The organism is Klebsiella sp. D-Nf1, assembly GCF_002810515.1.
GTDB lineage: Bacteria > Pseudomonadota > Gammaproteobacteria > Enterobacterales > Enterobacteriaceae > Klebsiella > Klebsiella variicola.
Genome location: NZ_PIOK01000002.1, coordinates 169,276 through 225,285, shown reverse-complemented (window position 1 = coordinate 225,285; position 56,010 = coordinate 169,276). Strand labels below are relative to the sequence as shown.

At 58.2% G+C, this 56,010-nt stretch carries 58 protein-coding genes, 1 tRNA gene, 1 pseudogene and 1 riboswitch (2 of these 61 cut by a window edge); of the genes and pseudogenes, 29 read left to right on the top strand and 31 right to left on the bottom strand.

Features of this window, described 5'->3' with window-relative positions; translation table 11 throughout:
• A protein-coding gene (locus CWM54_RS11065) for an ornithine decarboxylase (RefSeq protein WP_100697087.1) crosses the window boundary here: on the bottom strand, positions 1–713 show its 5' portion. Its footprint begins 1,426 nt before the window's first position; the window shows 713 of its 2,139 coding nt (coding positions 1–713); its start codon is at positions 711–713; the stop codon falls past the left edge of the window.
• A 419-nt stretch (positions 714–1,132) separates the two neighbouring features.
• On the opposite strand from CWM54_RS11065, the gene CWM54_RS11055 reads away from it, so the two are divergent.
• The 5 genes from CWM54_RS11055 to CWM54_RS11040 all read left to right on the top strand — a co-directional run bounded on the left by CWM54_RS11055 (position 1,133) and on the right by CWM54_RS11040 (position 5,080).
• Positions 1,133–1,846, top strand: a complete 714-nt coding sequence (locus CWM54_RS11055) for a DUF554 domain-containing protein (protein WP_100697085.1) — start codon at positions 1,133–1,135, stop codon at positions 1,844–1,846.
• Positions 1,847–1,951: 105 nt separating this feature from the next.
• Positions 1,952–2,027 (top strand) — tRNA-Phe (locus CWM54_RS11050).
• The gene (locus tag CWM54_RS28055; RefSeq protein ID WP_133123759.1) at positions 1,995–2,492 is read left to right on the top strand and encodes a hypothetical protein; all 498 of its coding nucleotides are present in this window, start codon (positions 1,995–1,997) and stop codon (positions 2,490–2,492) included. Before CWM54_RS11050 ends, CWM54_RS28055 begins: the two co-directional genes overlap by 33 nt.
• Positions 2,493–2,544: 52 nt before the next feature.
• Positions 2,545–3,921, top strand: coding sequence for a pyridoxal-phosphate dependent enzyme (locus CWM54_RS11045; protein WP_162676926.1), 1,377 nt, complete (start codon positions 2,545–2,547; stop codon positions 3,919–3,921).
• A 10-nt stretch (positions 3,922–3,931) separates the two neighbouring features.
• Complete coding sequence (locus CWM54_RS11040) at positions 3,932–5,080, top strand: trans-sulfuration enzyme family protein (protein WP_100697083.1); 1,149 nt, start codon at positions 3,932–3,934, stop codon at positions 5,078–5,080.
• Here the strand turns inward: CWM54_RS11040 and CWM54_RS11035 are convergent, their stop codons facing one another.
• Positions 5,081–5,992: a LysR family transcriptional regulator gene (locus CWM54_RS11035; protein ID WP_008806489.1), complete on the bottom strand. Its 912-nt coding sequence runs from the start codon at positions 5,990–5,992 to the stop codon at positions 5,081–5,083.
• 97 nt (positions 5,993–6,089) lie between these two features.
• Between CWM54_RS11035 and CWM54_RS11030 the strand changes: the two genes are divergently transcribed.
• The 3 genes from CWM54_RS11030 (at position 6,090) to CWM54_RS11020 (ending at position 7,511) form a co-directional block, all read left to right on the top strand.
• Positions 6,090–6,692, top strand: a complete 603-nt coding sequence (locus CWM54_RS11030) for a short chain dehydrogenase (RefSeq protein ID WP_100697081.1) — start codon at positions 6,090–6,092, stop codon at positions 6,690–6,692.
• Positions 6,693–6,778: 86 nt separating this feature from the next.
• A complete protein-coding gene (locus CWM54_RS11025; protein ID WP_100697483.1) occupies positions 6,779–7,123 on the top strand; it encodes a hypothetical protein in 345 nt (114 codons plus the stop codon).
• A gap of 199 nt (positions 7,124–7,322) precedes the next feature.
• Positions 7,323–7,511 (top strand): hypothetical protein, encoded by a 189-nt coding sequence (locus CWM54_RS11020; RefSeq protein ID WP_032733814.1) that lies wholly within the window; start codon positions 7,323–7,325, stop codon positions 7,509–7,511.
• A 196-nt stretch (positions 7,512–7,707) separates the two neighbouring features.
• On the opposite strand, the gene CWM54_RS11015 is transcribed toward CWM54_RS11020, so the two are convergent.
• From CWM54_RS11015 to CWM54_RS28570, 3 genes are all read right to left on the bottom strand, one after another.
• Positions 7,708–8,889, bottom strand: a complete 1,182-nt coding sequence (locus CWM54_RS11015) for a PLP-dependent aminotransferase family protein (protein WP_100680688.1) — start codon at positions 8,887–8,889, stop codon at positions 7,708–7,710.
• Between the two features lie 145 nt (positions 8,890–9,034).
• The gene (gss, locus tag CWM54_RS11010) at positions 9,035–10,900 is read right to left on the bottom strand and encodes a bifunctional glutathionylspermidine amidase/synthase (protein ID WP_100697079.1); all 1,866 of its coding nucleotides are present in this window, start codon (positions 10,898–10,900) and stop codon (positions 9,035–9,037) included.
• Between the two features lie 76 nt (positions 10,901–10,976).
• Entirely contained in the window at positions 10,977–11,099 is a 123-nt protein-coding gene (locus CWM54_RS28570; RefSeq protein ID WP_046881918.1) for a hypothetical protein, read from the bottom strand.
• A 20-nt stretch (positions 11,100–11,119) separates the two neighbouring features.
• On the opposite strand from CWM54_RS28570, the gene CWM54_RS11005 reads away from it, so the two are divergent.
• Together CWM54_RS11005 and yghU are read left to right on the top strand one after the other, a co-directional pair.
• Complete coding sequence (locus tag CWM54_RS11005; protein WP_100697077.1) at positions 11,120–11,680, top strand: DsbA family protein; 561 nt, start codon at positions 11,120–11,122, stop codon at positions 11,678–11,680.
• A 47-nt stretch (positions 11,681–11,727) separates the two neighbouring features.
• Positions 11,728–12,594: a glutathione-dependent disulfide-bond oxidoreductase gene (gene yghU, locus CWM54_RS11000; RefSeq protein WP_061153312.1), complete on the top strand. Its 867-nt coding sequence runs from the start codon at positions 11,728–11,730 to the stop codon at positions 12,592–12,594.
• Positions 12,595–12,666: 72 nt separating this feature from the next.
• Here the strand turns inward: yghU and CWM54_RS10995 are convergent, their stop codons facing one another.
• The 5 genes from CWM54_RS10995 to exbB all read right to left on the bottom strand — a co-directional run bounded on the left by CWM54_RS10995 (position 12,667) and on the right by exbB (position 15,840).
• Complete coding sequence (locus tag CWM54_RS10995; protein WP_061153311.1) at positions 12,667–12,954, bottom strand: DUF2623 family protein; 288 nt, start codon at positions 12,952–12,954, stop codon at positions 12,667–12,669.
• A 77-nt stretch (positions 12,955–13,031) separates the two neighbouring features.
• A complete protein-coding gene (yghX, locus tag CWM54_RS10990; RefSeq protein ID WP_100680686.1) occupies positions 13,032–13,919 on the bottom strand; it encodes a YghX family hydrolase in 888 nt (295 codons plus the stop codon).
• Between the two features lie 122 nt (positions 13,920–14,041).
• Positions 14,042–14,536 carry a TIGR00645 family protein gene (locus CWM54_RS10985; protein WP_008806498.1) on the bottom strand — a complete coding sequence of 165 codons (495 nt, stop codon included), beginning with the start codon at positions 14,534–14,536 and terminating at the stop codon, positions 14,042–14,044.
• 140 nt (positions 14,537–14,676) lie between these two features.
• Positions 14,677–15,102, bottom strand: coding sequence for a TonB system transport protein ExbD (exbD, locus tag CWM54_RS10980; RefSeq protein WP_002916785.1), 426 nt, complete (start codon positions 15,100–15,102; stop codon positions 14,677–14,679).
• Between the two features lie 6 nt (positions 15,103–15,108).
• The gene (gene exbB, locus CWM54_RS10975; RefSeq protein WP_004174395.1) at positions 15,109–15,840 is read right to left on the bottom strand and encodes a tol-pal system-associated acyl-CoA thioesterase; all 732 of its coding nucleotides are present in this window, start codon (positions 15,838–15,840) and stop codon (positions 15,109–15,111) included.
• Between the two features lie 250 nt (positions 15,841–16,090).
• Between exbB and metC the strand changes: the two genes are divergently transcribed.
• Positions 16,091–17,278, top strand: coding sequence for a cystathionine beta-lyase (gene metC / locus CWM54_RS10965; protein ID WP_100697075.1), 1,188 nt, complete (start codon positions 16,091–16,093; stop codon positions 17,276–17,278).
• Between the two features lie 131 nt (positions 17,279–17,409).
• The gene (gene yghB / locus CWM54_RS10960) at positions 17,410–18,069 is read left to right on the top strand and encodes a DedA family general envelope maintenance protein YghB (RefSeq protein ID WP_061153306.1); all 660 of its coding nucleotides are present in this window, start codon (positions 17,410–17,412) and stop codon (positions 18,067–18,069) included.
• A 48-nt stretch (positions 18,070–18,117) separates the two neighbouring features.
• On the opposite strand, the gene CWM54_RS10955 is transcribed toward yghB, so the two are convergent.
• A complete protein-coding gene (locus tag CWM54_RS10955) occupies positions 18,118–19,017 on the bottom strand; it encodes an AraC family transcriptional regulator (protein WP_061153305.1) in 900 nt (299 codons plus the stop codon).
• Between the two features lie 196 nt (positions 19,018–19,213).
• Between CWM54_RS10955 and yqhD the strand changes: the two genes are divergently transcribed.
• Positions 19,214–20,377: an alcohol dehydrogenase gene (gene yqhD, locus CWM54_RS10950; RefSeq protein WP_100697073.1), complete on the top strand. Its 1,164-nt coding sequence runs from the start codon at positions 19,214–19,216 to the stop codon at positions 20,375–20,377.
• Between the two features lie 145 nt (positions 20,378–20,522).
• Positions 20,523–21,350: a 2,5-didehydrogluconate reductase DkgA gene (gene dkgA, locus CWM54_RS10945; protein WP_061153303.1), complete on the top strand. Its 828-nt coding sequence runs from the start codon at positions 20,523–20,525 to the stop codon at positions 21,348–21,350.
• 86 nt (positions 21,351–21,436) lie between these two features.
• Here the strand turns inward: dkgA and CWM54_RS10940 are convergent, their stop codons facing one another.
• From CWM54_RS10940 to CWM54_RS10915, 6 genes are all read right to left on the bottom strand, one after another.
• On the bottom strand, positions 21,437–23,710 hold the full coding sequence (locus tag CWM54_RS10940) for a YgiQ family radical SAM protein (protein ID WP_165785922.1): 2,274 nt from the start codon (positions 23,708–23,710) through the stop codon (positions 21,437–21,439).
• Between the two features lie 33 nt (positions 23,711–23,743).
• Positions 23,744–25,156: a cell division protein FtsP gene (gene ftsP, locus CWM54_RS10935; RefSeq protein ID WP_061153301.1), complete on the bottom strand. Its 1,413-nt coding sequence runs from the start codon at positions 25,154–25,156 to the stop codon at positions 23,744–23,746.
• Positions 25,157–25,239: 83 nt separating this feature from the next.
• Positions 25,240–25,977 (bottom strand): 1-acylglycerol-3-phosphate O-acyltransferase, encoded by a 738-nt coding sequence (plsC, locus tag CWM54_RS10930; RefSeq protein ID WP_061153300.1) that lies wholly within the window; start codon positions 25,975–25,977, stop codon positions 25,240–25,242.
• Positions 25,978–26,168: 191 nt separating this feature from the next.
• A complete protein-coding gene (gene parC / locus CWM54_RS10925; RefSeq protein WP_061153299.1) occupies positions 26,169–28,427 on the bottom strand; it encodes a DNA topoisomerase IV subunit A in 2,259 nt (752 codons plus the stop codon).
• Between the two features lie 121 nt (positions 28,428–28,548).
• Entirely contained in the window at positions 28,549–29,418 is an 870-nt protein-coding gene (locus CWM54_RS10920) for an AraC family transcriptional regulator (RefSeq protein WP_100680681.1), read from the bottom strand.
• 77 nt (positions 29,419–29,495) lie between these two features.
• A complete protein-coding gene (locus CWM54_RS10915) occupies positions 29,496–29,903 on the bottom strand; it encodes a YgiW/YdeI family stress tolerance OB fold protein (RefSeq protein WP_008806508.1) in 408 nt (135 codons plus the stop codon).
• A gap of 149 nt (positions 29,904–30,052) precedes the next feature.
• Between CWM54_RS10915 and qseB the strand changes: the two genes are divergently transcribed.
• The 4 genes from qseB to CWM54_RS10895 all read left to right on the top strand — a co-directional run bounded on the left by qseB (position 30,053) and on the right by CWM54_RS10895 (position 33,142).
• Entirely contained in the window at positions 30,053–30,712 is a 660-nt protein-coding gene (gene qseB / locus CWM54_RS10910; protein WP_100680679.1) for a quorum sensing response regulator transcription factor QseB, read from the top strand.
• Positions 30,709–32,058 (top strand): quorum sensing histidine kinase QseC, encoded by a 1,350-nt coding sequence (gene qseC, locus CWM54_RS10905; RefSeq protein ID WP_100697069.1) that lies wholly within the window; start codon positions 30,709–30,711, stop codon positions 32,056–32,058. The genes qseB and qseC overlap by 4 nt, the downstream gene beginning before the upstream one ends.
• A 106-nt stretch (positions 32,059–32,164) precedes the next feature.
• Positions 32,165–32,746 (top strand): NAD(P)H-dependent oxidoreductase, encoded by a 582-nt coding sequence (locus tag CWM54_RS10900; protein WP_008806511.1) that lies wholly within the window; start codon positions 32,165–32,167, stop codon positions 32,744–32,746.
• Between the two features lie 81 nt (positions 32,747–32,827).
• On the top strand, positions 32,828–33,142 hold the full coding sequence (locus tag CWM54_RS10895; protein WP_008806512.1) for a putative quinol monooxygenase: 315 nt from the start codon (positions 32,828–32,830) through the stop codon (positions 33,140–33,142).
• Between the two features lie 72 nt (positions 33,143–33,214).
• Here the strand turns inward: CWM54_RS10895 and parE are convergent, their stop codons facing one another.
• Genes parE through nudF form a run of 5 tightly spaced genes read right to left on the bottom strand, consistent with a single transcriptional unit; the run spans position 33,215 to position 37,619 of the window.
• Positions 33,215–35,110: a DNA topoisomerase IV subunit B gene (gene parE, locus CWM54_RS10890; protein WP_061153293.1), complete on the bottom strand. Its 1,896-nt coding sequence runs from the start codon at positions 35,108–35,110 to the stop codon at positions 33,215–33,217.
• Between the two features lie 30 nt (positions 35,111–35,140).
• Complete coding sequence (gene yqiA / locus CWM54_RS10885; RefSeq protein ID WP_061153292.1) at positions 35,141–35,716, bottom strand: esterase YqiA; 576 nt, start codon at positions 35,714–35,716, stop codon at positions 35,141–35,143.
• A complete protein-coding gene (gene cpdA / locus CWM54_RS10880) occupies positions 35,716–36,543 on the bottom strand; it encodes a 3',5'-cyclic-AMP phosphodiesterase (protein WP_100697067.1) in 828 nt (275 codons plus the stop codon). Before cpdA ends, yqiA begins: the two co-directional genes overlap by 1 nt.
• 24 nt (positions 36,544–36,567) lie before the next feature.
• A complete protein-coding gene (locus CWM54_RS10875; protein ID WP_002916847.1) occupies positions 36,568–36,990 on the bottom strand; it encodes a DUF1249 family protein in 423 nt (140 codons plus the stop codon).
• Positions 36,987–37,619: an ADP-ribose diphosphatase gene (gene nudF / locus CWM54_RS10870; RefSeq protein ID WP_061153290.1), complete on the bottom strand. Its 633-nt coding sequence runs from the start codon at positions 37,617–37,619 to the stop codon at positions 36,987–36,989. Before nudF ends, CWM54_RS10875 begins: the two co-directional genes overlap by 4 nt.
• A gap of 196 nt (positions 37,620–37,815) precedes the next feature.
• On the opposite strand from nudF, the gene tolC reads away from it, so the two are divergent.
• The 3 genes from tolC (at position 37,816) to CWM54_RS10855 (ending at position 41,291) form a co-directional block, all read left to right on the top strand.
• On the top strand, positions 37,816–39,285 hold the full coding sequence (gene tolC, locus CWM54_RS10865; RefSeq protein ID WP_061153289.1) for an outer membrane channel protein TolC: 1,470 nt from the start codon (positions 37,816–37,818) through the stop codon (positions 39,283–39,285).
• A 168-nt stretch (positions 39,286–39,453) separates the two neighbouring features.
• Positions 39,454–40,125, top strand: a complete 672-nt coding sequence (locus CWM54_RS10860; protein WP_100697065.1) for a DUF1190 family protein — start codon at positions 39,454–39,456, stop codon at positions 40,123–40,125.
• 5 nt (positions 40,126–40,130) lie between these two features.
• Entirely contained in the window at positions 40,131–41,291 is a 1,161-nt protein-coding gene (locus CWM54_RS10855) for a glutathionylspermidine synthase family protein (protein WP_061153287.1), read from the top strand.
• A 45-nt stretch (positions 41,292–41,336) separates the two neighbouring features.
• Here CWM54_RS10855 and ygiD read toward each other — a convergent pair whose 3' ends face one another.
• On the bottom strand, positions 41,337–42,128 hold the full coding sequence (gene ygiD, locus CWM54_RS10850) for a 4,5-DOPA dioxygenase extradiol (protein ID WP_100697063.1): 792 nt from the start codon (positions 42,126–42,128) through the stop codon (positions 41,337–41,339).
• A gap of 186 nt (positions 42,129–42,314) precedes the next feature.
• On the opposite strand from ygiD, the gene zupT reads away from it, so the two are divergent.
• Positions 42,315–43,085 carry a zinc transporter ZupT gene (gene zupT / locus CWM54_RS10845; protein ID WP_061153285.1) on the top strand — a complete coding sequence of 257 codons (771 nt, stop codon included), beginning with the start codon at positions 42,315–42,317 and terminating at the stop codon, positions 43,083–43,085.
• Positions 43,086–43,146: 61 nt separating this feature from the next.
• Here zupT and ribB read toward each other — a convergent pair whose 3' ends face one another.
• Positions 43,147–43,800 (bottom strand): 3,4-dihydroxy-2-butanone-4-phosphate synthase, encoded by a 654-nt coding sequence (ribB, locus tag CWM54_RS10840; RefSeq protein ID WP_061153284.1) that lies wholly within the window; start codon positions 43,798–43,800, stop codon positions 43,147–43,149.
• A gap of 105 nt (positions 43,801–43,905) precedes the next feature.
• Positions 43,906–44,057: riboswitch (FMN riboswitch) on the bottom strand.
• A 120-nt stretch (positions 44,058–44,177) separates the two neighbouring features.
• On the opposite strand from ribB, the gene ubiK reads away from it, so the two are divergent.
• Entirely contained in the window at positions 44,178–44,450 is a 273-nt protein-coding gene (gene ubiK / locus CWM54_RS10835; protein ID WP_002916856.1) for a ubiquinone biosynthesis accessory factor UbiK, read from the top strand.
• A gap of 35 nt (positions 44,451–44,485) precedes the next feature.
• Here the strand turns inward: ubiK and glgS are convergent, their stop codons facing one another.
• Entirely contained in the window at positions 44,486–44,683 is a 198-nt protein-coding gene (gene glgS / locus CWM54_RS10830; RefSeq protein WP_004205248.1) for a cell surface composition regulator GlgS, read from the bottom strand.
• Here glgS and CWM54_RS28565 point away from each other — a divergent pair.
• Entirely contained in the window at positions 44,675–44,824 is a 150-nt protein-coding gene (locus CWM54_RS28565; RefSeq protein WP_165785921.1) for a hypothetical protein, read from the top strand. The two genes, glgS and CWM54_RS28565, sit on opposite strands and share 9 nt — an antisense overlap.
• Before the next feature lie 77 nt (positions 44,825–44,901).
• On the opposite strand, the gene hldE is transcribed toward CWM54_RS28565, so the two are convergent.
• The 3 genes from hldE to CWM54_RS10815 are packed head-to-tail and all read right to left on the bottom strand — an operon-like array spanning position 44,902 to position 50,550.
• Complete coding sequence (hldE, locus tag CWM54_RS10825) at positions 44,902–46,335, bottom strand: bifunctional D-glycero-beta-D-manno-heptose-7-phosphate kinase/D-glycero-beta-D-manno-heptose 1-phosphate adenylyltransferase HldE (protein WP_008806524.1); 1,434 nt, start codon at positions 46,333–46,335, stop codon at positions 44,902–44,904.
• A 58-nt stretch (positions 46,336–46,393) separates the two neighbouring features.
• Entirely contained in the window at positions 46,394–49,231 is a 2,838-nt protein-coding gene (glnE, locus tag CWM54_RS10820) for a bifunctional [glutamate--ammonia ligase]-adenylyl-L-tyrosine phosphorylase/[glutamate--ammonia-ligase] adenylyltransferase (protein WP_165785920.1), read from the bottom strand.
• A 20-nt stretch (positions 49,232–49,251) separates the two neighbouring features.
• On the bottom strand, positions 49,252–50,550 hold the full coding sequence (locus CWM54_RS10815) for an inorganic triphosphatase (protein ID WP_100697061.1): 1,299 nt from the start codon (positions 50,548–50,550) through the stop codon (positions 49,252–49,254).
• A gap of 214 nt (positions 50,551–50,764) precedes the next feature.
• Between CWM54_RS10815 and CWM54_RS10810 the strand changes: the two genes are divergently transcribed.
• Both CWM54_RS10810 and CWM54_RS10805 read left to right on the top strand, forming a co-directional pair.
• Complete coding sequence (locus CWM54_RS10810; RefSeq protein ID WP_008806527.1) at positions 50,765–51,385, top strand: TIGR04211 family SH3 domain-containing protein; 621 nt, start codon at positions 50,765–50,767, stop codon at positions 51,383–51,385.
• A gap of 61 nt (positions 51,386–51,446) precedes the next feature.
• On the top strand, positions 51,447–52,688 hold the full coding sequence (locus tag CWM54_RS10805; RefSeq protein ID WP_061153281.1) for a multifunctional CCA addition/repair protein: 1,242 nt from the start codon (positions 51,447–51,449) through the stop codon (positions 52,686–52,688).
• Between the two features lie 12 nt (positions 52,689–52,700).
• Here the strand turns inward: CWM54_RS10805 and bacA are convergent, their stop codons facing one another.
• Entirely contained in the window at positions 52,701–53,522 is an 822-nt protein-coding gene (gene bacA, locus CWM54_RS10800; RefSeq protein WP_061153280.1) for an undecaprenyl-diphosphate phosphatase, read from the bottom strand.
• A gap of 199 nt (positions 53,523–53,721) precedes the next feature.
• Complete coding sequence (gene folB / locus CWM54_RS10795; protein WP_004150923.1) at positions 53,722–54,105, bottom strand: bifunctional dihydroneopterin aldolase/7,8-dihydroneopterin epimerase; 384 nt, start codon at positions 54,103–54,105, stop codon at positions 53,722–53,724.
• A 107-nt stretch (positions 54,106–54,212) separates the two neighbouring features.
• On the opposite strand from folB, the gene plsY reads away from it, so the two are divergent.
• Positions 54,213–54,830: a glycerol-3-phosphate 1-O-acyltransferase PlsY gene (gene plsY, locus CWM54_RS10790; RefSeq protein ID WP_061153279.1), complete on the top strand. Its 618-nt coding sequence runs from the start codon at positions 54,213–54,215 to the stop codon at positions 54,828–54,830.
• A 155-nt stretch (positions 54,831–54,985) separates the two neighbouring features.
• Positions 54,986–55,081 (top strand): hypothetical protein, encoded by a 96-nt coding sequence (locus CWM54_RS29435; protein ID WP_319823390.1) that lies wholly within the window; start codon positions 54,986–54,988, stop codon positions 55,079–55,081.
• A 73-nt stretch (positions 55,082–55,154) separates the two neighbouring features.
• Here CWM54_RS29435 and CWM54_RS29265 read toward each other — a convergent pair.
• Positions 55,155–55,238 (bottom strand): annotated as a pseudogene (locus tag CWM54_RS29265) (short-chain dehydrogenase); the annotation flags it as partial.
• Between CWM54_RS29265 and CWM54_RS10780 the strand changes: the two are divergent.
• Positions 55,228–56,010: the 5' portion of an urease accessory protein UreD gene (locus CWM54_RS10780; protein ID WP_061153277.1), read on the top strand. 42 nt of this gene lie beyond the right edge of the window; the window shows 783 of its 825 coding nt (coding positions 1–783); the start codon lies at positions 55,228–55,230; the stop codon falls past the right edge of the window. The pseudogene CWM54_RS29265 and the gene CWM54_RS10780 sit on opposite strands and share 11 nt — an antisense overlap.

The following is a 56,010-nucleotide window of genomic DNA, read 5'->3' as shown; positions in this document are numbered from 1 at the left end:
CGCGCGGCTTCAAGATAGACGGGCGTCGCTCCCGCCTGAATCAGCGCCCCGTGATGGTTTGACTTGTGGTTGTTACGATCGAACAGCACCAGATCGCCGCGGGTCAACAGCGCGTTGGTCACGACTTTGTTGGCCGCCGAGGTGCCGTTGAGGACGAAGTAGGTTTTATCCGCATTGAACACCTTCGCAGCGAACTTTTGCGCGTGCTTGGCCGAGCCTTCGTGGATCAGCAGATCGCCTAATTTTACGTCGGCGTTGCACATATCGGCGCGAAAGACATTTTCGCCAAAAAAGTCATAGAACTGACGGCCTGCAGGGTGCTTTTTGAAAAACGCTCCGTGCTGATGCCCCGGACAGGCAAAGGTGCTGTTATCCATCTCGACGTACTGGGTCAGAGTATTGAAAAACGGCGGCAGCAGACGCGCTTCATAATCACAGGCCGCCGCCTCCAGCTCCAGCCACTCCTGATCTTTACCGGCGATCACCGCCTGTACACCCTCTGGCTTCTCGACCGCCGTCTCACTCAGCAGGTAGACCGGCAGATTAAATCCGCTGCGTCTGAGGAGGGCAAGGATGCCGCTGCGACTGTCAGCCGCAGTGATGACGACGGCCGCCACATCGGTAAAATCGGTACTGTCCAGCGCCACAACGCGACGGTGGGTGGACAAGCGGGTGACCAGCTCGCAGCTGGCGGCAATGTGCATGGATTTCATAAGCGCAAATGCCCGTATCGGGAGTGTAAAAATCTCAGACAAGGAAACCTTGCCCAACGATGTGTCCGGGTCTGACGGATTTCAGCTCCGACCGCCGGACATCAGTAAAAGCAGACGCGTCCGATCTTACTGTTGCCCTACAGTGAGCATACGTGTCCTTCACCGCATGGTGAACAGAGGGGTAAGCGTAGCAAGATGAGGCAGCCCGCGCATCTGTGCGCGACGTCGCTGGCGAGATAATGGCAGTGTCGTCATCGGCGGCCTCATATCAGGGAGGAGAAAATTCGCGCAATCATGGCACCTTTCCCGAACAGGCGCAAGATGAAAACCGTATGCACTTATATCACGGATACACAAGCTTTCGCGGCGGGTTAACGTCATAATAATGCGGTTATCAGGGATATTTAACAGGAGTCAGCGTGGTTACAGGACCTTTTATTAACGCCAGCGCGGTGCTGGTCGGCGGTGTGCTGGGCGCCTTGCTCAGTCAACGGTTGCCGGAGCGGATCCGCACATCAATGACCTCAATTTTTGGCCTGGCGTCATTAGGCATCGGCATTTTACTGGTCATTAAGTGCGACAATCTGCCAGTGATGGTGCTGTCGACCCTGGTGGGGACGCTGCTCGGCGAAATATGCAATATGGAAAAAGGCATCAATACGCTGGTCAGTAAGCTCCAGCAGTTGATGTCAGCGAAAGGCAAGAAAAAGGCCTCGGCTCATGACTCTTATATTCAGAGCTATGTGGCGATTATCGTCCTGTTCTGCGCCAGCGGCACCGGCGTCTTCGGCGCCATGCGCGAAGGGATGACTGGCGACGCCAGCATTCTGATTGCTAAAGCGTTTCTCGACTTTTTCACTGCCACCATTTTCGCCTGCACCCTGGGCATTGCCGTCGCCGCCATCAGCGTGCCGATGCTGCTCATCCAGCTGACTCTTGCGGCCTGCGCGGCGATCATTATGCCGCTTACTACCCCGATGATGCTGGCGGATTTCAGCGCCGTCGGCGGTATGCTGCTGGTGGCCACCGGGCTGCGCATCTGCGGGATAAAAATGTTTGCCGTGGTGAATATGCTGCCTGCGCTGGTGCTGGCGATGCCAATTTCAGCGGCCTGGACGCTGTTTTTTGCCTGAAGACGCGTGCTTTTAACGCAATGTGGTGATAGATTGTTCAGTCTGCTGCAAAACAGATAAATTTCGTTGACGAGGCGCGGCGATTACGGTTTAATGCGCCCCGTTGCCCGGATAGCTCAGTCGGTAGAGCAGGGGATTGAAAATCCCCGTGTCCTTGGTTCGATTCCGAGTCCGGGCACCACTATTTAAAGAACCCGCCCAAAAGGCGGGTTTTTGCTTTTCTGCATCCGGACTCTCCATCGAACTTCGTTCGATTATTCGCCGCACAGCGGCTCACCCCTTCGGGGCCAGCGCGACAAGCGCGCTGTTCAACGCCTGCGGCGTTAGTCCGAGTCCGGGCACCACTTATTCAGAGAACCCAGCCTATGGCTGGGTTTTTGCTTTTCTGCGCCCTCTATCCGTGGGTTTCTACCATGCCGTATCCTCTGTGCCATTAAGGCCTATTCCCCATAGAATCTTTTCAAAAATGCATTTTCAGATATCAGATAACACGCTGATTCAAATCGCCATTTTCTCGCCAAAAGCGGCTAAAAACGCTCTTTTCTGGCAATCAATCCGCCCAGGTGGCTACCCTGCTTTCCCTCCAGATGGCCAAATAGCATCTTATATTCCATTTGACGCTAACAGGCAGAGAAATGTTCTTTAAATTACCGTTTTCACAGCTCTACCATGCAAAAATATCTTAAACGAGTGGGTAAATGGTTATGTCACTGTTTCATTCCGTGAGCGACCTGATCGGTCATACTCCCCTGCTCCAGTTGCACAAACTGGATACCGGCCCCTGCAGTCTATTTTTAAAACTGGAAAATCAGAACCCGGGTGGATCAATTAAAGATCGCGTTGCGCTGTCGATGATTAATGAAGCCGAGCGCCAGGGAAAACTGGCGCCCGGAGGAACGATTATCGAAGCCACCGCCGGCAACACCGGCCTCGGCCTGGCGCTGATCGCGGCGCAGAAAAATTACCGGCTGATCCTGGTGGTGCCGGACAAAATGAGCCGCGAGAAAATCTTTCACCTGCGGGCGCTGGGCGCGACGGTGCTGCTCACCCGTTCCGACGTCAATAAAGGCCACCCGGCCTATTATCAGGATTATGCCCGCCGCCTTGCCGATGAAACCCCGGGCGCCTTTTATATCGACCAGTTTAATAACGACGCCAATCCGCTGGCCCATGCCACCTCCACCGCGCCGGAGCTTTATCAGCAGCTGGAGGGCGATATTGACGCCGTCGTTGTCGGCGTCGGCTCCGGCGGCACGCTGGGCGGGCTTCAGGCCTGGTTTGCTGAACACTCGCCGAAAACGGAATTTATTCTCGCCGATCCGGCGGGTTCGATCCTTGCCGATCAGGTTGATACCGGTCGCTATGGCGAAACGGGATCCTGGCTGGTCGAAGGGATCGGCGAAGATTTTATCCCGCCGCTGGCCAGGCTGGAGGGGGTGCATACCGCGTATCGCGTCAGCGACCGCGAAGCGTTCCAGACTGCGCGTCAGCTGCTGCAGGTCGAGGGCGTGCTGGCCGGCTCCTCCACCGGCACCTTGCTCAGTGCCGCGCTGCGCTACTGCCGGGCACAAAGCCGTCCGAAACGGGTGGTGACCTTCGCCTGCGATAGCGGCAATAAATACCTGTCAAAAATGTTCAACGACGACTGGATGCGCCAGCAAGGACTGATCGCCCGGCCCGAACAGGGCGATCTCAGTGATTTTATCGCCCTGCGTCATGATGAAGGCGCCACCGTCACCGCCGCGCCGGACGACACCCTGGCCGCGGTCTTTGCCCGCATGCGGTTGTATGACATCTCCCAACTGCCGGTGCTGCAGGATGGTCGCGTCGTTGGCATCGTCGATGAGTGGGATTTAATCCGCCACGTACAGGGCGATCGCCAACGCTTCTCCCTGCCGGTCAGCGAAGCGATGAGCCGCCATGTTGAAACCCTCGATAAGCAGGCGCCCGAGAGCGCGCTGCAGGCCATTTTCGATCGCGGCCTGGTAGCGGTGATCACTGATAACGCACGTTTTCTTGGTCTGGTCACCCGTAGCGATGTACTGACCGCCTGGCGTAACCGACTTGCACAATAAGGAATTTTTTATGTCATCTATCCACACCCTGAGCGTACATAGCGGAACCTTCACCGACAGCCACGGCGCAGTGATGCCGCCGATTTATGCTACCTCCACTTTTGCTCAGCCGGCGCCGGGGCAGCATACCGGCTATGAATATTCCCGCAGCGGGAACCCTACCCGCCACGCGCTGGAGACGGCGATCGCCGACCTGGAAAACGGCACGCGCGGCTACGCGTTCGCCTCCGGGCTGGCCGCCATCTCCACCGTACTGGAGCTGCTGGATAAGGACAGTCACCTGGTGGCGGTCGATGATGTGTATGGCGGCACTTACCGCCTGCTGGAAAACGTTCGCCGCCGTAGCGCTGGTCTGCAGGTGAGCTGGGTGAAACCTGACGACCTGAAGGGGATTGAAGCGGCGATCCGCCCCGATACGCGCATGATCTGGGTGGAAACGCCCACCAACCCGCTGCTGAAGCTGGCGGATCTCAGCGCCATCGCCGCCATCGCGCGACGCCATAACCTGATCAGCGTCGCCGACAACACCTTCGCCTCGCCGGCGATCCATCGCCCGCTGGAGCATGGGTTTGATATTGTGGTGCACTCCGCGACCAAGTACCTCAACGGCCATTCCGATGTCGTCGCCGGCCTGGCAGTGGTTGGCGATAACTCCGACCTCGCGGAAAAGCTTGGCTATCTGCAGAATGCGGTAGGCGGTGTACTCGACCCGTTCAGCAGCTTCCTGACGCTACGTGGTATCCGTACTCTGGCGCTGCGGATGGAGCGCCACAGCGCGAACGCGCTGCAGCTCGCCGAATGGCTGGAACAGCAGCCGGAAGTGGAGCGAGTCTGGTTCCCCTGGCTGGCCTCGCACCCGCATCATCAGCTGGCGCGCCAGCAAATGGCGCTGCCCGGCGGCATGATTTCGGTGGTGGTGAAGGGCGATGAAGGTTACGCCGAGCGCATCATCAGCAAGCTGCGCTGGTTTACGCTTGCGGAGAGCCTGGGCGGCGTGGAGAGTCTGGTGAGCCAGCCCTTTAGCATGACCCATGCCTCGATCCCGCTGGAGAAACGTCTGGCGAACGGCATCACGCCGCAGTTGATCCGCCTGTCGGTGGGGATCGAAGATCCCAACGATCTGATTGCCGACTGGCAGCAGGCGCTGCGGGAGGAGTGATTATTCCGACGCGCGGGTCATTGTCAGCGCGTCGGCCATTCCCTGCTGAAGATGGGCGATAAACTGCGTCAGCTTCGGCAGGGGCCGACGATCCTGGCGCCAGAGCAGATGCACGGGTCTCGGCTGCGGGGTCCAGGCCTCCAGCACCCGCACCAGGCTGCCGCTGGCCAGTGCATCGGCCAGCAGCACCTCCGGCTGCATCAGCAGCCCGGCCCCGGCGATCGCCGCCTGGCGCAGCGCGTAGCCATCATTGCAGCGTAAAATCGCATCGCGTTTCCAGCGCACTTCCCCCTCCATGCCCGGCAGCCGCCACTCGTTGCGGGCGGTCCAGACCGTATGGGACAGGCAGAGATGATCGGCGAGATCCTCTGGCGTCCCGGGGGTCCCGTAACGCGCCAGATAAGCCGGCGCGGCGCAGATCACCATCCGATACGGCGCCAGATAGCGGGCCACCAGATCCTCCTGATGGATCTCGCCAATGCGGATCGCCAGATCGACCCCCTCATCCACCAGATCGACCATCCGGTTAGTCAGATCAAGCTCCACCCGGACCGCAGGCCAGGCCTGCAGGAAGGTGGCGGTCAGGGGCGCGATCACGCTGGCGCCAAACGAGGTGGGGGCGCTCACTCGCAGGGTGCCGGCGGGCGCCAGCCGCAGCCGCTCGACCGCGCTTTCGGCGATGGAGACCTGCTCCATCACCCGTTTCGCTTCGTCAAAATAGACCCGCCCGGCGTCGGTGAGGCTCTGGCGTCGGGTGTTACGCTCCAGCAGACGCGTCGCCAGCTGGCTTTCCAGCTGGGCGATATATTTCCCGACCATCACCGCCGACAGCCCCAGGCGCGACGCCGCCCCGGTAAAGCTGCCACACTCCACCACGGCAATAAACGTCTCCATCCCTCGTAACTTATCCATATTGCTAACCTCTGGTTAGTAATGTTCTAACTTTTAACCAGTTTATCCGATATTCGTTTTATTAAAGAATAGCCTCTCACCTCATCAGGAGACAGCCATGAAAATTATCGTTATCGGTGCCAGCGGCACCATCGGTCGTGCGGTCAGCGAAGAGCTGAGCCAGAGGCATGACGTTATCCGCGTCGGCCGCACCCGGGGGGATTATCAGGTTGATATCACCTCGCAGGAGAGCGTCCAGGCGCTGTTTGCCCAAACGGGCGAAGTAGATGCGATTGTCTCCACCACCGGCAATCTGCACTTTGGGCCGTTAAGCACCATGACCGACAGTCAGTTCAACCTCGGGCTGCAGGACAAGCTGCTGGGGCAAATTCGCCTGGCGCTGATCGGGCAGCATTTCCTGCGTGAGGGCGGGTCGATTACCCTGGTCAGCGGTATTGTCGCCCAGGAGCCCATTGCTCAGGGGGTCAATGCCACGACGGTCAACGCCGGTCTGGAAGGCTTTGTGCGCGCCGCCGCCTGCGAACTGCCGCGCGGGATCCGCATCAATCTCATTAGCCCCACCGTGCTCAGCGAGTCGCTGGCGGCCTACGGCGACTTTTTCCCGGGCTTTGCCAGCGTCCCCGCCGCCACCGTGGCGCAGGCCTATCGCCGCAGCATTGAAGGCGTTCAGACCGGCCGCATCTACCCGGTCGGCTACTAGCCTGTGCCGGCCCGCCGGGGCCGGCGCTTACATCAAGCCGTCATTGCAGGTACACTGACGGCTGATTGTCTCCGGCCGAAAAACTGATGTTGAAAAAATTACCTTTTATTATCCCGCTTTTGGCGCTTATCGCGCTGCTGGTCTGGTGGTTCACCCCGCATTACACCGCAGATGAAGAAGCCTACTACCGGGCAGTCTTTTGCATGATCGATCATGACGACAGCCGCCAGTTCCTCCACGATATGCAAAATATCGTCGAAGGGGGAAATTCTGACTATGCGTTGCATAAAACCCATTACCTGCCGGCGCTGGGGCAGCGGATGCTGGACACTTGGCACCAGCTCAGCGCGCAGGAGCAGCAAACACTGGGCGAAGATCGGCAGCGCTGTGGCGAGATATTGCGCGAAAAACAGCAGGGAAAATCATCCTGATGGGGGGCGAAATCGCAGTATATCTTCAGCGTCGAATGAGATTGTGCTGTTGATGACCAGATGACTGCCACAAAACACCCCGCCCTTGCGGGGCCGCGATATGACGTTTTTTTCTGCAGCGACATACTATAAAAAGTAGTTGATCTGGTACGAACTAACTCTTATTTTGCTTCTCAGTTTTCAAAATGAGATAAAACTGATGCCAGTCATTATTGCCAGTAGTATTAAAGAAGCCAAAGCGTTGATTAACGGTGGGAAATACAGAGAAATTATTCTCAACTTCGATATTGATGCCGATGACTTTTTCTCTCTCGCCAGCCATTCTGCTGGGACAAAAATCTCCATCTCCGACCGAAACGATCGCTCTCCGGTAAACTCAGAAAAATAATTAACCCGCGAGGGACGTTTATGTGGTTGTTTATTGGCACCTTTGCGGTTGCTTTTCTCGCATCGCTGATGCTGGTCTGGCTGGATGACCGGATCGCCGAAACAGATTGATCCTGGGACTGGACGCTAACGTCAGTTCCTCCCGCTCTCGTCGCGAAGGGCTGTGCGCCATCGTTAAGCGGCGCACAGCAGAGTCGTTACAGGGAGGCCGCCAGCCGCTCTACGGCCGTCAGCAACCCGGCCTCTGACACCGTGGAGTAGGAGAGACGCAGAGTACGGGTATCCGGCTTATCGTGATAGAACGCTTCGCCAGGAACGTAGACCACGCCGTTTTCCAGCGTTTTCTTCATCCATTCCATGGTATCGAACGGATAGCGGAAACGCGCCCACAGGAACATGCCACCCTGCGGGCGGCTGAATTCCAGGTGCTCGCCAAGGCGGCTTTCCAGCGCGTCGGCCAGCGCCACACACTTCTTGCGGTAGTCTTCGCGAATCAACGCGATCTGGTTCTCCAGCCGGTTCATGCCGAGGTACTCCGCGGTAATCACCTGCGACAGCATATTGGTATGCAGATCCGCCGCCTGCTTCACGATCACCGTCTGCTGCGCCAGCCAGTCCGGCATCACGACCCAGCCGATGCGCATCCCCGGCGCGAGGATCTTCGAAAAGGTCGAGGTGTAGACCACCTGATCTTCACAGCCCAGCTCAACCGCGTGCTGATAGAGCGGGCGTCGAACGGCGTCAGTGAAGCTAATTTCGCCATAGGGATCGTCTTCCAGAATGACGAAGTCATATTTTTTCGCCAGCTCAACCAGCCGGCGACGACGCGTCTCGCTCAGCGTTTTGCCGCCGGGGTTGCCGAACGTCGGCACCAGATAAACGGCTTTGACGCGGGTGGTCTCCAGCAGGTCGGCCAGCTGATCCACCAGCATCCCGTCATCATCGGTGTCGACGCTGAGGATATTGGCCTGCGCCAGCTGAAACACCTGCAGCGCCGCCAGATAGGTGGGACGTTCAACGACGACTGTGTCGCCCGGATCGAGCAGCGTACGGGCAACGATATCCAGCGATTGCTGCGAGCCGGAGGTGATATAGACCTGGGCGGGAGAACAGGTCACGCCACGGGCGTGGCAGATTTCACTCACCGCCTGACGTAGCGGCGGGTAGCCCTCCGTCAGACCGTACTGGAATGCGTCATGAAAACGTTCGCTCATCACCTTCTGCACCGCCAGCTCCAGGCCTGCGGTATCAAACAGTTCCGGGGCCGGAATGCCGCCGCCAAGCGAGATCACGCCGGGCAGTTTACTGTGCTTGAGAAGTTCGCGGACGGCGGAGGGCTTGAGTTCACCCGCGCGGGCGGCGAGACGCCGATCGTGCATACTATTTTCCTTTTCTGTCTTGTTGTTGTGTTAATTATCTTCGCTTCGTTGCAGGTGTTCCCCGGCGGCGCGTACCATGCCGGGGCTATCCTTTTCAGTACGTTGTCATCCGGACCGGGGTAAGCCGCTATCCGGGTTGCGTACATCACGCTTTGTCTTTCAATACGACAAGCGGCTCGATATCGCTCTCTTTTTTCACCACCAGCGACGTATCGCCGCGCAGACAGGTACCGCCGTAATTACCGCCAACGGTAAACGTGCACACCTGAATGTACTTACCGTCGACTTTCGGCAAGCACCACAGCTGCTGGTAGATATTCTTGCGATCGACAAACTGGCCGCTGGTCTTATCCAGAACCTCATCCTGAGGACCGATCAAATCGATATTGTTCCCGCAGCGTCCGGAAATGGGCTTAACCGCGTAGCCGGTTTTCGCCAGCTCGTCGTTAACCACAAAATCGGTATCCAGCAGATAGCGATGATGCGGGAACAGCGACCACAGCACCGGCAGAATCGCTTTGTTGCCCGGGATCACCGTCCACAGGGGTTCGAATACCAATACTTCAGGACGCAGCAGGACGTCAATCAGTCGCACCTCATTCTGCGGATGTCCGGTACGAATCGGCACCGCCGCGTACTCATCAGCGCTGACTTCGCGCACCTGCTCAATGGCGGTTTCCCATGCCCAGGTTTTCCAGACGCAGTTGACCAGCCGCCCGTCAGCGTCAATCAGCTGGCCGGCAGCATCCCAGCGCAGCTCATCAAGGCCAAAGAGAATTTTGCTCTCAAAACCGGCCTGGGTCAGCGAACGCTGGATAAATTTCGCGTGGTAATTCTCTTCCAGATCTTTGTCCTGCATGATGTGCACGAAAGGCCGCGCCCGGCTGTGTTTCCACGCCCCCGCCAGCTCATCGAGCAGACCTTCCGCCGGATTGTGGCCGGTGCCGTAGTAGCCCTGCTTCAGCCACTGCTCAAGGATCAGCCCGCCTTCGGTATGGCAGGAGGCGGAGTCGGCATTGTACTCGTACACCTTCAGCCCGCGCTCGTCCATGCAGAAATCCATGCGCCCGGTGATCATATGATGACGACGGCGCTGCCAGGAGAGACGCAGACGCGGCCAGAGGATTTTCGGGATATCAAACAGCGCCAGCAGGTTATCATCCTTCATCACCTTATCGGTGGCGTGCAGATACATCAGGTGCAGCTCGTTAGTCGCTTTGATCAGCTCCTGTTCGGCGCTTTCGCTGATGGTGAAATACTGGTAGGGATCCTGGTTGATGAAATGGCCGTTGGCCGCCACGTAGGCTTTCTGCAGCGGATCTTTCTCGTTCAGCCATTTGCCGCGGAACTGGCCGTTGTTCGGCAGCCGCGCGCCTTTGATCGCCATCGCCTCACCCGGCAGCACCGGCTGCGGCAGGCTGTGTTCGGTATCGGCGGTCTGGATCATCCAGCCTAAAATTTCGGTATCGGTAAAGGTATCTTTGATGGTGTACCGGCCGGCGTTGACCTCAAGGGTCAGCTCGCGGGTCCACTGCTGGCCCTGCGGCAGCGGCGAGTGAATGACGTTCTGTTCGGCGATACGCACTTTATTGCCGACAAGCTGGGTGATCACCGCGACGTGGCCGGTGTGCTTAAACTCGCCTCCCTTCTGCCAGATCAGTAACGAACCGGCGATGGGCGGACGGCGGGAACCGTTGGCGAAGGCCTGCAGCGGCAGAATATTGTCATTGACCACTTCACGCAGGAAACGCAGGGAGAAGATTTCATACGCCATCCCCACATCGGTAAAGACAAACCCGTAGGTCAGGAACAGAAAGCGGCGTGCAAACTCGACGCACTGCCATTTATGTCCCATATACTCATTATCGATGTAGCTGCGAAAGGTCGCGTCATCCGGATAGTCTTGCGGATTTAAGCTACTGTAATTCGATGAATAAATCGCCACGCCGCCGGGTGCGTAGCCTAACAATGTCCCAAACGGGGCGTCACTGCTTGTCGATCCTTTGCTCATTTAGCCTGACCTCAAATTAATGCAGCCCGGGCAGTTGGCGAAACAAAACTCCCTCTTCTTATCCTGCCGCAGGCACTTACCAGACAGAGGTGTAACGATGATACCACTCATTCGTTTCGCTAATCGTGCCGTTAAGGAAAATAACCCTGCAGCCGGAAGCAAAAGTGATATCGTTATCGGTGATATAACAAAAAAACAACGCAACATCAGGAGTCGACAATGAGCACACCCTCGCATCTGAATGCCCAACCGCTGGTCTGGGGACACGGCCCGCGGACGTTTGAGGTGTTCCTTGAGCCCACCTGCCCCTACTCTGTCCGCGCGTTTAATAAACTCGACGACCTGCTTGATGAGGTCGGCGCCGATAACGTCACCATCAAGATACGCCTGCAGTCGCAGCCGTGGCATCTGTTCTCCGGGGTTATCGTCCGCTGCATCCTCGCCGCGTCCACCCTGCCGCACGGTAGAGAGCAGGCGCATAAGGTGATGCAGGCCGTGGCCGACCATCGGGAAGAGTTTGAGTTTACCCATCACTGCAGCGGGCCGAACATGAACGCCACGCCGCAGCAAATCATTGAACGCATTGAACGTTACAGTCACGTGCTGCTGGGGGCCGCCTTTGCCCGCCCGGAGCTGCAGGACGTGATCAAGTGGCACAGTAAATACGCCCGTCAGAACGGCATCCACGTCTCGCCGACCTTTATGGTCAATGGCCTGGTGCAGCCGGATCTGGGCAGCGGCGATGATGTCAGCGTGTGGGCTGCGCGCATTATGGCCTGAGGTCACCTGCTACACTTTTTGTACATCCACGAAAAAGGCAAACCAGCATGTCAGAGCAAAACTACCAGCCACCAAAAGTGTGGGAATGGAAGCAAAACAGCGGCGGCGCGTTCGCCAATATCAACCGTCCCGTTTCCGGCGCGACCCATGAACGCGTCCTGCCGGTCGGCACCCATCCGCTCCAGCTATACTCACTGGGCACGCCCAACGGCCAGAAGGTGACCATCATGCTGGAGGAGCTGCTGGCGCTGGGCGTCAGCGGCGCGGAGTACGACGCCTGGCTGATACGCATCGGCGAAGGCGATCAGTTTTCCAGCGGCTTTGTTGACATCAACCCGAACTCGAAGATCCCAGCCCTCAGCGACCACTCCACCACGCCGCCGACCCGGGTATTTGAGTCCGGCAACATTCTTCTCTATCTGGCGGAAAAATTTGGCTTCTTCCTGCCGAAAGATCCTGCAGGTCGCACCGAAACCCTCAACTGGCTGTTCTGGCTGCAGGGCGCGGCGCCGTTCCTTGGCGGCGGCTTCGGCCACTTCTATAACTATGCGCCGGTGAAGATCGAGTACGCGATCGACCGCTTTACGATGGAAGCCAAACGCCAGCTCGACGTGCTGGACAAACAGCTCGCCCGTGGTCGCTATGTGGCTGGAGAGGAGTACACCATCGCCGATATGGCTATCTGGCCGTGGTACGGCAACGTGGTGCTGGGCAATGTCTATAACGCGGCGGAGTTTCTCGACGCCGGGAGCTATAAAAACGTGCTGCGCTGGGCGCAGGATGTCGGCAACCGTCCGGCCGTCAAGCGCGGACGCATCGTCAACCGCACCAACGGCCCGCTCAATGAGCAGCTGCATGAGCGCCACGACGCCCGCGACTTTGACACCCAAACGGAAGATAAGCGCCAGGCGTAAGGTCTTTACCCTTTCCCGCTGACGGGAAAGGGCACACACCACAGGACGGCTCCGCCTGCGAAGCCGTCCTGTTTAGCTTTCCAGCCGATATCCCGCCAGAAAATAGCGCATCGCCATACCCGAATCCCCTTCTTTGAAGAAATCCATCACCATATCTCTGTCAAGGCCATAGCGACGGGTCAGGATCCCCGCCTCCCACGCACTGAGCTGGCGGTCGCCGGTTTTTTCAAACATGCGGTGCGAGTAACCGAGCACAAACCCGCGTTTATAGTCGGCGCAAAAATTCACCGCATGCGCGGCGGTGTCAGCATAGGATGCCTGTAGCCCCGCCATTAAGCCTTTTCCAAAATGATTTTCCATCGCGCCCTCCAATCGCTATATAATAAATTATATAGCGTTTTTTTGAGCGAGCGGTAGCGCTATTTATGTCGTTTGCGCTAGCGTAAATACTTCTCAAACCATGCCAGCGTTCGTTGCCAGGCCAGATCAGCCGCAGCCCGATCGTAGCGCGGCGTGGAATCATTATGAAAGCCGTGATTCACGCCCTGATAGAGATAGGCCTCGTAAACTTTATGGTGTTCCTTCAACGCCTGTTCATAGGCGGGCCAGCCTTCATTAATGCCGCTATCGAGGCCGGCATAGTGCAGCAGCAGCGGCGCTTTAATTTTATCGACCTCCTTCAGCGGCGGCTGGCGGCCGTAAAACGGCACCGCGCAGGCTAGCTCCGGGATCGCCACCGCCGCCGCGTTGCTGATGCCGCCGCCGTAACAAAAACCGGTGATACCGACCTTCCCCGTCGCCTGTGGATGCTTCGCCATAAACGCGACCGCCGCAAAAAAATCATTCATCAGCTTCACGGGATCGACTTTCTGCTGTAGCAAGCGGCCTTCATCATCATTCCCCGGATAGCCGCCGACGGAGCTCAGGCCATCAGGCGCCAGCGCGATATATCCCGCTTTCGCTACCCGCCGGGCTACGTCTTCAATGTAGGGATTCAGGCCTCGGTTCTCATGTACCACCACAACGGCGGGCGCTTTGTCGGCTATTTTCGTCAGCGTCACCAGGTAAGCCCGCACTTCGCCGTGGCCGTCAGGAGAGGGATAATGAATATACTCCGGACGGATATCCGGATCGGTGAACAGTACCTGCTCTGCCAGGGCATAGTCGGGCTTCAGCAGATTAAACAGCGCCAGCGCGGTCATCCCGCCGACAGTATATTTCCCCGCCAGCTGGAGAAACTCGCGTTTGCTGATTTTGCCGTGGGCATAGTAGTCATAATACTCGAGCAGCTGCTGCGGGAAATCTTTGGCCGTTAATCGCGTCATCACCCTGCCTCCGTTGTTAAGCGCCCTTTAAGCAAAGCAGAAGCCCGGACATACGCCAGCGCAGAGAAGCAGAAACGGGGGAGAAAAAAGCCCAGCGGCTAACACCGCCGGGAGAGAAGAGATCAGTGTTTCACTTTGTTCAGACGATCGAGATAGCCCATCACAAAGGCCGAAAGGACGAAGGTCAGGTGGATAATCACGTACCACATCAGCTTGTTGTCCGGCACATTTTTCGCATCCATAAACACCCGCAGCAGGTGGATAGATGAGATCGCCACAATTGACGCCGCGACTTTATTCTTCAGAGAGGTGGCGTCCATTTTACCGAGCCAGCTCAGCTTCTCTTTCCCTTCATTGATATCCAGCTGCGACACGAAATTTTCATAGCCCGAGAACATCACCATCACCAGCAGGCCACCCACCAGGGTCATGTCCACCAGCGACAGCAGCGTCAGGATCAATTCCGACTCGCTGACGCTGAAGATATGCGGCAGAACGTGGACGATCTCCTGAAAAAATTTGATGGTCAGCGCAACCAGCCCCAGCGAAAGGCCAAAATAAACCGGTGCCAGCAGCCAGCGCGAAGTGTACATAGCGTTTTCCAGAAAGCGTTCCATATAATCCTGTTAGTTAACAAAAAGAAGCGACATTATATCTCAGACAGATAACGTGATGGCAACGCCAGGCCAACACGTCGCCGACAAACGGCCATAAAAAAAGGCCGGCGCGTGGCCAGCCTTTCAGAAGCGTCATCGGATTATTTGGCTTTGACGGTCTCTTCGCCCACCAGCCCGATCTTGAGATAGCCCGCCTGATGCAGGGTATCCATCACTTTCATCATCGTCTCGTAATCGACGGTTTTATCCGCGCGGAAGAAGACGGTGGTATCTTTTTTGCCGGCAGTCAGGCTATCCAGAGCGTTAATCATATTCGCTTCGGTCACCGGGTCGTTGCCAAGGAACATACTCTTATCCGCCTTCACCGACAGATAGATAGGTTTTTCCGGTCGCGGTTGCGGCTGGCTGGAAGAGGCCGGCAGATTCACCTTTACGTCAACCGTCGCCAGCGGCGCAGCCACCATAAAGATAATCAGCAGAACCAGCATGACGTCGATAAACGGCGTCACGTTGATCTCATGCATTTCGCCGTTATCGTCCAGATTTTCATTAAGACGCATCGCCATAGCCGATCAACCTACCCGTAATTTCTGCGCGCTGCGCACCGGCTTCACACCGCTGGCGCTGAGGTCCAGGTCGCGACTTTGCAGCAGCAGCACCTGAGCGGCGACGTCGCCGAGCGAGGCCTTGTAGCTGCCGATCATGCGGGCGAAGATGTTATAGATGACTACCGCCGGGATGGCGGCGAACAGGCCGATGGCCGTCGCCAGCAGCGCTTCCGCGATGCCCGGGGCTACCACCGCAAGGTTAGTGGTCTGCGTCTGGGCGATACCGATAAAGCTGTTCATGATGCCCCAGACGGTGCCAAACAGCCCCACGAACGGCGAAATGGCGCCGATGGTGGCCAGATAACCGTTGCCGCGCCCCATATGACGACCGACGGCCGCGACGCGACGCTCAAGGCGGAAACCGGTTCGTTCCTTGATGCCTTCGTTGTCTTCTGCACCGGCGGAGAGTTCAAGTTCGTTCTGCGCTTCATTGATAAGCTGGGTGGTCAGGCTTTTCGCTTCAAAGGCGCTGGCGATATCGCTGGCCTGATCGAGAGAGCGGGCTTCTGCCAGCTGCTGCTGTTCACGTTTGAGGCGACGCTTGCTGGCGAGGATTTCCGCCCCCTTGCCGAAAAAGATGGCCCAGGTGACGACCGACGCCAGAATCAGGCCAATCATCACCACCTTAACGACAATATCGGCATGATGATACATACCCCAAACGGATAGATCCGCCTGCATCAAATTATTACCCACGCTCTATCTCCACGACGATAATCACAAAATCTGCCCACAATAATATCAAAACGACATCGAATTGATAGTGGTTCTCATTAGTATTTACACTGTGCAGCAAATCACGTTTATTTTCCTTGCGCTCACGCAGTAAAAAAGCGGCTTACCGCGGGCCTGGTAAAATTTTCGCCTGTATCGGCGCCGCGCTGGTACAGAAAAGAAGATTCATGCTAGTTTAGACGTCCAGACGTATAAAAACAGGTTCATCAACATGGCTGATAAACATCTTGATACCGCGCTGGTCAACGCCGGGCGGAGCAAAAAATATACCCAGGGCTCAGTGAACAGCGTGATCCAGCGCGCTTCATCGCTGGTTTTCGACACCGTAGAAGCCAAAAAACATGCCACCCGCAACCGGGCCAACGGCGAGCTGTTCTACGGACGCCGCGGCACCCTGACTCACTTCTCGCTGCAGGAAGCGATGTGCGAGCTGGAAGGCGGCGCCGGCTGCGCCCTCTTCCCCTGCGGCGCGGCCGCGGTGGCCAACACCATCCTGGCGTTTGTCGAGCAGGGCGACCATGTGCTGATGACCAATACCGCCTATGAGCCAAGCCAGGATTTTTGTACCAAAATTCTCGCTAAACTCGGCGTCACCACCAGCTGGTTCGATCCACTCATCGGCGCCGATATTGCCCATCTTATTCGGCCGGAGACCCGCGTGGTGTTCCTTGAATCGCCCGGCTCCATCACCATGGAAGTGCATGATGTGCCTGCGATTGTCGCCGCCGTGCGTCAGGTTGCCCCGGAAGCGATTATCATGATCGATAACACCTGGGCGGCGGGGATCCTGTTTAAAGCGCTGGATTTTGGCATCGACATTTCCATTCAGGCAGCCACCAAATACCTGATCGGCCACTCAGACGGCATGGTCGGCACCGCGGTGGCGAATGCGCGCTGCTGGGCGCAGCTGCGTGAGAATGCCTACCTGATGGGGCAAATGCTGGACGCCGATACCGCCTATATGACCAGCCGCGGTCTGCGCACCCTGGGCGTGCGCCTGCGTCAGCACCATGAAAGCAGCCTGCGCATCGCTGAGTGGCTGGCGCAACATCCGCAGGTGGCGCGGGTAAACCACCCCGCCCTGCCCGGCAGTAAAGGCCATGAATTCTGGAAGCGCGACTTCACCGGCAGCAGCGGTCTGTTCTCGTTTGTGCTCAACAAACGTCTTAGCGACGCCGAGCTGGCCGAGTACCTCGACAATTTCAGCCTGTTCAGCATGGCCTACTCGTGGGGCGGCTTTGAATCGCTCATTCTGGCCAATCAGCCGGAGCAAATCGCCCATATTCGGCCGGAGGCTGAAGTGGATTTCAGCGGCACGCTGATCCGCCTGCACATTGGTCTCGAAAATGTTGACGATCTGCAGGCGGATTTAGCAGCGGGCTTCGCGCGTATCGTGTAAAGTGACAGTCAGTGGCAACAATGGCGGACGTTTTTTATCGAAGCGGCCGCTTTTGTTGCGCCCGGGATCAAGGTGCTCGGGTCTCTTCAGGAGTACACTAGTCAACAATACGGTACCACTTAGGAAAGTCCATGGTTGTCATTCAAGAGATTGTCGCCGCGCTGTGGCAACATGATTTTGCCGCATTGGCGAACCCTCACGTTGTGGGCGTTGTATATCTGGTTATGTTCGCCACCCTGTTTCTGGAAAACGGGCTGCTGCCCGCGTCCTTTTTACCGGGAGACAGCCTGCTGCTGCTCGCCGGCGCGCTGATTGCTAAAGGCGTCATGGACTTTGTGCCCACTATCGCCATTCTGACCGCCGCCGCCAGCCTCGGCTGCTGGCTGAGCTATGTGCAGGGGCGCTGGCTGGGTAATACGCAAACGGTGAAAGGCTGGCTGGCGCATCTGCCGCATAAGTACCATCAGCGCGCCACCTGTATGTTTGATCGCCACGGTCTGCTGGCGCTGCTCGCTGGCCGCTTTCTGGCGTTTGTCCGCACTCTGCTGCCAACCATGGCGGGGATTTCCGGCCTGCCGAACCGCCGCTTTCAGTTCTTCAACTGGCTGAGCGCCCTGCTGTGGGTCGGCGTGGTCACCGGTCTTGGCTATGCGCTGAGCATGATCCCGTTTGTGAAGCGCCATGAAGATCAGGTGATGACCTGCCTGATGATCCTGCCGATTGTCCTGCTGCTCGCGGGCCTGCTCGGCACACTGTTCGTGGTTATCAAAAAGAAATACTGCAGCGCCTGACGGCCACCTGCCGGGGGGCCTGCGCCCGCCCGGCCTGCCCTCTCGATATTACACGCCCTGCATCGTGCGAATACGTGCAGCATCTTCCCCGGGCGTCATACCGAAGTAGCGCTTAAACTCACGGCTGAACTGCGAAGGGCTTTCATACCCCACCCGCATCGCCGCCGCGCTGGCCTTCATGCCGTCATGGATCATCAGCATGCGCGCCTTGTGCAAACGGTAGGTTTTCAGATACTGCAGCGGTGAGGTACTGGTCACTGATTTAAAATTATGGTGAAACGCTGACACGCTCATATTCGCTTCCGCCGCCAGCTGATCGACGCTCAGGTTTTCAGTGTACTGGCTCTCAATATGTTTCAGCACGCGGCTTATCAGACTGAAGTGGGTCTGCCGGCTGACCAGCGCCAGCAGTGCGCCGCCGCAGGGGCCCGTCAGCACATAGTAGAGGATTTCGCGGATAATCTGCTTGCCAAGAATACGGGCATCCAGCGGCCGATCCATAACGTCGAGCAGCCGTTCGGCAGCGCACAAAATATCTTCTGAAAGCACCGCCGAATTTATCCCGCTGGAGGCGACGGCGGGCTGAAACAGCGGATCCTCACCAATATCCATCAGGAGTTCCTGCAGCTGCAGGATATCGACGTTCAGACGCATCCCGGCGAGGGGCACCTCGGGGGTCGCAAAGGTTTCGCACTCGAAGGGCAGCGGCACGGTCAGCAGCAGATATTCATTTGTGTCGTAGCGAAATGTCCGTTCATTGATATAACCAATTTTATGGCCGGAAAAGAGAAAAACGATCCCCGGCAGGTACATCACCGGCGTCCGGGTACCCGGCTGCGTCCCATACAGCAGGCGGACGTCAGGCAGCAGCGAACTTAACAGTTCGTGCTTATCTTTCAGATGGTTAACCTTCTCTGTCAATATCTGACATATCTGTGCGTGTTGCATTGCCACCGTCCCTCCCGATGTTTCTTCACCCGTACATTGTGCGCAGGCTGGCGAGAATTCTCCAGCCACATGGAGAAATAGGCAAGACATCGGCAGAAATGTGCATTGAGGGTCAACGGCGCCAGGACCACAATAACCGTCATCTGGCAGCGGTATCGTCCCTGTCGGCGGTTTTACTCTTTTGAGGACACTAGCAATGAATAATTTTGACCTGCATACCCCAACCCGCATTCTGTTTGGTAAAGGCGCGATTGAAAAGTTGCGTGAACAGATCCCGGCGGAGGCTCGCGTACTGATCACCTACGGCGGCGGCAGCGTGAAAAAAACGGGCGTCCTGGATCAGGTACTCACCGCCCTGAATGGCCTGGATGTCCTTGAATTTGGCGGCATCGAGCCGAACCCGTCTTACGAAACCCTGATGAACGCCGTGAAGCTCGCCCGTGAAGAGAAGGTCACTTTCCTGCTGGCGGTCGGCGGCGGTTCAGTCCTGGATGGCACCAAGTTCATCGCCGCGGCGGCCCATTACGACGTCGCTATCGATCCGTGGGAAATTCTGGAAACTTATGGCAATAAGATCGCCAGCGCCATTCCAATGGGTTCGGTTCTGACTCTTCCGGCGACCGGTTCTGAATCAAACAAAGGGGCGGTCATTTCGCGGAAAACCACCGGCGACAAACGCGCGTTTATGTCTTCGCACGTTCAGCCGCAGTTCGCGATCCTCGATCCGGTTTACACTTATACTCTGCCGCCGCGCCAGGTCGCCAACGGCGTGGTTGACGCCTTCGTCCATACCGTTGAACAGTACGTCACCTACCCGGTTGACGGCAAAATTCAGGACCGTTTCGCCGAAGGCATTCTGCTGACGCTGGTGGAAGATGGCCCCAAAGCGCTGCAGGAGCCAGAGAACTACGATGTGCGCGCCAATATTATGTGGGCGGCGACGCAGGCGCTGAACGGTCTTATCGGCGCAGGCGTGCCGCAGGACTGGGCGACGCATATGCTCGGCCACGAACTGACGGCGATGCACGGCCTGGATCACGCCCAGACGCTGGCTATCGTTCTGCCGGCGCTGTGGAATGAGAAGCGCGACAGCAAACGTGCGAAACTGCTGCAGTATGCCGAGCGCGTGTGGAATATCACCGAGGGTTCCGACGACCAACGTATTGATGCCGCCATCGCCGCGACGCGCCAGTTCTTCGAGCAGATGGGTGTGCCGACCCGTCTCTCCGATTACGGTCTCGACGGTAGCTCCATCCCGGCGCTGCTGGCGAAACTGGAAGAGCACGGCATGACCAAACTGGGCGAACATCAGGATATCACGCTGGACGTCAGCCGCCGTATTTACGAGGCAGCCCGCTAATTTATCCCCGCCTGATTCACCTCTCCTTACGTTAAACAAACGTCGGGGAGAGGTGTTTTTACTACCGTTTTTAGCTATTTCGTCCAGACTTAATGCTACCCCTCGGCGGATTCTGCCTCGCCGAGTTCATTAACAGGAGGAAGGCATGACACATCCAACCGTTATAAAACTACACGACGGCAACCTGATGCCGCAGCTGGGTCTCGGCGTGTGGAAAGCTGGCAACGAGGAAGTCGTCTCTGCCATTCATAAGGCGCTGGAAGTCGGTTATCGCTCTTTTGACACCGCCGCCGCGTACCAAAATGAGGCTGGCGTCGGCAACGCGCTGCACAGCGCAGGCGTCAATCGCGATGAGCTCTTTATCACCACCAAACTGTGGAACGACGATCAAAAACGGCCGCACGAGGCGCTGAAAGAGAGTCTCAGCAAGCTGAAGCTGGACTATGTGGATCTCTATTTAATCCACTGGCCTGTGCCGGCGATCGGCCATTACGTCGAGGCCTGGCAGGCGCTGATCGAACTGCAACAGCAGGGGCTGGCAAAAAGTATCGGCGTGTGTAATTTCCAGGTCCCGCATCTGCAGAAGCTGATTGATGAAACTGGCGTCGCCCCGGCGATCAACCAGATTGAGCTCCATCCGCTGCTGCAGCAGCGTCAGCTGCACGCCTGGAACGCCACCCACAAGATCCAGACCGAATCCTGGAGCCCGCTGGCCCAGGGCGGTAAAGGGGTTTTCGATCAGAAAGTCATCCACCAGCTCGCCGATAAATACGGCAAAACGCCGGCGCAGATCGTCATCCGCTGGCATCTTGATAGCGGTCTGGTGGTGATCCCGAAATCAGTGACGCCGTCGCGTATCGCCGAGAACTTTAACGTCTGGGATTTCCGTCTCGACAAAGACGAACTCAGCGAAATCGCCAAGCTGGACCAGGGCAAGCGTTTAGGGCCCGATCCGGATCAGTTTGGCGGCTAACATGTAAAAAAGCCGGATAGCGCTGACGCCTGTCCGGCTCTCCAACCGGCCCGGTCAGCAAAACGCTACCGGGCACAACGTCAGGCTTAACGCCCGGCGACTTTACCGCGTTTGACGGGCTTTTTCGCCGTCGCTTCACCGTTAGAACGCTGATGCACAATTGGCGTGTGCTTGGTCAGTGCCGGGCGAGTATGGCGGTTCTGGCGACGCGCTTCGCGCATCTCATCCAGCGTCGGGGCTGGCACCAGGCAGTCGCGACGTGAGCCAATCAGGTGCTTCTTGCCCATCGACTCCAGCGCCTGACGGATCAGCGGCCAGTTTGCCGGATCGTGATAGCGCAGCAGCGCTTTATGCAGACGGCGCTGTTTCTCGCCCTTCGGCACCACCACCTCTTCGCTCTTATAGCCAATCTTACCCAGCGGGTTCTTGCCGGTGTAATACATGGTGGTCGAGTTCGCCAGCGGCGACGGATAGAAGTTCTGCACCTGGTCAAGACGGAATCGATGTTTCTTCAGCCACAGCGCCAGGTTCACCATATCTTCATCGCGCGTTCCCGGGTGGGCGGAGATAAAGTACGGGATCAGATACTGTTCTTTACCCGCCTGCTTCGAATAGGTATCAAACAGCTCTTTAAAGCGGTCGTAGCTGCCCATCCCCGGCTTCATCATCTTCGACAGCGGCCCCTCTTCGGTATGCTCCGGAGCGATCTTCAGATAGCCACCGACATGGTGGGTTGCCAGCTCTTTGATATAGCGCGGATCTTCTACCGCGATGTCATAGCGTACGCCGGAGGCAATGAGGATCTTCTTGATGCCCTTCAGCTCACGGGCGCGGCGATAAAGATTGATCGTCGGCTCATGGTTGGTATCCATGTGCGGACAGATATCCGGGTAGACGCAGGAGAGACGGCGGCAGGTCTGCTCGGCGCGTGGCGATTTACAGCGCAGCATATACATGTTGGCCGTTGGCCCGCCGAGATCGGAGATCACCCCGGTAAAGCCGGGCACCGTGTCGCGAATGGCTTCGATTTCATTAATGATCGAATCTTCCGAACGGCTCTGGATAATGCGCCCTTCGTGCTCGGTGATTGAGCAGAACGAACAGCCGCCGAAGCAGCCGCGCATAATGTTGATCGAGAAACGGATCATCTCATACGCCGGGATACGCGCGTCGCCGTAAGCAGGATGCGGCACACGCTTGTAAGGCAGCGCGAAGACGCCGTCCATCTCTTCAGTCGAGAGCGGGATTGCCGGCGGGTTGATCCAGATATAGCGTTCGCCATGCTTTTGCATCAGCGCCCGGGCGCAGCCGGGGTTGGTTTCGTGGTGCAGAATACGCGAAGCGTGAGCATACAGGACCTTATCGCCTTTCACCTTCTCGAAGGAAGGCAGCAGCACATAGGTCTTTTCCCACGGTTTGGGCCGCGGCGGCTGCACGGTGATGCTTTTGGCTTCCTGCTTTTTCGGCGCAACCGGCTTGTTATCGGCACACGGCAGATCCTCACCATACGGATGCGGGATCGGGTCGATTTTCCCCGGGGTATCCAGGCGGGTGGAATCGACGCCGCTCCAGCCCGGCAGCGCCTCTTTCACCATGATGGCGGTATTGCGCACATCGCGGATCTGGTCGATGGATTCGCCCATCGCCAGGCGATGCGCGACTTCCACCAACGGGCGCTCGCCGTTACCGAACATCAGCATATCGGCCTTGGAGTCCACCAGCACCGAGCGGCGCACGGTATCGGACCAGTAATCATAATGCGCGGTACGGCGCAGGCTGGCCTCGATGCCGCCGAGGATCACCGGCACGTCTTTCCACGCCTCTTTACAGCGCTGGGTGTAGACCAGGGTGGCGCGGTCCGGACGCTTGCCCGCCACGTTGCCAGCGGTGTAAGCATCGTCATGGCGCAGCTTACGGTCGGCAGTGTAGCGGTTGATCATCGAGTCCATATTGCCCGCCGTCACGCCGAAGAACAGATTCGGCTTACCCAGGCGCATAAAGTCTTCTTTGCTGTTCCAGTCCGGCTGGGAAATGATCCCTACCCGGAAACCCTGCGCTTCCAGCATACGGCCGCAGATGGCCATCCCGAAGCTCGGGTGGTCGACGTAGGCGTCGCCGGTCACCAGAATAATGTCGCAGCTATCCCAGCCAAGTTGGTCCATCTCTTCACGCGACATCGGTAAAAATGGCGCAGGGCCAAAACAGGCAGCCCAGTATTGCGGCCAGGAAAAAAGGTCACGATCCGGTTGGATCAGGGATATTGCGCTCATATTGCTTCCGGGGGAAATGATAAAAAAATAACCAAAAGGGCGTGGATTATAAGCCGGAATGATAGTGGAAATGAAGGAGGATTTTCTCAAACCCTGACCGTGTTCCGGCCAGGGTTGCGAAGATTACGGCGCCGGATTCACCAGCATCTGGCCAATCGAGCCGCGGTCGGCAAGCTCCAGCGTCTGGCTCAGATACTGGAACGGGAAGTGCGACCACGATGGCTGGGCGTAGTAGACCAGCAGTTCAACCTGCCCGTCGACCCACACGGTGTCCTTCCAGCCACGGTCTTCCGGGAAGGGCGTCGAGCCGTTGACGTTACGGATCTGGAACATCACCCCTTCAATATGGAACGACTGCGGGCGGTCGGCACGCACCGTCCAGCGCTCCCAGGTCCCCTGTTGCGCCGTGATATCGATACGCTGCGGATCCCACAGCTGGCCGTTGATACCCGGATCGTCGCCGAGGGTGATATCCCGGCTGCGGATCGGCGTGCCGGAGAGCAGTTCGGTCGGCAGCAGGCGCACCGGCAGGCTGTCGGTGACCAGCGGCAGCAGCCCGGTCGGCCGCAAGGTCAGCACCAGCGTGGAGACCAGGATACTTGACGGTTCAAAAAAGCCGCGGATGCGGTCGACAATGCTGGCCGCTTCGCCGCAGGTAATGGACACTTCATCGCCGTTGGTCATATCGATCAGAATTTCACGCCGTTCCCCCGGCCCCAGCGACAGCTGTTTGAGCGAGACAGGCGCCGGCAGGAACCCCTGGTCGCCGGAAATCACATGCAGCAGTCGGCCATCGCTCATCTGCAGCTGATAGCGCCGCGAGTTGGAGGCGTTCAGCAGGCGCAGGCGCACCCAACCGCGCGACACTTCGACATACGGGCTCTGCACGCCGTTAACCAGCAGCGTATCGCCAACGAAGCCGCCGCTCCCCGGTTCGCTATATTCCGGCGTGCCGAAGTTATCCAGCCGCTTGTCCTGAATAATCACCGGGAAGTCATCAACGCCGTAGTGGTTAGGGATTGGCAGGTTCTTGCTGACCTCATCTTCCACCAGCCACATGCCGGCCAGGCCGTTGTATACCTGCTTCGCCATCCGGTTCGGCGTGTTGGCCTGATACCACAAGGTGGCAGCGCTCTGGCGGATAGGCAGCACCGGCGCCCAGTCGGCGTTCGGCGACATCATGCGCGCCGCGCCACCGATCAGCGGGCCAGGCACCTGCAGGCCGCGGATGGTCATCGCGACATTCTCAGTCAGACGGTTGCTGTAGATAAGCTTGACGTCGTCCCCGCTCCAGACGCGGATCGTCGGCCCCATGTAGCGGCCATTGATCCCCCAGACGGGGGCGCGAGTGCCTGGCGTAAACGACCAGTGCGAACGCTGCAGCGTCAGAAACAGCGGCTGACCGCGACGCGATTCCAGCAGCGGCGGAACCGGCAGCGCGAGCTGCTGGCCGGCGGCATGGGCTTTCAGCGGCGCGGCGCCAGCGCACAGCGCTACGCCGGAAGCCTTAATAAACTGACGCCGACTGAGTGACATATTAACTCCATGACATACTGACAAATGAAAAAGGGAATTCGTTTCCCGCCAGCAATACGCGCGCGTTGGCGGCGTTTCCTGTCTTATGACTTTTTAGCCGCTTCGCGCTCGGCCACTTCGTTGTCCAGCTCAGCAATTTTGGCGGCCATCAGCTCGCGGCAATGCGTCGCCAGCGCGCGCACGTTGTCTTTACCGAACTGACTGGTATCCACCGGCGGCAGCATCTCAACAATCACCAGACCGTTGTTCCAGCGATTGAGCTTAATTTTGTTCGATGTGTTGGACACGCACACCGGAATAATCGGCACTCCAGCGGCAATCGCTGCGTGGAAGGCACCGGTTTTAAAAGGCAGCAGGCCGCGGCCGCGGCTACGGGTTCCTTCCGGGAACATCCAGAACGAAATTTTACGCTTTTTAAACGCATTCACCACTTCAGCAATGGTGCCATGCGCTTTGGTTCGGTTATTACGGTCAATCAGCAGGTTGCCCGTCAGCCAGTAGAGCAGGCCAAAGAACGGGATCCACAGCAGGCTTTTTTTACCCACGGTGACCGTCGGCGGCTGCACGATGTTCGACGCCGTCACCATATCATAGTTGTTCTGGTGGTTAGCGATGTAGATCGCGTTGCCATAGCTTTCCGCATCGGCAGGTTTACGCAGTTCTACCTTCAGGCCAAATACCGGAGATAAGCGGCCAAACAGATGGCCGAAAGTGGCGACATGTTTTGGATTACGCGGGCTGAACAAGCAGTACAAACAGCCAAGTATGCACACTACGATGCAATAAATGACCACAAAAATTACTCGAAAAATTAATAGCATAGCTACCTCTAAAACCCAAATCGCTTAGAATTATTCGCTGCTGACAGAAGGCAGGCTCATCAGTTCTGCGCAGGCCGGGACCGTTCTTCCTGGGTCCCTGGTGATGGACATTGTTAATCGCAACGTCTGAATAAACAACGATTTTGCGGCATTTTTTCGCCTCCTCCCGTCAACGACGGGAGGAGTGGCGTTTACTCTTCGCTATCGCCTGCCGCGGCGCGGCGCGGCGAGTCGATTTCGACACGGTCAATCTTCTGCAGTCCGCGCATCAGCGAACCGCGACGGCCACGCTCGCCGGTGACTTTTTGCAGCTCTTCCGGACGCAGTTTGATCTTCCGTTTGCCAACATGGATGGTGAGCGTGCTCTGCGGAGCCAGGATAAACAGATGCGCCAGGCCATCCTGCCCGGCTGCGGCTTCCGCCGCCGGAATACTGATAATTTTGTTGCCCTTGCCTTTCGACAACTGCGGTAGATCGCTCACCGGGAACATCAGCATCCGCCCGGCGGCGGTGATGGCCAGCAGCATATCGGACTCGTCCTCAATCACCAGCGGCGGCATCACGTGCGCATTGTCAGGCAGGGTGATCAGCGCTTTACCGGCACGGTTGCGCGCCACCAGATCGTTGAAGGTGCAGACAAAACCGTAGCCAGCGTCGGAAGCCATCAGCAGCTTGCGATCATCGCTTTCCATCAGCATATGTTCCACGGTCGCGCCCGGCGGCAGAGTCAACTTACCGGTAAGCGGCTCACCCTGGCCACGCGCGGAAGGCAGGGTAATCGGATCGATGGCATAGCTGCGCCCGGTGGTATCGATAAACACCACCGGCTGGTTGCTCTTGCCTTTCGCCGAGGCCTTCCAGCTGTCGCCCGCTTTATAGCTCAAGCCCTGGGCGTCAATGTCGTGCCCTTTGGCGCTCCGCACCCAGCCCATCTGCGACAGGACGATAGTCACTGGCTCAGACGGCTGCATATCATGCTCGCTCATCGCTTTCGCTTCTTCACGTTCGTGAAGCGGCGAGCGGCGATCGTCGCCGAAAGCATCGGCATCAGCCTGCAGCTCTTTTTTCAGCAGGTTGTTCATCTTACGTTCAGAAGCCAGAATCGCCTGCAGCTGGTCGCGCTCTTTTTCCAGCTCGTCCTGCTCGCCGCGGATCTTCATCTCTTCCAGTTTGGCGAGGTGGCGCAGTTTTAATTCCAGAATCGCTTCCGCCTGGGTTTCGCTGATGCCAAAGCGCGACATCAGGGCTGGCTTCGGTTCATCTTCGGTGCGGATGATCTCGATTACTTCATCGATATTGAGAAACGCCACCAGCAAACCTTCGAGGATATGCAGGCGCTTAAGCACTTTCTCTAACCGATGGTTCAGACGGCGACGCACGGTATCGCGACGGAACACCAGCCATTCGCTGAGGATCTCCAGCAGGTTTTTCACCGCCGGGCGTCCGTCGAGGCCGATCATATTGAGGTTGATGCGGTAGCTTTTTTCCAGATCGGTAGTGGCAAACAGGTGGTTCATCACCTGTTCCATATCCACCCGGTTGGAGCGCGGGACGATCACCAGACGAGTCGGATTTTCGTGGTCCGATTCGTCGCGCAGGTCGTCGACCATCGGCAGCTTTTTATTGCGCATCTGCGCCGCAATCTGCTCCAGCACTTTGGCGCCGGAGACCTGGTGCGGCAGCGCGCTAATCACCACCGCGCCGTCCTCTTTGCTCCACACTGCGCGCATGCGCACTGAGCCGCGTCCGTTTTGGTAGATTTTGCGAATTTCCGCCCGCGAGGTGATGATCTCCGCCTCGGTCGGGAAATCCGGCCCCTGCACGATATCCAGCAGTTCGTCGAGGGTCGTTTTCGGCTGCTCAATCAGCGTAATGGCCGCTTTGGCGACTTCACGCAGGTTGTGCGGCGGAATATCAGTGGCCATGCCCACCGCGATGCCGGTGGTGCCATTAAGCAGGATGTTCGGCAGACGCGCAGGCAGCATTTTCGGCTCCTGCATCGTACCGTCAAAGTTCGGTACCCAATCAACGGTGCCCTGCCCCAGTTCGCTGAGCAGCAGTTCGGCATATTTCGACAGGCGGGACTCGGTGTAACGCATAGCCGCGAAGGATTTCGGATCGTCCGGCGCCCCCCAGTTCCCTTGCCCATCTACCAGCGGGTAGCGGTAAGAGAACGGCTGCGCCATCAGCACCATCGCTTCATAGCAGGCGCTGTCGCCGTGCGGGTGATATTTACCCAACACGTCGCCGACGGTGCGGGCGGACTTTTTGAATTTCGCGCTGGCGTTCAGCCCCAGCTCGGACATCGCATAGACGATGCGACGCTGGACCGGTTTTAAGCCATCGCCAATAAACGGTAATGCCCTGTCCATGATCACGTACATGGAGTAGTTCAGGTAAGCATTTTCCGTAAATTCATGCAGCGCAAGGCGCTCTGCCATATCGCTCATTAATCGTGGATCCTCAATCTGGGTACCGACCGTTCGGACGGCAAAACTACCCGCGATAATACCCGATCTCACGCCCTGAGTCACAGGGCGTGAGATCGGCTGAGGATTCCGTCACGCTTAATCAGGCCAGCGGCAGATAAATATCGGTTTGCAGTTCATGCTCAGCCACCTCATGGACAAAATTGAGGTAACGGAAGTACACCGGATAATCCCGTAACGTCTCGCCTGACGCGGGTAACCAGTCGCGATAGAGAAACCAGACGCTGTTCGCCAGCGTGTCCAGCGAGCCGTGATGGCGCACGACGGCGCAGCGTCCGCCGGGGATTTCGCCGTTAATCACGCCAAAGGCGTTTTCACCGACCGGCCGTTCGACCGTGCCGCAGATATCAAACCGAAATGCCTCCTGCGGGGTGGTCTGCGGATCGTCCCAGGCGATCCCCCAGGTATCGCTGGTGGCGACGGGCGATAATCCGCTCGTCTTACGCCAGGCGATAAAACGCGCGGCGGTAGCGTTGACAAGGTCCGGGCTACCGCGATGCTGCAGTACGGCTACCCGGGTGGTGGGGAACGAAATAATATTGACGTCCATCGACGTTTGCTCCTGTAGCGTATGTTTCGGTACGCGTCGATGCCACTCGGCCCAGTCCGGTTGCTGACGAAATTGGGTCGGGCTTTGGTCAAACGCGGTACGGAAGGCACGACTGAACGACTCCGCATTCTGAAATCCGGCATCAAGGGCAATATCGATGACTTTATCGCGTGGGTTGAACGCCAGGCGCCAACAGGCGCGTCGCAGACGCAACCACTGAATATACCGGTACAATGGAATACCGGTATAAGCGCTAAATTGCCGGTGAAAATGGTAAGGCGAACTGTGCGCTATCGCGCTCAGCACCTCCAGCGACAGCGGCTCATCAAGATGGCGCGCAATGTACCTACAGACACGCTGGAAGCGCCCGGCATACGCCGGGCTGGCCTTAATATCGTTCATCGTCTCCTCCTCGCGACATACTCTGACAGAGCGAGGATAGCGATTCCTGACCGATCTTGCGCTTATCTGACGAAGACTTATGGCGCGATTTTACGGATCTGTTTAACGTCGATTTCTACCGAGTTCCAGTCCTTATCGACTTCCCCCTGAATTTCTACCGTGTCCTGCGGGCCGACGGTCACGCCGTTCCAGCGCTTGTGGTCAATATCGACATTGATCACCCCGGAAGCATCCTGAAACTTATACAGATCGTCAGAAATGCGCTCGGTTATCTTGCCGCGCAGGGTCACCCAGGTATCATCCCGCAGCGATTTGGCATTGGCGACAGTGGTCACCGCGCCGCTCGGGCCGGTGAATCCGCCAGCCTGCGCGGTCGAACTGACCTGCGTGGTCGAAGAAGGACCGGTAAACCCGCCCTGTTCGGCAGCCAGCACCGGCATGGAAACCAGGGCAACGATCGCGGTCATCGCAGCAATTTTCTTCATGATGTGTTCTCCCTTCGTGTTGATATGGCTCCTATTACGCCTGACAAAACTTAACGACTTCTTAAGCGGAAAAAAGAAATTTTAATGCTGTACATCGCCGGCTTCAACGCGGTTTACTGCGCTAAGAAACAGGATCGTCGGAGGGAAACATGCGCATATTATTGGTGGAAGATGACAAGCTGATCGGTGACGGCATCAAAGCCGGCCTAAGCAAAATGGGCTTCAGCATCGACTGGTTTACCGCCGGACTGGAGGGCAAAAACGCCTTATACAGCGCCCCCTACGACGCCGCAATCCTGGATCTCACCCTCCCCGGCATCGATGGCCTCGATATTCTGCGCGAATGGCGGGACAAGGGCCACCATGAGCCGGTGCTGATCCTCACCGCCCGCGATGCGCTCAGCCAGCGAGTGGAGGGGCTACGGCTCGGCGCCGATGACTACCTGTGCAAACCTTTCGCCCTGATTGAAGTGGCGGCGCGTCTTGAAGCGTTGATCCGTCGCGCGCACGGCCAGAGCAGCAGCGAGCTGCGCCACGGCAAGGTGAGCCTCGACCCGAGCCGCTTAACCGCCAGCCTCGACGGCGAGAGCCTGGTATTAAAGCCGAAAGAGTTCGCCCTGCTGGAACTGCTGCTGCGTAACGCCGGTCGCGTGTTGCCGCGCAAGCTTATCGAAGAAAAGCTCTACACCTGGGACGACGAGGTCTCCAGCAACGCCGTGGAAGTTCATGTCCATCATCTGCGCCGCAAACTCGGCAGCGGGTTTATCCGCACCGTCCACGGCATCGGCTATACCCTGGGTGACGCATGAAACGACTTGCCCGCCTGAGCCTGCGCGTCCGTCTGACGCTGCTGTTTGCTGTGCTGACCGCGGCCGCCTGGGGCGTCGCCAGCGTGATCGCCTGGCAGCAAACCAGCAAAAAGCTGGATAAGCTGTTCGATACCCAGCAGCTGCTGTTCGCCCGCCGCCTGAGCGCCATGCATTTCGATGAACTCCGCGCCCCACCCGCATCGCTCGGTGAAAAGAAAAAGGTGCGGCATGGACACATCGACGACGACGCGCTGGCGTTCGCCATCTTCACCCGCGACGGCACCATGGTGCTCAACGACGGCGAGAACGGGGAGGATATCCAGTGGAGCTCGCAGCGCGAGGGGTTCAGTGATGGCTACCTGCGCGGCGATGATGACGAATGGCGCTTCCTGTGGCTAACCACCGCCGACGGTCGCCATCGCATCGCCGTCGGCCAGGAGTGGGATTATCGGCGTGAAATGGCGATGGATATCGTGACCTCGCAGCTCACCCCGTGGATGATCGCCCTGCCGCTGATGTTCGTGCTGCTTATCGTGCTGTTAAGCCGCGAACTGGCGCCGTTGAAAAAGCTGGCGCGCACGCTGCGCCTGCGCGCGCCGGATTCAGCGGAATCGCTCAGCGTGGAGAAGATCCCCTCCGAAGTCCGCCCGCTGGTCGAGGCCCTGAATCAGCTGTTCCAGCGCACCCACGACGCCATGCTGCGCGAACGTCGATTTACCTCTGACGCCGCCCATGAGCTGCGCAGCCCGCTGGCGGCGCTGAAGGTGCAGACCGAAGTCGCCCAGCTCTCTATGGACGATGCAGAAGGACGTGAGAAAGCGCTGGCCCAGCTCCACCAGGGGATCGATCGCGCCACCCGGCTGGTCGATCAGCTGCTGACGCTGTCGCGGCTGGACTCACTCGCCCAACTGGACGACGTGCAACCGGTCGCCATCGACGACCTGCTACAGTCGGCGGTGATGGAGATGTATCACCACGCGCAGCAGTCCGGGATTGAGCTGCGCCTGCATCTTAATGCCGCCGGCATCGCCCGCACCGGCCAGCCGCTGCTGCTCAGCCTGCTGGTGCGCAACCTGTTGGATAACGCCGTACGCTACAGCCCGCGCGGCAGCCAGGTTGATATCACGCTCAACGCCCGCGAGTTTCGGGTGCGTGATAACGGCCCAGGCATTAGCCCGCAGGCACTGGCGCGCATCGGCGAGCGTTTTTATCGCCCGCCGGGGCAGGACGCGCCGGGCAGCGGCCTGGGCCTGTCGATCGTCCGGCGCATCGCCTCTCTGCATTGCATGCAGGTTGATTTCGCCAACGCGCGCGACGGCGGCTTCGAAGCCCGCGTGTACTGGTAGCGAGATTATTGCTCATTTGGCAAAAGACTTTGCACATTCTGCTCATTTTACTGCCCCGCTTCGCGGGGTAAAATCGTCGGCAAATTTTCAAGATTGAGGACAAATGATGAGCAACATCCTGATTATCAATGGCGCAAAAAAGTTCGCACACTCCAATGGCCAGTTGAACGACACCCTGACCGAGGTCGCGGAGAGTTATCTGCGCGACGCCGGGCACGATGTTAAAAGCGTTCGCGCCGAAAGCGAGTACGACGTAAAAGCAGAAGTGCAGAATTTCCTGTGGGCCGATGTGGTGATCTGGCAGATGCCTGGCTGGTGGATGGGCGCGCCGTGGACGGTGAAGAAATATATGGATGACGTCTTTACCGAAGGCCACGGCTCGCTGTACGCCAGCGACGGTCGTACCCGCTCCGACGCCAGCAAAAAATATGGCTCCGGCGGCCTGGTGCAGGGGAAAAAATATATGCTCTCCCTGACCTGGAACGCGCCGATGGAAGCCTTCACCGACGAAGACCAGTTCTTCCACGGCGTTGGCGTTGACGGCGTTTACCTGCCGTTCCATAAAGCCAACCAGTTCCTGGGAATGGAAGCGCTGCCGACCTTTATCGCCAACGACGTGATTAAAATGCCTGATGTCCCACGGTATATCGCAGAATATCGCAAGCATCTGGCGGAAATTTTTGGTTAACTACAGGTCTACGCTCTACATATTTCGAGTTATTCGAACCTGGAGTATGACGAGATACACACAGAAGGAGTTGAGTTAACCATGTTAACAGTGATTGCAGAAATCCGTACCCGCCCGGGCCAGCACCACCGTCAGGCGGTTCTCGATCAGTTCGCGAAAATCATTCCGACCGTTTTGCAGGAGGCCGGCTGCCACGGCTACGCGCCGATGGTAGATCATGCCGCCGGCGTCAGCTTCCAGACCACGGCCCCCGACTCTATCGTCATGGTGGAGCAGTGGGAAAGCGTCGCGCATCTTGAAGCGCACCTGCAGACGCCACACATGAAAGCCTGGTCGGAAGCGGTCAAAGGCGATGTGCTGGAAACCACCATCCGTATCCTGCAACCTGGCGTCTAAGCCCGCCGACGCAGTCGTGAAATGAAAAAGGGAGCCTGAGGCTCCCTTTTACGTCTGGTGAAACGTGCAGACTCAGGCTTCCAGGTCCGCCATATCGCCCTTCTCCTGCAGCCAGTTGCGACGGTCTTCGGAACGCTTCTTGGCCAACAGCATATCCATCATCGCCGTGGTCTGCTGTTCATCCTCATCGCTGATCACCAGTTGCACCAGGCGGCGGGTGTTCGGATCAAGCGTGGTTTCCCGCAACTGCATTGGGTTCATCTCACCCAGACCTTTAAAACGCTGGACGTTTGGTTTGCCCTTCTTGCGCTTCAGCTGCTCCAGCACGCCGGTTTTTTCTTCTTCCGTCAGCGCGTAGTAGACCTCTTTACCAAGGTCGATACGGTACAGCGGCGGCAGCGCGACGTAGACGTGCCCCTCTTTCACCAGAGTACGAAAATGTCTCACAAACAGCGCGCACAGCAGGGTAGCGATATGCAGACCATCGGAGTCCGCATCCGCCAGAATACAAACTTTGCCGTAGCGCAGCTGGCTTAAGTCATCGCTATCCGGATCAATACCAATTGCCACCGAAATGTCGTGCACTTCTTGCGAAGCTAACACTTCATCGGAAGAGACTTCCCAGGTATTCAGGATCTTGCCTTTCAGCGGCATGATCGCCTGATATTCGCGATCGCGCGCCTGTTTCGCCGAGCCTCCCGCCGAGTCCCCTTCGACGAGGAACAGCTCGGTGCGGTTCAGGTCCTGCGCGGTACAATCCGCCAGCTTACCCGGTAATGCCGGACCGCTGGTCAGCTTTTTACGCACCACTTTCTTAGCAGCGCGCAGACGACGCTGGGCGCTGGAGATAGCCATCTCCGCCAGCAGTTCAGCAGCCTGCACGTTCTGGTTCAGCCACAGGCTGAAGGCATCTTTCACCACGCCAGAGACGAACGCCGCGCACTGGCGCGACGACAGACGCTCTTTGGTTTGCCCGGCGAACTGCGGATCCTGCATTTTCACCGACAGAACATAGGCGCAGCGATCCCAGATATCTTCCGCTGACAGCTTCACGCCGCGCGGCAGGATATTACGGTATTCGCAGAACTCCCGCATCGCATCCAGCAGTCCCTGACGCAGACCGTTAACGTGCGTCCCACCCTGCATGGTCGGGATTAGGTTGACGTAGCTTTCGGTCAGCAGCTCGCCGCCTTCCGGCAGCCACAGCAGCGCCCAGTCCACGGCTTCCGTCTCGCCGGAGAAGGTGCCGACGAACGGTTTTTCCGGCAGCAGCGGCAAGCCGTTTACGGCTTCGCACAGGTAGTCGTTAAGGCCATCGGCATAGCACCAGCGCTGCTCGCTGTCGTTGACCTGATCGCGAAACACGATTTCCACGCCGGGGCACAGCACCGCTTTCGCTTTTAGCAGGTGGGTCAAACGCGAAACGGAGAAACGCGGGCTGTCGAAGAAGCTTTCGTCCGGCCAGAAATGGACGCTGGTCCCGGTATTGCGTTTGCCACAGGTACCGGTGACATGCAGATCTTCTACTTTTTCACCGTTTTCAAAGGCGATGCTGTAGACCTGACCGTCGCGACGAACATTCACCTCTACGCGTTTTGACAGGGCGTTGACCACCGAGATCCCGACCCCGTGCAGGCCGCCGGAAAACTGGTAGTTTTTGTTGGAAAACTTCCCGCCCGCGTGCAGTCGGCAGAGGATCAGCTCGACCGCCGGCACCCCTTCTTCCGGATGGATGTCGACCGGCATGCCGCGCCCGTCGTCAATGACTTCCAGGGACTGGTCGGCATGAAGGATAACTTCCACGCGTTTGGCGTGGCCTGCCAGCGCTTCATCCACACTGTTATCAATAACTTCCTGACCAAGATGGTTAGGACGGGTGGTGTCGGTATACATGCCCGGACGGCGGCGCACCGGCTCTAGCCCGGTGAGTACCTCAATGGCATCAGCGTTATATGAAGATTGCGTCATGGTGTGTATTCGTAGGTCGTTCAGGGCCGTTTAGCACAGGCCGAGAAATTCGATAATCTGAGTGAAATGATCGTCAAAGCCGACAAATGCGTGATTACCGCCCTCCTCCACCGTTTGCCGGCAGGAGGCGTAGTAATGAACGGCCTGGCGGTAATCAAGCACTTCATCCCCGGTCTGCTGCAGCAACCAGAGTAAATCCGGCGCTTCAAGCGGGTCGATTTGCATGACTTTGAGATCGTAAATATGGCGAGACTCTAGCACATATTGCTGCCCGGTGTATGGATTCTCATTGTGGCCGAGAAAATTGTTCAGCAGTTCAAACGGGCGCACCGCCGGGTTGACGACCACTGCCGGCACCATAAAGCACTGCGACAGCCAGGTCGCGTAGTAGCCGCCCAGCGACGACCCCACAACCCCGAGTGGCTCGCCGCCATGCTCCAGCACAATAGATTCCAGCAGCTCTGCCGTTTCAGCCGGATAAGGCGGCAGCTCCGGTACCACCATGGTGATGTCGGGGTGCTGCTGCGACAGCCAGGTGTTTAACGCCATCGCCTTCGCCGAGCGCGGGGAACTGTTAAAGCCGTGCAGATAAAGAAGCGTCGCCATCAGTAGCCTTCTGAAGCTATATCCGGGTGGAACTCGGCGCCTTCCAGGCGGCACACTTCGGTGGTCAACGTCCCATCAGGGTGCAGCTCCAGCCAGCGCCAGCCGGGTGAGACGGTATCCAGAGTGAAATTGGCGCAGTGCGGTTTGAACTGAACGCAGGTCGACGGCGTCGCCATCATGCGCCGGCCATTCCAGTCCAGATCCAGCTCCTGATGAATATGGCCGCACAGCAGATGCCTCACCCGCGGCCAGGCGCTCAGCGCGCGGTCCAGCGCGCCAGCGTTGCGCAGGCTGTGCTGATCCAGCCAGCTGCAACCAGCAGGCAGCGGATGGTGGTGCAGCAGGAGTAAGGTATAACGCTCCGGCGCTTCCGACAGCTTGTGTTCGAGCCACTCCAGCTGGAAGTCGCTCAGCTCGCCATGGGGAACGCCAAATACCTGGCTGTCCAGCAGCAGGATCTGCCAGTGGTCGCCGAGAAACACACGTTTGGCGGGTGAAATGCCTGACTCCTGCAGCGTACTGTACATCGCCGGCTGGAAATCATGGTTACCCGGTAGCCAGACGCAGGGTGCAGCAAAACTCGCGATACCCTCAGCAAAATGCTGATAGGCCGCGGAGGAGTGGTCCTGCGCCAGATCGCCTGTTGCGACAATCAGATCACATGGACGCTGTGAGGCATGAATAGCCGACAGTACGGCCTGATAACTTTCCCAGGTATTAATGCCTAACAACGTTTCATGTTTTTCAGCAAACAGGTGAGTATCAGTAATTTGTAAGATCCTGACTCTGGCCTCACCAGCCAGAGGTAGGTTTAACAGGCTTTCCAAATGGTGTCCTTAGGTTTAACGACGCTAACAAACCGGAATCGCCATCGCTCCATGTGCTAAACAGTAACGCAGCCAGTCGGCCAGAAACTGGTTAATTTGATGCTTTTCGTCGCGTTGATGCAACTTTTTATTAGGATAATCATACCGCGCTTTGAAGCGAAAGATCTGCTGACTCGAACACACTTCGGCTACCATGGCATCATGGTAGAGGCGAACGGTCATGGATGGCAGGCTCCAGTAGCTCACCGCAGGCAGAGTCTGTTCTATCGCCACCAGAGTAGTGTAGCGGGTCGATTCAACTATCGTTAACCGATACTGCGCGCTTCCCACCTGATAGCTTACCTTCTCACCCGCTGCATCCGTTCGCGGCAACAGGCGGCGCAACTGCGCGAAGTTGGTCTCGCACAGGCGCATCATCTCAGGGAAGTCAGGTGTATAACGCTTCATTTTGTCCACTCGTTTCGTAAATTGTGATAATGCAATTGCAGCCATTGCAAGGCGATGACAGAGGCTGCGTTATCGATTTTCCCCTCTTCTACCCACTGGTAAGCCTGTTCCCGGCTCACCACATGCACCCGAATATCCTCGTTTTCCTCGGCCAGGCCGTGAATGCCTTTTGCCGTGGATGCATCAACTTCTCCCACCAGGATCGATAACCGTTCGCTGGTGCCGCCAGGGCTGGCCAGATAGCTTAATATTGGTTTCGTCCGCCCGACTTCAAGTCCGGCCTCCTCCAGCGCTTCACGACGGGCAACGTCTTCCACCGTTTCCCCCTCTTCGATCATGCCAGCGACCATTTCGAGCAGCCACGGGCTCTCGCTGGTATCATAGGCGGCGATACGGATTTGTTCGACGAGCACCACTTCGTCCCGCACCGGGTCAAAGGGTAGCAAGACGGCGGCATGCCCGCGCTCAAAAATTTCACGGGTGACTTCGTCGCTCATGCCGCCGTTAAACAGACGGTGGCGAAAACGGTATAAATCGAGCGAAAAAAAACCACGATACAGCGTTTCGCGTGCAATAATTTCTACATCATTTTTGAAGAAGGTAATTCCCTGCTGAATGGGTTTGCTCATTGTCATGTCCTGCGAATCCGAAATTAGGGATTTCCAGACCGTTTGGCTACCGTTTTACGGTCCGTATGTTAGATTGGTGCAAATTACCGCCGGATGGCACGTAACGCCAACTTTTTACGGCGGCAGAATCGATACAATCAGCGGAATTTTTCTTAGAATTAGACCAGCGCTAAATGCTTCACAACAAGGAATGCAAATGAAGAAATTGCTCCCCATTCTTATCGGCCTGAGCCTGACCGGGTTCAGCGCCATGAGCCAGGCGGAAAACCTGCTTCAGGTTTACCAGCAGGCGCGCATCAGCAACCCCGATCTGCGTAAATCGGCAGCCGATCGTGACGCCGCGTTCGAAAAGATCAATGAAGCGCGCAGTCCATTACTGCCTCAGCTTGGGCTGGGAGCGGATTATACCTATAACAATGGCTATCGCGACAACAACGGCGTCAACTCTAACGTCACCAGCGGCTCGCTGCAGTTAACGCAGGTTCTGTTTGATATGTCGAAATGGCGCGCCCTGACGCTGCAGGAAAAAACGGCAGGGATTCAGGATGTCACGTATCAGACCGATCAGCAAACGCTGATTCTGAATACCGCGACGGCCTATTTCAAAGTGCTGGCCGCCATCGACACGCTCTCCTATACCGAAGCGCAGAAACAGGCTATTTACCGTCAGTTGGATCAAACCACGCAGCGCTTTAACGTAGGCCTGGTGGCAATCACCGACGTGCAGAACGCCCGTTCACAATACGACGCCGTGCTGGCGAACGAAGTCACCGCGCGTAACGATCTCGACAACGCCGTCGAAGGACTGCGCCAGGTCACCGGTAACTACTACCCGGAGCTGGCCTCGCTGAACGTGAACGGCTTCAAAACCAACAAGCCGCAGACAGTCAACGCTCTGCTGAAGGAAGCGGAGAACCGCAACCTGTCGCTGCTGCAGGCGCGTCTGAGCCAGGACCTGGCTCGCGAGCAGATTCGCCAGGCGCAGGACGGTCATTTGCCGACCCTGAACCTTTCCGCCTCTACCGGCGTCTCGAATACGCGTTACAACGGTTCAAAAACCAATACCCCACTCGCCTACAACGACAGCGACGTTGGGCAGAACCAAATCGGCCTGAACTTCTCTCTGCCACTGTATCAGGGCGGCGCGGTGACCTCACAGGTCAAACAGGCGCAGTACAACTTCGTTGGCGCCAGCGAGCAGCTGGAAAGCGCCCACCGCAGCGTCGTGCAAACGGTCCGCTCTTCGTTTAACAACGTGAATGCCTCCATCAGCAGCATCAACGCCTACAAACAGGCGGTGGTCTCTGCGCAAAGCTCCCTGGATGCAATGGAAGCAGGCTACTCGGTGGGTACGCGTACCATCGTTGACGTCCTCGACGCCACCACCACGCTGTATAACGCCAAGCAGCAGCTCTCTAATGCGCGCTATAACTACCTGATCAACGAGCTGAATATCAAGTCGGCGTTAGGTACTCTGAACGAGCAGGATCTGGTGGCGCTGAACAACACGCTGGGCAAACCGATCCCCACCTCCGCGGACAGCGTCGCGCCGGAAAATCCGCAGCAGGATGCCACCGCCGATGGCTATGGCAACACCACCGCAGCGGTGAAACCGGCGTCCACGCGGACGACGCAGACCAGCAGCAGCAATCCGTTCCGTCAGTAATTCGCATTACTGTGACGCGCATCGCCTGTCCGTCGGACAGGCGATGCGTTAAACGTAAGGCAACGTAAAGATCCCCCGCTTATCGCCCCTCTTCGCTTCATTTTCCACCACTCATCCTCTATCCTGAGCGTTAACACACGCCATACCACTGGGTCCTGGAAGACAAATATGAAACGGACAAAAAAAATTAATCACTCGTCATTCCGCAAAAGCTGGAGCGCACGTCATCTGACGCCGGTCGCGCTGGCCGTCACCGCGGTTTTTATGCTTGCCGGTTGTGAAAAAAGCGACGAAACGGTATCGCTGTACCAGAACGCTGATGACTGCTCCGCCGCTAACCCGGGCAAAGCAGCTGAGTGCACCACGGCCTACACCAACGCGGTAAAAGAAGCCGAACGCACCGCGCCGAAATATGCCACCCGTGAAGACTGCGTCGCCGAGTTTGGCGAAGGCCAGTGCCAGCAGACGCCAGCCCAGGCGGGCGTCGCCCCGGAAAATCAGGCGCAGGCGCAAAGCAGCGGCAGCTTCTGGATGCCGCTGATGGCCGGCTATATGATGGGCCGCCTGATGGGCGGCGGCATGGCGCAACAGCAACCGCTGTTCAGCTCGAAAAATCCGGCCAGCCCGGCTTATGGTCAGTACACCGACGCCAGCGGCAAGAACTATGGCGCCGCCCAGCCAGGGCGCACCATGAACGTGCCGAAAACCGCGATGGCGCCGAAGCCGGCCACCACCACCACCGTGACCCGCGGAGGTTTCGGCGAGTCGGTGGCGAAGCAGTCGTCCATGCAGCGTAGCGCCGCAGGCTCAACGTCCTCTTCTCGCTCGATGGGTGGCTAACTCACATGGAAAGAGTCAGTATTACTGAGCGCCCGGACTGGCGCGAGAAAGCGACCGAGTACGGCTTCAACTTCCACACCATGTACGGCGAGCCCTACTGGAGCGAAGAGGCTTATTACAAGCTGACCCTCGCACAGGTGGAAAAGCTGGAGGAAGTCACCGCCGAGCTGCATCAAATGTGTCTCCAGGTGGTGGAGAAAGTGATCGCCAGCGATGAGCTGATGGCCAAATTCCGCATCCCTAAACACACCTGGGGCTTTGTGCGCCAGTCGTGGAAAACCAACCAGCCGTCGCTCTACTCGCGTCTCGACCTGGCCTGGGATGGCGTTGGCGAACCGAAGTTGCTGGAGAACAATGCCGACACCCCGACCTCGCTGTATGAAGCGGCCTTCTTCCAGTGGATCTGGCTGGAAGACCAGCTCAACGCTGGCAAGCTACCAGCGGGCAGTGACCAGTTCAACAGCTTGCAGGAAAAGCTCATCGAGCGCTTCGGCGAGCTGCGCGAGCAGTTTGGCTTCCAGCTGCTGCATATGGCCTGCTGCCGCGATACCGTTGAAGATCGCGGCACCGTGCAGTACCTGCAGGACTGCGCCGCCGAAGCTGGCCTGGCGACGGAATTCCTCTACATCGAAGATATTGGCCTTGGCGAAAAAGGCCAGTTTACCGATCTGCAGGATCAGGTGATTGGTAACCTGTTCAAGCTCTATCCGTGGGAGTTTATGCTGCGGGAGATGTTCTCCACCAAGCTGGAAGACGCCGGCGTCCGCTGGCTGGAGCCAGCATGGAAAAGCATTATCTCCAACAAAGCGTTGCTGCCGATGCTGTGGGAAATGTTCCCCAATCACCCGAATCTGCTGGCGGCCTACTTCAGCGAAGATGCCCACCCGGAGATGGAGAAGTACGTCATTAAGCCGATCTTCTCCCGTGAAGGGGCCAACGTCTCCATTGTTGAGCAGGGCAAGGTCGTGGAGTCGGTGGAAGGTCCGTACGGGGAAGAAGGGACCATCGTGCAGGAGTTTTACCCCCTGCCGAAGTTTGGTGACAGCTACACGCTGATTGGCAGCTGGCTCATCAACGATCAGCCCGCCGGGATCGGCATTCGCGAAGATCGGGCGCTGATCACCCAGGATCTGTCGCGCTTCTATCCGCACATTTTCGTCGAATAATGTCGCGCTCCGGCGACGATACCGCCGCCGGAGCACAATATCTTATCAGGCGCCCACCACCACCGACAGCATACTCAGCGAGCCCATCTCGATGCCATCGACCGGGATCGTAATCGCTTCAACACCATCCCACGCACCCAGGGCATACAGCAGCGGCAGAAAATGCTCCGCCGTTGGGTTGGAGAGCGATCCCCCCTCATGCGCCAGGTAGTTAACCAGCGGGTGCTGCTCGTCCGGCCCCTGCCATTGCAGATTCGCCTTCACGTAGTTATTGAAGGACTCTGCCCATGGGTACGGCGTGTTCTCGCCATGCCAGCGGGCGGTGCGCAGGTTATGCACCACGTTGCCGCTGGCCACCAGCATAATGCCTTCATCACGCAGCGAGGCCAGCTTCCGCCCCATTTCGAGATGCCAGGCCGGCGGTTTGGTGCTGTCGATGCTCAACTGAACCATCGGGATATCCGCCTGCGGATACATTTTAATCAGCACGCCCCACGAGCCATGGTCAAATCCCCAGGCTTCTTTATCGAGAGTGACCGGCACTGGCGAGAGCAGCTCCACCAGGCGTTGTGCCAGCGCCGGAGAGCCCGGCGCCGGATAATGGGTGTCATACAACGCCTGCGGGAAACCGCCGAAGTCGTGAATGGTCTTCGGGGCTTCCATCGCCGTCACGCCCGTACCGCGCGTAAACCAGTGCGCAGAGACCACCACAATCGCCTTCGGACGCGGCAGGGTTTCGCCCAGATGAGCCCAGGCGCGAGTATAAATGTTGTCTTCCAGCACGTTCATTGGGCTGCCATGGCCGAGAAACAACGCGGGCATTCGGGTACGGGACATGATGATATCCTTAGGGTGTCAATGTGATGTGCTCACATTACGCGCTTTTGCGCCAGGATAAACTCAGATAACCATGATGATGATCGTCAGAAAATTTGAATGTAATTCGCGGTAAAGGGACGTGTCCCGTACGCGCATCCTCAGGCAATATACTCATATGCACTTATTTTCACAGGGAGAGTAGCGATGTCATCACCCTTAATATTGACGCTGTTAGCCGGTAGCGCAACCTTTATTGGCGCCATATTTGGCGTGATTGGTCAGAAACCCTCTAACCGTCTGCTTGGCTTCTCCCTCGGCTTTGCCGCCGGGATCATGCTATTGATTTCGTTGATGGAAATGCTGCCTGCCGCGCTGGCCGCAGAAGGCATGTCGCCGCTACTCGGTTACGGGATGTTTGTCATCGGCCTGCTGGGCTATTTTGGCCTTGACCGCCTGCTGCCGCACGCCCACCCGCAGGATCTGATGACCCCCGCCACGCCGCGCCCGCGTAATTTACGTCGCACCGCTATTCTGCTGACGCTGGGTATCAGCCTGCATAACTTCCCGGAAGGGATCGCCACCTATGTCACTGCCAGCAACAACCTGGAACTCGGCATGGGCGTGGCCCTCGCCGTTGCCCTGCACAATATTCCTGAAGGACTGGCCGTTGCCGGGCCAGTGTATGCCGCCACCGGTTCGCGCAGCAAAGCGGTACTCTGGGCCGGGCTTTCCGGCATGGCGGAAATTTTGGGCGGCGTGCTGGCGTGGTTGATTCTGGGCAGCCTGGTCTCGCCGCTGGTGATGGGCGCGATCATGGCCGCCGTGGCCGGGATTATGGTGGCACTGTCCGTCGATGAACTGATGCCGCTGGCGAAAGAGATCGATCCGCAAAGCAACCCAAGCTATGGCGTTCTGTGCGGGATGTCGGTGATGGGACTGAGCCTGGTGGTACTCCAGACGATGGGCATCGGTTAAGGCGCAGAAACAACACAGCCCACTAAAAAGTGGGCTGTGCTCAGGCGTAGCGAACCACTATTTAGCTGGCTTTACGCTCATGTTCGCGACGATAGGCCACCAGATCTTCAATCGTGACCACCGCCATATTATGCTGCTGAGCGAACTTGATGCACTCCGGCGCGCGCGCCATGGTGCCATCGTCATTGGTCAGCTCGCACAGCACGCCTGCCGGTTTAAAGCCAGCCAGGGTCACGAGATCGATAGTGGCTTCGGTGTGGCCGCCGCGGGTCAGTACGCCACCCGGCTGCGCACGCAGCGGGAAGACGTGGCCTGGACGGTTGAGATCGGAAGGTTTCGCGCCGTCGGCGATGGCCGCGCGGACGGTGGTCACACGGTCGGCAGCGGAGACGCCGGTGGTCACACCTTCGGCCGCTTCGATGGTCACGGTAAAGCCGGTGCCGTAGGCGCTGGTGTTGTTCTCCACCATCATCGGCAGATCCAGCTGTTTGCGGCGATCGTCGGTCAGGCACAGGCACACAATGCCGCTGCCGTGACGAATGGTCAGCGCCATCTGCTCAACGGTCATGGTTTCGGCGGCGAAGATCATATCGCCTTCGTTTTCACGGTCTTCATCATCAAGCACCATCACGCCGCGGCCTTCGCGCAGGGCGTCCAAAGCGTGTTCCACACGTTCAAAAGCGGTACCAAAAGAAGAAAGGAGCGTCTGATTCATGGTAAAAAAACCTCATTAAAATTATGGTTACCAGAATCAGGGCAGTCTTAGGAGCGCCGGTTTAGCGGCAAAAGTCAACGCGAGCGGGCCTGGGCCCGACTGTGCCGTTACTCTCTCCCATCCGGACTTTAACCGTCGGCCCCGGAATTACACCGGATCTGCTGACCTTCCCGTAGTCACGGGAAGCGCTCGCGGGCTTTCAACGCAATGGTTGATTTACCGCCGGTGGGGAATTTCGCCCCGCCCTGAGAATAAGCGAGATAACTATAACGCTATTGACTATCCTCGGCAATGCATAAGCTTCAAACATTTCTGGTTTATAGGCGGCCTGGTTCGCACTACAATGATCAATCATCCGACCCGAGCAGGAAACCACCATGATTGACCCGAAAAAAATTGAACAAATCGCCCGCCAGGTCCATGAGTCGATGCCAAAAGGACTTCGCGATCTGGGTGAGGATGTTGAGAAGAAAATCCGCCAGGCGCTGCAGTCGCAGCTGACCCGCCTGGATCTGGTCAGCCGTGAAGAGTTTGACGTACAGACTCAGGTTTTGCTGCGGACCCGCGAAAAACTGGCGCTGCTGGAGCAGCGTCTGAATGACCTCGAAAACCGCCCGGCAGCGACGCCTGGCAGCGAAGAGCAGCAGTAAAAAACGGGCCCCTGGGGGCCCGTTTTGCGTTTGGCTTAGTGTGCGGCTTCCGCCGGGCTGTTCACCTGACGACAGTAAAGTTCATAACGCTGGCAAAACCATTCACGATGCTCTTCATCCATATTGCCGACAATGGCCTGAAGATCAACTGGCTGGCCTTGCGCGTGCATTCTGGCGAAACTCCGCGCCAAAAAATCAAAATTCTTCATTGAATACATATCGTTATGGTTCATGCGCATACTCCTTCAGCGGTGGATGTTCTGATCAGTCATATGCCTTTTACTTACTTCAGTATTTACGCTCACCTTAACGCCATTTGTACGAAAAATGCGCTTAACATGATTATTTATTGCGCTAAATCATTTTCCACATGATTAAATAAAAACGGCCCGCGATATCTCTATCGCGGGCCGTGATGCTTCACCGTACAAGCCGGCGAATAGCGGAAAGCTTATTTGTCGCTATCTTTTTGTATTTTCTTAATAATATTGGTGGTCGAGCAGCCATCTTCAAAGTTGAGCACCAGCACTTCGCCGCCGTTAGCCCAGACCTCTTCGCTGCCGGCGATCTGTTCCGGCTTATAATCGCCGCCTTTGACCAGCAGGTCCGGCAGGATGCCGGCAATCAGTCGCTGCGGGGTATCTTCCTCGAAGGAGACCACCCAGTCGACGGCCTCCAGCGCCCCCAGCACGATCATCCGCTGCTCCAGCGGGTTCACCGGGCGGGTTTCGCCTTTCAGACGTTTGGTTGAGGCATCGCTGTTAACCGCCACGATCAGACGGTCGCCCAGCTTGCGCGCATTCGCCAGATAGGAGACATGGCCGGCATGCAGAATGTCGAAGACCCCGTTGGTCATCACCACTTTCTCGCCGCGCTTGCGCGCCGCCGCAACCGCCTGTTTGAGTTCCTCTTCGCTCATCACGCCAAAGCCGGTCTCAGCCCGGCCACGAACCGCGTTTTCCAGCTCGACAGGGGAAACGGTGGAGGTCCCCAGCTTGCCGACCACCACGCCCGCCGCGGCGTTAGCGAAATAGCAGGCCTCTTCCAGGGTGTTGCCGGACGCCAGGGTCGCCGCCAGCACGCCAATCACCGTGTCGCCGGCGCCGGTCACGTCGTACACTTCCTGTGCCTGGGTCGGCATATGCAGCGGCGGACGCCCCGGCTGCAGCAGCGTCATCCCCTGCTCAGAACGCGTCACCAGCAGCGCCGACAGTTCAAATTCAGCGATGAGCTTCATGCCGCGTTCAACGATCTCCGCTTCATCCTGACACTTGCCCACCACCGCTTCAAACTCAGAGAGGTTCGGGGTGAGCAGCGTCGCGCCGCGGTAGCGTTCGAAATCGGTGCCTTTCGGATCGATCAGCACCGGCACACCCGCTTCACGTGCGAGCGCGATCATGGTCTGGACGCTGGTCAGCGCCCCTTTGGCGTAGTCCGAGAGGACCAGCGCGCCAATGGATCCCAGCGCCTGCTGAATGCGCTCGTGCATCGGCTGCGGATCCACGCCGGAGAAGCCCTCTTCAAAGTCGAGGCGGATCAGCTGCTGATTACGCGACAGCACCCGCAGCTTGGTGATGGTCGGGTGAGTCGGAACGGAGACGAAGTCGCACTTCACATTCACATTGGCCAGCGCCTGGCTCAGCGCGCGGGCAGCGTCATCAATCCCGGTCAATCCCACCAGGCGCGATGTTGCCCCCAGGGAGGCGATGTTCATCGCTACGTTTGCCGCGCCGCCAGGACGTTCTTCGATATTTTCCACCTTCACCACCGGCACCGGGGCTTCCGGGGAAATACGACTGGTGGGGCCGTACCAGTAGCGGTCCAGCATCACATCACCCACCACCAACACTCCTGCACGTTCAAACTCCGGCAGCGTTACTTTCATGACTCTCTCCTGCGAGACGCAAACTTTGCGCGCGATAATAGCACACCCGATTTTATAGTTAAGCCATCAGCCACTTCTGCCAGCTGGCGCTGACCTGCTCACGCTCCCGGCTGAAGGCCTCTGGCGCCACGTGTCCCGGCAGCTCCTGCAGGGCCAGATGATGGAGCGCATCACGCAAGGTGGTGTACGCATGCGTTAAGGCGCGCGCCTCCTCCTCGTCCATGATGTCGTTCTGCGCCAGCAGCTCGAGAATACGCACGTTATCAGACCAGCGGGTCAGCTTCGGCTTGTCGCTGGCATAGCGTAGGACCAGATACTGGGTAATAAATTCAATATCCGTGATCCCACCGGCATCGGCTTTGATATCAAAACGATCGGGATGCTTGTTGCCAAGGTGAGCGCGCATCTTCTCGCGCATCTCGCGAACCTCGGTCTGCAGGGTGGCGCCCTCCCGCGGGGTGGTCAGGATATCGCGACGAATGGCGTCAAAGCGCGCCTGCAGCGCCGGGTCGCCATAGACCACGCGGGCACGCACCAGCGCCTGATGTTCCCACGTCCAGGCTTCGTTCTGCTGATAGTCAGCAAACGCGTCGGCGGTGGTGACCAGCATCCCCGCCGCGCCAGAAGGGCGCAGCCTGGCGTCCACTTCGTAGAGAATACCGGACGAGGTACGGGTGCTGAACAGATGCATGATCCGCTGGGCCAGCCGCAGGTAGAACTGACGGCCGTCGATCTCCCGCTCGCCGTCGGTCATCACCTCCGCCGGGCAGTCATGGAGGAACACCAGATCGAGATCGGAGCTGTAGCCCAGCTCCCAACCGCCGAGCTTACCGTAGCCGACGACGGCAAAGCCGCGCCCCTGGCGATCGTGCAGGTGGGTCGGCTGGCCATAGCGGGCCACCATCTGCCCCCATGCCTGCTGCACCACCGCATCGAGGATCGCTTCGGCAAGCCAGGTTAAGTGATCGCTGACCTTCATCACCGGCAGGGTGCCAGCGATATCCGCCGCCGCGATATGCAGCTGCTGCGCCTGCTTAAACTGGCGCAACGCCTCCAGCTGCTGCTCTTCATCCTCTTCCGGCACGCGCAGCAGGTACTGGCGCAGCTCGTCGCGATAGGCATCGGTCGCCGTCGGCTGATAGAGGGTGTTGGGATCCAGCAGCTCATCCAGCAGCAGCGGGTGGCGCGCCAGCTGGCTGGCGACCATCGGCGACGCCGCGCAGAGCGTGATCAGGTGCTTCAGCGCGCCGGGGTATTCGCTCAGCAGCTCAAGATAAGTGGTGCGGGTGACGATGCCGGTCAACAGCGGCGTGATCCGCGCCAGAGGCAGCGGCGCATCGGCACGCGAGCAGATTTCGCTCAGCAGATGCGGCATCAGTTGATCCAGCACCTGGCGGCCGCGCGGGCCGATGGTGCGCCGATCCAGCTCTTTGCGGAAATCGGCAATCAGCGCCAGCACGCTGCGGCGGTCGGTATCGTTTAAATGCGCCAGCGCCGGGCTGGTGTCATCTTCTTCCAGCGCATCCTGCCACAGCTCGCGCCAGTACTCGGCCAGTTGCTCATCCGGGGACTGATCCTCATCATCGCCGATCAGTTCATTAAACACTCGCCGCACGTTGGCCATCTGGCTCGCCAGCTGCGCGCTCAGCGTCTCCCAGTCTTCGGTATGCATCCCCCACGCCAGCCTGGCGCGGTTGAGGTCATCCTGCGGCAGAGTCTGGGTCTGCTCATCGTTGATGCTTTGCAACAGGTTTTCCAGCCGGCGCAGGAACAGATAAGCCTCGCGCAGCAGCGCCGCGTCGCCTTCCGGCAGCAGATGTAGCTCATCAATCGCCGCCAGCGTCGGCAGCAGGGCGCGCTGTTGCAGCGCAGGTTCGCGACCACCGCGGATCAGCTGAAAGACCTGAACGATAAACTCAATTTCGCGGATCCCGCCGGCGCCGAGCTTGATGTTATCTTTCAGCCCGCGGCGCCGCACTTCGCGGGCGATCATGCCTTTCATGTTACGCAGCGACTGGATCACACTGAAGTCGATATAGCGGCGGAAGACGAAGGGACGGAGCATCGCGCGCAGCTCGCTGGCGTACACGCCGTCGTTATCTCCCATGATCCGCGCTTTCACCATCGCATAGCGTTCCCAGTCCCGACCCTGCTCCTGGTAATAATCTTCAAGCGCCGCAAAGCTGAGCACCAGCGGTCCACTGTCGCCAAACGGCCGCAGGCGCATGTCAACCCGATAGACAAAGCCGTCCTGCGTTGGCTGGTCAAGGGCCTTGATCAGCCGCTGCCCCAGACGGGTAAAGAACTGGGCGTTATCCAGCTCGCGGCGGCCGCCGCGGGTGGCGCCATGCTCAGGCCAGGCAAAGATCAGATCGATATCGGAAGAGAAGTTCAGCTCGCCGCCGCCCAGCTTTCCCATCCCGAGGATCAGCAGCGGCTGCGGCTGGCCCTCGGCATTGCATGGCGTTCCCCACTCCTTACAGCAGGCGGCGTACAGCCAGTCACGGGCGGCGACAATCAGGGTCTCCGCCAGCGCGCTCAGCTGCTGCAGAGTCTCTTCTTCGCTCACCAGCGACAGCGCCTGCGCCCAGGCGATGCGGACCATCATCTGGCGGCGGAAGAGACGCAGCTCTCGCATCAACCCCGCTTCGTCAGTGACGGCCTGCAGGCGATCCTGCAGCCAGGCCTCGTAATGCCGCCACTCTTCCGCCTCCGGCGAGGAGTCCGCAAGCTCATTCAGCCAGCCCGGCTGGGCGATCACACTCTGTTCGACAAAATCGCTGAACGCCATTACCGACCTGGCCTGTGGGCTCAGTTCGGCAACGGGAAAATCCGCTGGCAGACGGTCAGCGACCGTCTGCCAGTGCTGCTGTAATTGCGGAGAAAGCGGCATCATAAGGGCTCCCTGGCCTGAAATTATCGTTTTCCACTATGCAGCCAGAACGGCTCGGCAGCCAGCGCCTGGCGACGGAAATATTCAAAGACGCTGCGATCGTCATGTTCTATTGCACGGTGAAGCTCCTGCCAGTTCTCCAGCCACGGCGCGACGGCGTCGCCATAGGCGCTCGCCAGCAGCTGGACGCTGTCGATGTCACGGGACAGCTTCGGCAACTGGTCGGCGGCATCTTCGACCGCCAGATGCTGCACGGCGCTGCGCAGCTCGGCCGCCACCCGCGAGAGGTTAATATCGGCAAAGCGTTTGAAAGATCCGGCTATTTTTTTCTCTCCCGCCTCGTTGAGGAACGGACGCCAGCCGCGCTGGACCAGCCATTCGGTCAGGGCCAGTTTGGCGCCGACGACCTCGGTGCGGAATAACGCCTCGTCGGCGGTGTCCGCGGCCAGCAGAACGGCTTCGGCGTCGTTCAGCAAGGCGCGGAGCTGGGTGGTCGCCTTACGCGGCACGATGCCGCCGAACAGCACGAGGGTATGGCGCACGCGGGCTAACGCCAGAAGGATTTCCGCTTTGGCTTTCGCATTGCCGCGCAGCCATACTTCGTCGTGATACAGCCAGTGCGCCAGGGCGCTCTCCAGCGCCGCCTCCAGCCCCTGCTCCACGCTGGCCTTCGCCGGCACCGTTAGCAACGTCAGCGAGGTGACGGGACGCTCGCCATTGCCTTGCGCCAGATGATACCCGCGTGCAGCCTTGCTCAGGCTCCCCTGGCGCAGTACGCCGCTCTCCAGCAGACGGTGCGCAAGGCGCAGCAGATCGGCGGTCTCCCCGGCAAGCAGCTCCAGCTCCAGCTCGCAGATCGGCTCCTGATGTTCGCCAGCCTTCACTTCGCCGCGATCGAGGGCAATCTCAATCTCACTATTCCCTTCCTGTATCACCCAGCGTTCACGGGCAAAATCAGTGCTGAACAGCGGCTGGACATGCTCCGCCAGCGCGGCCGGGAGCTCGCCTTGCGGCCAGACCTCCGCCGGCAGACGCTCAAGTGCCAGCTCCGGTTTATCCAGTGGAATGTTGTATTCCGGACGCTGGTGCAGTCCCCCCACCACCCGACCGGCGATTTTCAGCGTCATTTCATAACGCCCCTGGTCGCCGCGGATGCGCAGCCCCATATCGTGACGACGCAGCCAGTTATCGGCGGTTTCGTAATAAATGTTCAGTAACTGGCCCGCAGGCGTATGTTTCGCCTCGAGCGCATTGAGCTGCTCGCGCAGCGTCTCTACCCCATTCTGAGCGACGATAAACTTGAGTTCGATTTCTTGAGCCATAACTGAATTCTTCCGCTTCTGTGCTGCGCCGACAAATTGCGGCGAACTTACGACGATATTTTTTGTCAGTAGATAGTATTTTGCGGCGAATCGCCATGCAACGCGCTTTTTGCCGGGCCACCTCCTGGATGATTCCGATTGTGGTGGAAAACTTTGCGTCGCTCTGGCGATGCCTCTACTATCGTTCCACTTTTTATGACCAAACGATGACCTGATGCCAAAATTACGCCTGATTACTTTTACTTTGCTCGCGCTTAGCGCCGCTACGGCGGTTCACGCAGAAGAAAAGCGCTACGTTTCCGATGAGCTGAACACCTGGGTTCGCAGCGGCCCGGGCGATAATTATCGTCTGGTCGGCACCATCAACGCCGGGGAAGAAGTGTCTGTGCTGCAGACAAACGACAGCACCAGTTATGCGCAGGTCCGCGACAGCAATGGCCGTACCGCCTGGATCCCGTTGAAAGAGCTGAGCAATGAGCCCAGCCTGCGCACCCGCGTCCCGGATCTGGAAAACCAGGTCAAAACGCTGACTGATAAACTGAACAACATCGACGCCACCTGGAACCAGCGCACGGCGGATATGCAGAAGAAAGTCGCCGGCAGCGACAGCGCGATTAACGCGCTGAAGGACGAGAACCAGAAGTTGAAAAACGAGCTGGTGGTCGCGCAGAAGAAGGTGAATGCGGCGAATCTGCAGCTTGATGACAAACAGCGCACCATTATCATGCAGTGGTTCATGTACGGCGGCGGCGTGCTCGGCGTCGGTCTGCTGCTGGGTCTGGTGCTGCCGCATCTGGTGCCAAGCCGCAAACGTAAAGACCGGTGGATGAACTAATTCGTCTTCTCTGCCAGACTTACGTATCATCTTGCGAAAAACAGATACGGGAGAATCGGGCGTGAAGAGCTATCTGGTCGGCGGTGCGGTGCGCGATGCGCTATTAGGACTGCCGGTCAAAGACCGAGACTGGGTGGTGGTGGGCGCCACCCCGCAACAGATGCTTGACGCGGGCTACCAACAGGTAGGCCGCGACTTTCCCGTGTTCCTCCATCCGCAAAGCCGGGAGGAGTATGCCCTGGCCCGTACCGAACGCAAATCCGGCGCGGGCTATACCGGTTTTACCTGCTATGCCGCCCCGGACGTCACCCTCGAAGCCGATCTGCTGCGCCGCGACCTGACGGTCAACGCCCTCGCCCAGGATGCCGATGGCACGATCATCGACCCCTACGGCGGGCAAAACGATCTCCGCCTGCGCCTGCTGCGCCATGTCTCTCCCGCCTTTAGCGAAGATCCGCTGCGCGTGCTGCGTGTGGCGCGCTTTGCTGCCCGCTATGCGCATCTGGGCTTTCGCATTGCCGAAGAAACCCAGGCCCTGATGCATGCGATGGTTGAGGCCGGTGAGCTGGCGCATTTAACGCCGGAGCGGGTGTGGAAAGAGACGGAAAGCGCGTTAACCACCCGCAATCCGCAGGTCTTTTTCCAGACGCTGCGCGACTGCCAGGCTCTTAAGGTGCTGTTCCCGGAAATTGATGCGCTGTACGGCGTGCCCGCCCCGGCGAAGTGGCACCCGGAAATCGACACCGGCCTGCACACCCTGATGACCGTCACGATGGCCGCGATGCTGTCGCCGGATGTCGACGTGCGTTTCGCCACCCTGTGTCATGACCTCGGTAAAGGGCTGACGCCGAAAGCGCTCTGGCCGCGTCACCACGGCCATGGCCCGGCGGGCGTCAAGCTGGTAGAACAGCTCTGCGCGCGTCTGCGGGTGCCAAACGATATCCGCGATCTCGCGAAACTGGTGGCGGAGTACCATGACTTGATCCACACCCTGCCGATCCTGCAGCCGAAAACCCTCGTCAAACTCTTCGACAGCATTGACGCCTGGCGCAAACCGCAGCGCGTACAGCAGATAGCCCTGACCAGCGAAGCCGACGTCCGCGGACGCACCGGTTTCGAGGCCAGCGATTACCCGCAGGGGCGTCTGCTGCTGGAGGCGTGGGAAGTGGCGCAGTCTGTCTCCACCAAAGAGGTGGTGGCGGCGGGATTTAAAGGTGTGGAAATTCGCGAAGAGCTGACGCGGCGGAGAATTGCGGCGGTGGCGCAGTGGAAGGAACAACGTTGCCCCCAGCCGCAAGGCTGAGGGCACCTGGCCTTAGAAGAAGACCACGTAAACGGCTGCCGCCACGATAAAGCGGTAGATAGCGAACGGGATAAACGAGATCCGTTTGATCAGCTGCAGGAAAGTTTTAATCGCAATCAGCGCCACGATAAACGCCATCACGAAGCCGACGGCAAACATCGGGATATCGCCCGCGTTCAGGAAGCCGATGCTCTTGTAAACGTCCAGCACGGTGGCGCCCATCATCATCGGTACCGCCAGCAGGAAAGAGAACTCCGACGCCGCATAACGACTGACGCCCATCAGCATGCCACCGGAAATGGTTGCCCCGGAGCGCGAGAAACCCGGCCACAGCGCCAGGCACTGAAAGCAGCCGATGACAAACGCCTGACGATAGGTCATATCGTCAATCCCGACCGCGCGCGGCTGTTTCGGCTTGAGTACTTCCGCCGCAATCAGCAATACGCCGCCGACAATCAGGGCGTACATCACGTTTACCGGGTTAAATAAGGATTTAATGGTGTCGTGGAAAATCAGCCCCAGCACCACCGCGGGGATCATACCGAGGAGGATATGGATAAGCGACAAGCGACCGCTGCCTTTGCCTTCATGCTCCGGCGGCCTGCCGAAATGAATGCCGATCAAACCGAACAGACGACGCCAGAACATCACCACCACGGCGAGTATCGAGCCTAGCTGAATAACCACTTCAAAGGTATTTGCCGTATCACCTTCAAACCCCAGAAGGTGTCCAACAATAATCATATGACCGGTACTGGAAACAGGTAAAAACTCTGTCAACCCCTCAACCACACCCAATATTGCCGCCACCAGCAGCGAGTGTATATCGCTCATTCAATTAAACCCTTTAAAAAGTAAAATGAAAAAAACCAGGAACACGCTATCGTTCAACAGACACAACCCGGCAGCCAGACCGCACAAGCCCCCCTCAGCGTACACGGAGTACACGAGGATTCGCTCACCGTTCTGAAAGAACATCGCCAGTTAAATCGCCTGATGACCGGATGCTATGACCGGTATAAACGCAATTTGTTTAACAAGTATGACCTGAAAAGTTTTGTTTCAGATTAAGGCCACGTTCAATAATCACACCGACATTTGCCGCGCGGGCCACGGCGCCAGGTTTGCTGACTTTAATACGCACCCATGGCGACTGGAATGTTTCCAGCAGCAGGTCGGCCACTTCTTCCGCCACCCGCTCCACTAACGCGAATTTCCCCCCCTCCACATGCGCGATCACTCGCTCGCTGATATCAGCATAGCTGAGGCAATCGCTGACATCATCGCTGGCAGCGGCCTTGCGGTTATCCCATGCAATTTCGATATCGAACACCAGCTTCTGCTCAATGGTTTGTTCCCAGTCATAAACACCAATGGTGGTGATTACCGAAAGTTGCTCTATAAATACAATATCCATCACGCCCTGCCTGCTTTTTAGCTAAACCGGATACCACTTCCGGCGAATTATGCGTATTATCCACAGATGCAGAGAATACAACGACATTTTCAAAACGGAACAGCGTTATGAGTGCAATCGCGCCTGGACTGGTACTCCTCGCCTACCTCTGCGGCTCCATTTCCAGCGCCATTCTGGTATGTCGCCTTGCTGGCCTGCCCGACCCACGCGACAGCGGCTCAGGCAACCCCGGGGCCACTAACGTACTACGAATTGGCGGAAAAGGGGCGGCCGTAGCGGTACTTATTTTTGATGTGCTGAAGGGCATGCTCCCGGTGTGGGGCGCCTGGGCGCTGGGCCTTACGCCGTTCTGGCTGGGGTTAGTGGCGATTGCCGCCTGTGTAGGCCATATCTGGCCCATCTTCTTTCATTTTCGCGGTGGCAAAGGCGTCGCCACGGCCTTCGGCGCTATCGCGCCCATCGGTCTCGATCTGACCGGGGTGATGGCCGGGACCTGGCTGCTGACCATCCTGCTCAGCGGCTACTCGTCCCTTGGCGCTATCGTCAGCGCGCTTATCGCCCCTTTCTACGTCTGGTGGTTTAAACCGCAGTACACCTTTCCGGTGTCGATGCTCTCCTGCCTGATCCTCCTGCGCCATCATGACAACATTCAGCGTCTGTGGCGTCGCCAGGAGAGCAAAATCTGGCCCCGGGTGAAGAAGAAAAAAACGCCAGAGCAGAAGTAATCTCCCCTCCCGGCCCCCCATGCCGGGGGGATCCTCGGTCCGGTTTACCCATCTCACCCGCACTTTTGCTCCACGTCGTCATGATACGTGGTAATCGCCGCATCCCCCTTTTGTAACAACGCGTTAGCCGTGACTAAAAGCAAAAGTTCCGCCGCCTGCTGGCATCGCGGACGGGCCCGTCCTCCCGCCTTATCCGCCGCGGCCAGTCGGCAGATAAGGATATTGACGGCAAAGATTATCCGGGTGAATAATTCAGAGCGGTTATGCCGCTTTCCCCTCGCGCCCGTCGCGACGCGCCGGGTAACGGATGACATAAGCGTTTCATATGACCGGGATAATCTCCCACCGATCAATACTCATTGCTGCTGTTTTATCTTGATTTTGCAGGGGCGCAACATTGCACGGCACCGTGTTACCACCACTCAAAAAAGGCTGGCAGGCTACGCTGGATCTCCGCTTTCAGCAGGCCGGAGGCAAGACCGTTCTCGCCCGCGCCCAACACGTCGGCCCGCTGACCGTCCAGCGCCCGTTTTACCCGGAAGAAGAGACCTGTCACCTCTATCTGCTTCACCCGCCCGGCGGCATCGTCGGCGGAGATGAGCTTGCGATAAGCGCCCACGTTGACCCCGGCTGCCATACGCTGATAACCATGCCTGGCGCCAGCAAGTTTTACCGCAGCAGCGGCGCGCAAGCGCTATTGCGCCAGCAGTTGACCCTCGCCCCGCAGGCGACCCTGGAGTGGCTCCCGCAGGATGCCATCTTCTTTCCCGGGGCGAATGCCCGGCTGTCCACCACCTTTCATCTTTGCGCCTCCAGCACGCTGCTGGCCTGGGATCTGCTCTGCCTTGGCCGCCCGGTGATTGGCGAAACCTTCAGCCACGGCACCCTCAGCAACCGGCTGGAAGTGTGGGTGGATGAGATACCGCTGCTGGTTGAGCGCCTGCACCTGCAGGAGGGAGAGCTGTCCAGCGTCGCCGAACGTCCCTGGGTCGGCACTTTGCTGTGCTATCCGGCTACCGATGCCCTGCTCGACGGGGTGCGCGATGCGCTGGCGCCGCTCGGTCTCTACGCTGGCGCCAGCCTGACCGACCGCCTGCTGACGGTGCGTTTCCTCAGTGACGATAATCTGATTTGCCAGCAGGTGATGCGCGACGTCTGGCAGTTTCTGCGCCCTCATCTC

Bases quoted from the DNA above. Each gene is read 5' to 3' on its own strand.
- CWM54_RS11045 (WP_162676926.1), top strand. From the start codon at position 2,545: ATGGTTATGTCACTGTTTCATTCCGTGAGCGACCTGATCGGTCATACT.
- CWM54_RS11040 (WP_100697083.1), top strand. From the start codon at position 3,932: ATGTCATCTATCCACACCCTGAGCGTACATAGCGGAACCTTCACCGAC.
- CWM54_RS11035 (WP_008806489.1), bottom strand. From the start codon at position 5,992: ATGGATAAGTTACGAGGGATGGAGACGTTTATTGCCGTGGTGGAGTGT.
- CWM54_RS11030 (WP_100697081.1), top strand. From the start codon at position 6,090: ATGAAAATTATCGTTATCGGTGCCAGCGGCACCATCGGTCGTGCGGTC.
- CWM54_RS11025 (WP_100697483.1), top strand. From the start codon at position 6,779: ATGTTGAAAAAATTACCTTTTATTATCCCGCTTTTGGCGCTTATCGCG.
- CWM54_RS11020 (WP_032733814.1), top strand. From the start codon at position 7,323: ATGCCAGTCATTATTGCCAGTAGTATTAAAGAAGCCAAAGCGTTGATT.
- CWM54_RS11015 (WP_100680688.1), bottom strand. From the start codon at position 8,889: ATGCACGATCGGCGTCTCGCCGCCCGCGCGGGTGAACTCAAGCCCTCC.
- gss (WP_100697079.1), bottom strand. From the start codon at position 10,900: ATGAGCAAAGGATCGACAAGCAGTGACGCCCCGTTTGGGACATTGTTA.
- CWM54_RS11005 (WP_100697077.1), top strand. From the start codon at position 11,120: ATGAGCACACCCTCGCATCTGAATGCCCAACCGCTGGTCTGGGGACAC.
- yghU (WP_061153312.1), top strand. From the start codon at position 11,728: ATGTCAGAGCAAAACTACCAGCCACCAAAAGTGTGGGAATGGAAGCAA.
- CWM54_RS10995 (WP_061153311.1), bottom strand. From the start codon at position 12,954: ATGGAAAATCATTTTGGAAAAGGCTTAATGGCGGGGCTACAGGCATCC.
- yghX (WP_100680686.1), bottom strand. From the start codon at position 13,919: ATGACGCGATTAACGGCCAAAGATTTCCCGCAGCAGCTGCTCGAGTAT.
- CWM54_RS10985 (WP_008806498.1), bottom strand. From the start codon at position 14,536: ATGGAACGCTTTCTGGAAAACGCTATGTACACTTCGCGCTGGCTGCTG.
- exbD (WP_002916785.1), bottom strand. From the start codon at position 15,102: ATGGCGATGCGTCTTAATGAAAATCTGGACGATAACGGCGAAATGCAT.
- metC (WP_100697075.1), top strand. From the start codon at position 16,091: ATGGCTGATAAACATCTTGATACCGCGCTGGTCAACGCCGGGCGGAGC.
- yghB (WP_061153306.1), top strand. From the start codon at position 17,410: ATGGTTGTCATTCAAGAGATTGTCGCCGCGCTGTGGCAACATGATTTT.
- CWM54_RS10955 (WP_061153305.1), bottom strand. From the start codon at position 19,017: ATGCAACACGCACAGATATGTCAGATATTGACAGAGAAGGTTAACCAT.
- yqhD (WP_100697073.1), top strand. From the start codon at position 19,214: ATGAATAATTTTGACCTGCATACCCCAACCCGCATTCTGTTTGGTAAA.
- dkgA (WP_061153303.1), top strand. From the start codon at position 20,523: ATGACACATCCAACCGTTATAAAACTACACGACGGCAACCTGATGCCG.
- ftsP (WP_061153301.1), bottom strand. From the start codon at position 25,156: ATGTCACTCAGTCGGCGTCAGTTTATTAAGGCTTCCGGCGTAGCGCTG.
- plsC (WP_061153300.1), bottom strand. From the start codon at position 25,977: ATGCTATTAATTTTTCGAGTAATTTTTGTGGTCATTTATTGCATCGTA.
- parC (WP_061153299.1), bottom strand. From the start codon at position 28,427: ATGAGCGATATGGCAGAGCGCCTTGCGCTGCATGAATTTACGGAAAAT.
- CWM54_RS10920 (WP_100680681.1), bottom strand. From the start codon at position 29,418: ATGAACGATATTAAGGCCAGCCCGGCGTATGCCGGGCGCTTCCAGCGT.
- CWM54_RS10915 (WP_008806508.1), bottom strand. From the start codon at position 29,903: ATGAAGAAAATTGCTGCGATGACCGCGATCGTTGCCCTGGTTTCCATG.
- qseB (WP_100680679.1), top strand. From the start codon at position 30,053: ATGCGCATATTATTGGTGGAAGATGACAAGCTGATCGGTGACGGCATC.
- qseC (WP_100697069.1), top strand. From the start codon at position 30,709: ATGAAACGACTTGCCCGCCTGAGCCTGCGCGTCCGTCTGACGCTGCTG.
- CWM54_RS10900 (WP_008806511.1), top strand. From the start codon at position 32,165: ATGAGCAACATCCTGATTATCAATGGCGCAAAAAAGTTCGCACACTCC.
- CWM54_RS10895 (WP_008806512.1), top strand. From the start codon at position 32,828: ATGTTAACAGTGATTGCAGAAATCCGTACCCGCCCGGGCCAGCACCAC.
- parE (WP_061153293.1), bottom strand. From the start codon at position 35,110: ATGACGCAATCTTCATATAACGCTGATGCCATTGAGGTACTCACCGGG.
- yqiA (WP_061153292.1), bottom strand. From the start codon at position 35,716: ATGGCGACGCTTCTTTATCTGCACGGCTTTAACAGTTCCCCGCGCTCG.
- CWM54_RS10875 (WP_002916847.1), bottom strand. From the start codon at position 36,990: ATGAAGCGTTATACACCTGACTTCCCTGAGATGATGCGCCTGTGCGAG.
- nudF (WP_061153290.1), bottom strand. From the start codon at position 37,619: ATGAGCAAACCCATTCAGCAGGGAATTACCTTCTTCAAAAATGATGTA.
- tolC (WP_061153289.1), top strand. From the start codon at position 37,816: ATGAAGAAATTGCTCCCCATTCTTATCGGCCTGAGCCTGACCGGGTTC.
- CWM54_RS10860 (WP_100697065.1), top strand. From the start codon at position 39,454: ATGAAACGGACAAAAAAAATTAATCACTCGTCATTCCGCAAAAGCTGG.
- CWM54_RS10855 (WP_061153287.1), top strand. From the start codon at position 40,131: ATGGAAAGAGTCAGTATTACTGAGCGCCCGGACTGGCGCGAGAAAGCG.
- ygiD (WP_100697063.1), bottom strand. From the start codon at position 42,128: ATGTCCCGTACCCGAATGCCCGCGTTGTTTCTCGGCCATGGCAGCCCA.
- zupT (WP_061153285.1), top strand. From the start codon at position 42,315: ATGTCATCACCCTTAATATTGACGCTGTTAGCCGGTAGCGCAACCTTT.
- ribB (WP_061153284.1), bottom strand. From the start codon at position 43,800: ATGAATCAGACGCTCCTTTCTTCTTTTGGTACCGCTTTTGAACGTGTG.
- ubiK (WP_002916856.1), top strand. From the start codon at position 44,178: ATGATTGACCCGAAAAAAATTGAACAAATCGCCCGCCAGGTCCATGAG.
- CWM54_RS28565 (WP_165785921.1), top strand. From the start codon at position 44,675: ATGGTTCATGCGCATACTCCTTCAGCGGTGGATGTTCTGATCAGTCAT.
- glgS (WP_004205248.1), bottom strand. From the start codon at position 44,683: ATGAACCATAACGATATGTATTCAATGAAGAATTTTGATTTTTTGGCG.
- hldE (WP_008806524.1), bottom strand. From the start codon at position 46,335: ATGAAAGTAACGCTGCCGGAGTTTGAACGTGCAGGAGTGTTGGTGGTG.
- glnE (WP_165785920.1), bottom strand. From the start codon at position 49,231: ATGATGCCGCTTTCTCCGCAATTACAGCAGCACTGGCAGACGGTCGCT.
- CWM54_RS10815 (WP_100697061.1), bottom strand. From the start codon at position 50,550: ATGGCTCAAGAAATCGAACTCAAGTTTATCGTCGCTCAGAATGGGGTA.
- CWM54_RS10810 (WP_008806527.1), top strand. From the start codon at position 50,765: ATGCCAAAATTACGCCTGATTACTTTTACTTTGCTCGCGCTTAGCGCC.
- bacA (WP_061153280.1), bottom strand. From the start codon at position 53,522: ATGAGCGATATACACTCGCTGCTGGTGGCGGCAATATTGGGTGTGGTT.
- folB (WP_004150923.1), bottom strand. From the start codon at position 54,105: ATGGATATTGTATTTATAGAGCAACTTTCGGTAATCACCACCATTGGT.
- plsY (WP_061153279.1), top strand. From the start codon at position 54,213: ATGAGTGCAATCGCGCCTGGACTGGTACTCCTCGCCTACCTCTGCGGC.